This window comes from Methylobacterium sp. Leaf91 (assembly GCF_001422815.1).
GTDB lineage: Bacteria > Pseudomonadota > Alphaproteobacteria > Rhizobiales > Beijerinckiaceae > Methylobacterium.
In genome coordinates this window covers 169,458-226,771 of record NZ_LMMP01000045.1, presented here as the reverse complement: position 1 = coordinate 226,771, position 57,314 = coordinate 169,458, and the positions used below count along the sequence as shown (strand labels likewise).

Here is a 57,314-nt window from a genome sequence, read left to right as displayed (position 1 = left end):
TCGCCGTTCTGCATCCGTGCGATCATCCGCTCGCGGACAGCCGCGTTGGAATGCTCGTGATAGGCGACCAGCGGCGTCGTGATGCCGTAATGCATCAACAGCGTGCGGGTGACGCGGGTGTCTTCGGCGAGCACCGTATCGGCCGCCGCCAGAGTCGCGAGCGCGCGGAACGACACATCCTTGAGGTTGCCGATCGGGGTCGCCACCACGTGCAGGCCTGGGTCGAGCGGTTCCGCCTCTGCCGCAAGGCCAAAAGCGGTGAAGGTCGAGATGGGCTTGGCCGGATCGTGGACGGCCCTGGAGCGGCGCGTCCGATTGTCGATTCTCTGAGTCATGAGGCAGACATTGCCACGGGGACACGGGCCGGAGGAATGCCTGCACCGGGGGTGTCGCGACATTTACTTTTGTCGTTCAGGCTTTAACCGTGCGCGCATCGGGCGTGAGATGCGGATTGGCGACGAGGAGTACCGTGCAATGGAGAAAAGCCTTGCAAGGGGCCACCGTCCGGCAATGCCCGTTTGGGCGATGGCGGTGGCGATTCTCCTGCTCGCCGGGGGGCTCAGCGGCTGCATCGGCGGCCCCGATGGCGGCCCACGCGCCACGAAAGCCGCTCCTGACCCGGATATCGCCGCCGCTGGCGATCCGCAGGCGCCGTCACCGGGCGCGATGAAGATCGGCACGGGCTCGGTCAAGATCGCCCTCATCCTGCCCCTGTCCGGTCCCGGTGCAACCGTCGGAACGGCCCTCCGCAATGCAGCGGAACTCGCCGTCGAGGATTTCCAAAAGCCCGACCTGCAGATTCTGGTGAAGGACGATCGCGGCTCGCCCGATGGCGCACGCGAGGCGGCCCAGGCCGCCCTATCCGAGGGCGCCGAACTGGTGCTCGGCCCCCTGTTTGCGGCCAATGTCCAGGCGGCTGCCGGCGTCACGCGCGCGGCGGGCAAGCCGATCATCGCCTTTTCCACCGATGCGAGCGTCGCGGCACGCAGTGTCTATCTCCTCAGTTTCCTGCCGCAGACCGAGGTGGACCGGGTAGTCGACGAGGCGGTGGCGGCCGGGCGACGCTCCTTCGCCGCGCTGATTCCCGAGAGCAGCTACGGCAATGCCGTCGAGGCACAATTCCGTGAGGCGGTGGCCAGAAAGGGTGCTCGGCTGGTGGGAATCGAGCGATATGCGCCTGGCGCGCCAGCTCCAGCTATTTCGCGCCTTGCGGGCCTCATCAATGGTCCTGGCGCTCAGGCTGACGCCCTGTTCCTGCCGGAAAGCCCGGAAGGCTTGGCCATCGTCGCACCGGCCCTCGCCAAGGCGGGATTTTCTCCCAGCCGAGTGAAGCCCATCGGCACGGCGGTGTGGAACGACCCGCGCCTTTTCGCCCTGCCCGCCCTGCAGGGCGGCTGGTTCGCAGCGGCCGATTCGAAGGGATTCAGCGATTTCTCGCAGCGCTATCAGGCGCGGTTCGGCTCTGCACCTCCGCGTGTGGCGACGCTGGCCTACGACGCTGTCTCGCTCATGGCAGCGCTGTCGCGGCAATATGGATCTCAGCGCTTCGCCGACGCGACGCTGACGACGCAGGCCGGCTTCTCGGGGATCGACGGCACCTTCCGCTTCCGGCCGGAGGGGGTAAGCGATAGGGCTCTAGCCATCTACGAAATCCGCAGCGGCGCACCGGCTATCGTGAGCCCGGCCCCGCGCACGCTCGGCCCCTCTGGCACCTGATCCGGCTTGCGCGTCAAGTATGGTCGAGAAAGGCTGCGCAGAAGGTAGCCCTGGCCGGCGATGCACCCCGGTCGATGCGATAGATCATGAGCAACCGGACGGGGGCCAGCATCAGGCAGCGAGTTCCGCCACCACGGCGTTGAGAACCGGCGCACCGCGCGGGGTCGCGGCGATGCGGCCTCCGTCCAGGCGGGCGACGAGCCCGTCGCAGATCAGAGCCTCGACACGCGCCGCATCGATGGGACGGCCTTTCAGCATCGCGTAACGGTCGGGGTCGACGCCCTCCTTGAGGCGCAGACCCATCATAAGGAACTCATCGCCCTGGTCGGCACATGAGAGTGCTTCGGTCTCGATGATGCCATGACCGTTGCGCTCGACCTGAGCAAGCCACGCCTCCGGCGCCCGCTCAGTGACGGTGCCCATCCGCCCTTCTTCCGTCACAAGCCGGCCATGCGCGCCTGGACCGATGCCGGCATACTCGCCGTAGCGCCAGTACAGGAGGTTATGACGCGATTGCGCGCCGGGGCGAGCGTGATTGGAAATCTCGTAGGATGGGAGGCCCGCGGCGTCGCATACCTCTTGCGTCACATCATAGAGTGCCCTCGCCATGTCGTTGTCCGGTGGGACAAGCTTGCCGGCCGCATGCAGGCCGAAGAACGGCGTGCCGGGCTCGATGGTGAGTTGGTAGAGGGACAGGTGCTCAGCCGCCCGCGCGATGGCCTCCTTCAACTCGGCCCGCCACGCCGATGCGCTCTGGTTCGGCCGCGCATAGATGAGATCGAAGGAGTAGCGTTCGAAGTGGGCAGCCGCCGTCTGCACCGCCGACATTGCCTCCGCGGCCGTATGGAGGCGCCCCAGCGCTTTCAGGGAGATGTCGTCCATGGCTTGGACACCGAGCGAGACACGGTTCACCCCCGCGGCCCGATAGCCGCGAAAGCGACCGGCCTCGACGCTCGTGGGATTGGCCTCCAGCGTGACCTCGATATCGGGGGCCGCCCCCCAGGCACCGTCAATGGCCTCGAGAAGCCCCGCCACGGTTGACGGCTGCATGAGGGACGGCGTGCCGCCGCCGAGGAAGATGCTGGAAACCGTGCGGCCCGGAACGCGCGCCGCGACATGGGCGATCTCGGTCCGGAATGCCGCCAGGAAACGTCCTTCATCCACCGGGGCATGGCGGACATGGCTATTGAAGTCGCAATAGGGGCATTTCGAAGCGCAGAAAGGCCAATGGACATAGATTCCGAACCCGGCGTCGCGGGTCGGGTGGTCCGGTCCTGAAGAGTCGGTCATTCAACGGATGTGCGCGCGGATAACAGTTTTGGCAATGGTCCCGGAGACATCCCGCGCTCAGCCTACGCCCCCTTCTTGGATTCATCCGCCACAAGAAGGTCTCGGTGAGAGACCGTTGCGGCCGTCGATGAATCCACCTGCTCCCGTCGGCACGACTGAGATCAGGGTCATCCAATCTCAATCTAGACGAGACCGGTCAGACCGGACGCTGCAGGCAACTTTGGGCCAGCAGCACGAAGGCCCGCGCCCGGTGCGACAGCGCATTTCCGCTCTGCCAATCGACACCGTGCTTCTCCTCTGAGGAGATCTCACCGAAGGTTCGGTCGTAGCCGTCGGGCAGGAACATCGGGTCGTAGCCAAAGCCTTGTGAGCCGCGCGGCTCTACAAGATCGCCGAAGACGCGGCCTTCGAACGTTTCGGTGTGGCCATCGGGCCAAGCGATGACGAGGGCCGAGACAAAATGAGCCCGGCGGGTCGTGGCTCCGCGCTTATCGAGCTCGGCCGCGATGCGAGCCATCGCACTGGAGAAGTCTTTGCTCGACCCCGCCCAGCGGGCGGAGAACAGTCCGGGTGCGCCATCGAGGGCGTTGACGCAAAGTCCGGAATCGTCAGCGAAGGCGGGCAGGCCCGAAGCCTGCGCCGCAGCGATAGCCTTGATCGCTGCGTTCTCCGCGAACATCGTCCCGGTCTCCTCGGGCTCCGGCAAGCCGAGTTCGCCGGCAGAGACGGCCTCGACACCGAAGGGCATCAGCAGCTCACGCATCTCCACGAGCTTGCCGGCATTATGAGTGGCGATGACAACTCGCCCGGTGAGAATGCGCGGCGCGCTCATGCGATCGCCTGCTTCTGAAGGGCGACGAGTTGCTCGACGCCGCCGCGGGCTAGGCGCAGCAACTCGATGAGTTCGGCTTCCGAAAAGGGCTTTCCCTCGGCGGTGCCCTGCACCTCCACGAGGCCGCCGGAGCCGGTCATGACGAAGTTTGCATCGGTCTCGGCGGCCGAATCCTCGGCGTATTCGAGATCCAACACGGGGGTGCCTTTGTAGATGCCGCAGGAAATGGCGGCGACATGCTCACGTAGGGGATCGACGGAAATGATGGAGCGCCCGCGCATCCAGGTGAAACAATCATGCAGGGCGATCCAAGCGCCCGTGATCGCGGCAGTGCGAGTGCCGCCATCCGCTTGAATCACATCGCAATCCACGGTGATCTGGCGCTCGCCGATGGCGGGAAGATTGGTGACGGCGCGGAGCGAGCGGCCAATCAGCCGTTGGATCTCCTGCGTCCGTCCGGAAGGCTTGCCGGAATTTACCTCGCGGCGGGTGCGTTCATGGGTAGCGCGGGGGAGCATGGAGTACTCGGCGGTGACCCAGCCCTTTCCCGAGCCGCGCAGCCATGGCGGACCGCGCTCTTCGAGGGAGGCGGTGCAAAGAACTTTCGTTTGACCGAACGTCACGAGGCACGAACCCTCGGCATAACGGGCGACGGAGCGCTCCAGAGTCACGTTGCGCAATTCGTCGTTCGCGCGCTTCGAGGGCCGCATGGGCACTCTCCTTGGTCGGGTTCCGGGATGGTCGTCCGGGCTCTTAGGCCGCGGTCCGGCTACCGGCAAGCGCAGCGAGGTAAGGTAGGGGCGCGCCTCGCGGCGCGCCCCAAACGCGGGCCTCAGTAGCGGTAGAAGCGGCGGTGATGATGGCCGAAATGGCGGCGGTGATGGTGATGACCGAAGCGACGACCGTAATGATGGCCGAAATGGCGACCGCGATGATGGCCGAAATGGCGGCGATGATGCCGGCCGTGGTGGCGCCAGTGTCCGCCGCCGTATTGAACCTCGGTGGCGGCCGCGTTCGCCGCGCCGGCGACTTCGCTGGATACCGCCATCGGCGCGGCTTCAGCGCCACGGGGCGTTCCCAGGATCATCGCGCCCACCAGGGCGACCACGATGGCGAAGGTCTTCGCCATGGCGGACAGGGTTGGGTTCTTCATCAGGACGGGCTCCGTTTGACAGATGTTTGTTTCGTCGACCGCTGGGTGCGGATGCGTTGCAACGCATGTTCGACGAAAAACGACGCACGACCTGGGGAGATTATATATTTTTTGTTTCGGGATTAAGCATAGGCCGATCAGAATAAGGCTTTTATTCCTTTAAATTCGTCGAGCCTCCATCCTCGCTCGACAGAATGCGCCGGAATGAGCGAGCGGTGATCGTCTGTAGACGCCCGTTAGAATCATGACCCGAACTCGTTTTTCTCCCACTTGGGTGATTCAGGTTGGCAGGTAGCCGGCATGTTCCAGACCGTCGTCCCTGCCATGTCACTATCTCTCATCGGCCACGCTCTCCGCGGAACGCACAGCCATCAACCGTCCGTTCAAGTCATTGGCATGGGATATGCTAACGGCGAATCCGGCTACGAACGGCCGCGAACGATGTGAGGGGAAACCCGGCTGTCGGATCGCTTGAGGTACGAGAGGCTCGAAATGACGAAATATAAGCTCGAGTATCTATGGCTCGATGGATACACGCCGGTGCCGAACCTGCGTGGCAAGACCCAGATCAAGGAATTCGATGGCTTCCCGACCCTTGAGCAGCTTCCGCTGTGGGGCTTCGATGGCAGCTCGACGATGCAGGCCGAGGGCGGCAGCTCCGACTGTATGCTGAAGCCTGTGCGCCACTTCCCCGATAGCACTCGCAAGAATGGCGTCCTCGTTCTCTGTGAAGTGATGATGCCGGACGGCGTCACCCCGCACGTCTCGAACAAGCGCGCAACCATCCTCGATGATGACGGCGCCTGGTTCGGCTTCGAGCAAGAGTATTTCTTCTACAAGGACGGACGCCCCCTCGGCTTCCCCGCCACCGGCTACCCTGCCCCGCAGGGTCCCTATTATTGTGGCGTCGGCTATAAGGAAGTCGGCAGCATCGCTCGCAAGATCGTCGAGGAACATCTCGACCTGTGCCTCGATGCCGGTATCAACCACGAGGGCATCAACGCCGAGGTGGCCAAGGGCCAGTGGGAATTCCAGATCTTCGGCAAGGGTTCCAAGAAAGCCGCCGACGAGATGTGGGTCGCTCGCTACCTTCTCCAGCGCCTGTGCGAGACCTACGAGATCGATGTCGAGTACCATTGCAAGCCGCTCGGTGCGACGGATTGGAACGGCTCCGGCATGCACGCGAACTTCTCTACGGAGCACCTGCGCACGGTGGGCGGCAAGGCCTATTTCGAAGCGCTCATGGCAGCGTTCAAGGAAAACCTGGACGACCACATCGCGGTCTACGGGCCTGACAACCACATGCGGTTGACCGGCAAGCACGAGACCGCTGCGATCAACGAGTTCAGCTATGGCGTCGCCGATCGTGGTGCCTCGATCCGGGTGCCCCACAGCTTCGTCAACAATGAGTATAAGGGCTACTTGGAAGACCGCCGTCCCAACAGCCAGGGGGACCCCTACCAGATCGCCTCGCAGATCCTGAAGACGATCGCGACGGTTTCAACCGCCGACGAGGCGAAAGCGGCCGCCTAAATATTAGGCAGACAATTAAGGCTTTTGCGCCAATTATAATCGATGCCTGTCGCAGGGTCTGCGGCAGGCATTCTTTTTTGCTCATTTGGAAGGCAAGCGGGTCTCAATGAACAAGTCGCTTGGCTACCTCGGTGCAACACGCTTCTTTTCGCCTACATTACGATGGGGCGTAGGGGATTACCGTCCCTACTGAGTTCACGCGCCGAAGATCGACCAGCCAAGGCGCCGAGTGAGCATCTCGAGGGCGATCCGGCCGAGATGCGAATTACCGGATGCGTCGAGGCCCGGCGACCATACCGCGATCGACGCTTTTTCGGGGGCCACCGCGATAATTCCGCCGCCGACGCCACTTTTGCCGGGAAGGCCAACACGATAAGCGAATTCGCCGGACCCGTCGTAGTGACCGCAAGTCAGCATGACTGCGTTGATACGCTTGGCGCGCTCCGGAGAGACCACGGAATGCCCGGTGAGAGGGTTGCGGCCGGAATGAGCGAGGAAGCGGCTCGCCGTGGCCAGCTGCCGGCACGACATGCCGATGGCGCAATGATGGAAATAAACACCCAGGGTGAAATCGACCGGGTTATCGATATTTCCGAAGGATTTCATGTAGTTGGCAAGCGCGATATTACGGAAACCCGTGCGCAGCTCGGAGGCGGCCACCGCCTCGTCAATGGTAATGGTCGGGTCCTGGGCAAGGAACTGCATGAAGCGCAGGATTTCACCGAGCGCTTCCCGGGGCTGGTGGCCCGACAGTATCGTGTCGGTCACCGCGATGGCACCGGCATTGATGAACGGATTACGGGGGATACCGCGCTCACGCTCGAGCTGGACAATGGAGTTGAAAGGACTGCCGGACGGCTCGCGACCGACTCGGCGCCAGAGCCGATCTCCCGCCATGCCGAGGGCCAGAGTCAGCGTGAACACCTTAGAGATGCTTTGGATCGAGAATGAAGTGTCGCTGTCACCTCCTGCCGCCACATGCCCGTCAGCATCGATGACGACAATTCCGAAGGCCTTCGGATCGACACGGGCGAGTTCCGGGATGTAGGTGGCGACCTCACCTCGGTCTGGCCGGTCAGCCATCTCCTCGGCGATTTCTCTGACGACGGTATCAAGGTCGGGCACGGCGTCGCTCATCTGCGAGGAAACGGGTATCGATGCGAGCCAAGACGGAACCCGCATGCCTCCGCCACGGCGCCATCCGACAGATGGCGGAGTTTCGCGGCCGGCCGCACCGCGACGCAAAGGGCATTCCTTTTGGACGAAGCGGATTGCCGGAGAACAACGTCGATGCCGCGGGCCTAGAGGTTGTGCGCGAGGGCAGAGCCGGACACAATCGCCGCTCAGGAAGAACCCATTGAACGATCGCCCCCGCCCCTTCTCTTCTCAGCAGCTCCAGCCCCTCGCGGCTCTAAACGAGCGCACACGCGAGATCTTTCGACAGATCGTGGAGAGCTACCTCACGACGGGCGAACCTGTAGGATCCCGCAACCTCGCACGCATCCTGCCCATGGCGCTGTCGCCGGCCTCGATCCGCAATGTCATGGCGGATCTGGAGCATTCTGGCCTGATCTTCGCGCCTCACACATCCGCCGGCCGACTTCCGACGGAAATGGGCCTGCGCTTCTTTGTCGATGCCATGCTGGAGATCGGCGATGTCGGGCGCGAGGAGCAGGAGCGGATCGAGGCCCAAATGCGTGCCGCCGCATCTGGCCACACATTCGAAAGCGCCTTGGCCGAGGCCTCGACGCTGCTGTCCGGAATTTCCCGGGGAGCAGGCGTCGTGCTCACCACCAAGACAAACGTGCACCTGAAACACATCGAATTCGTCCGGCTCGATCCAGCCCGCGCCCTCGTCGTACTGGTGTCGGATGACGGTTCGGTGGAGAACCGCCTCCTGGATCTGCCCCCGGGCCTTCCGGCCAGCGCCCTGCAGGAAGCCTCCAACTACCTCAATGCCCGCCTTCATGGACGCACACTGGGAGGCTTGCGCGCCGAGATCGAGGCCGGCCGCGAGGCGATGAAGCGCGAACTGGACGTCATTACCGAGCGCCTGGTGGATGCGGGCCTAGCCACCACCGTCGGGCCGTCCGACGCACGTCAATTAATCGTGCGCGGCCAAGCCAACCTTCTCGACGACCTGCGCGCGGTGGAGGATCTCGAACGCATCCGCCTACTCTTCAACGACCTTGAAACGCAAAAGGATGTGATCGAACTGCTCTCCCGCGCCGAGGGTGGAGAAGGAGTGCGCATCTTCATCGGCTCGGAGAATAAACTGTTCTCGCTTTCCGGCTCGTCGATGATCGCTGCACCTTTCCGGGACGGTTCTCAGAAAATCGTCGGCGTCGTTGGTGTCATCGGCCCGACGAGACTTAACTACGCGCGGATCGTGCCGATGGTGGATTACACTGCTCGGGTAGTCTCGAAGATGCTCGACCGCAACGGGCGCTGAGCGTCATTGCGTTCATCTCACTGGACAAGACTTCGCTTCTCCAAGAAAGCTCTGCCACGACTTGAAGGAAACTGAACCAATGGTCGACGACGCCCCGGCTTCGGGGATTAATGTCGAGACACTGGCGACCTTTATTCGAAGCTCGGCACATGAGTAGCCAAAGGCCTGCTGAAAGGCCCTGACTTAGCTGCCCTCCTGCCGGAAAGCGAAACTCGCTGCGATCACTCGCATAGAAGTCTCAGTCTTTCACCTCGCTGTGATCTCGCCAAGCGCACGCGTCAGGCGCAGCCTGAGAATGACGTTCTCAACCTAGCCTGTTGCACTCATGCGGCGCTGCAGAGTTTAGTAAGAGGAAGAGGCCCAACCTCGCAGGTCGTTTGATACGCGGACCAAACATAAGCCCTTGCCTGAAACATCCAGGCTCCGGATCGCTGATGACAGCTTGTCCGGAGCCTGGACTCTGTTCTCACGTCACCACTTCGATCCGGCAAAGCATCACGCGCTACGGTTCACAATTCGACAGCGTATGCGCTTCGCCAGAGGAAGTTCCCCTCGAGGACACCACAGATGAAGATCAACCGCGGATGACGTCCACAATCTCATAGGTGTCCGGGTCGACGATGACGATGTCGTCGTCGACAAGTACGTATCGGTAATCTTCGTATTCGGGCACGATCTGCACGATGTCAGGCGGCAGGTCGTAGAGAGTGTAGCTTCGGGCGATTGCGGTCCCCACCGTCAGAGCGAAAGCACCAGCGGCAAGACGGGGGATCCCGCGACGAAGTACGCTCTGGCGAAATTCTGTACGCTGCGGAGCACCCAGTCGGCCATAAGCCCCGCGCACGGCGCCGCTATCGCCTCGGCCCGCACGATCTCGACGCCCGGCTCGATCACCCCGGTCGCTGTCGCTCCTCTCGCCACGATCCGCTTTGCCATCCTTCAGGCCGCGATCGGCCTTGCCGCTTCCGTCCATCCGCTCATCACGATCGGCCCTGCCGTCTCGCTCAGCCTTGCCGTCTCGGTCAGACTTGCCGTCTCGATCAGACTTGCCGTCTCGATCCGGCCGGGCTGCGGGATCGCTCCTGCTGCCAGCACTCGGGCGTTCGCCCTGCTCCATGCGGCCATTTCGTTCGCCGCCAGCATCACCGCCTCGCTCCATTCCAGCCGCGCCACCGCGCTCACCCGCAGGGCCGCCGCGATCCCCCGAGGCACCACCGCGTTCCATACCACCTGCGGCTCCACCACGCTCGGCTCCGCCGCCACCGGCGCCCCGCATGCCGGCGCCACCAGCCGATCCGGCACCACCTGCGCCACCGCCGGGCGCACCGGCGCCTGCCGCTGCGCCGCCACCCGCACCGCCACCTGCTCCAGGCCCACCTTGGGCGAAAGCACTCGCCGCACCGACGACGAGAACGGCAGCCGTCACCGTACTCCGCAAGAGCTTGCTCATGTCAGTCAGTCCATCTCTTGGTTGATTGCTGACGCCACGCGGCGCCGACGCGAAGCCGAAACGGGAAGACTGCCAAAACCGTTCCGCGATTTAAAACTACTTCCCACGTCGTCATCACACTGCACAGGCAACTTAAGCCCGAGCTTCACGGTAACGGACTTCCAAGTATTTCCACTTGGAGAAGACGATGACGTACCTTTGCCATGGCGGGAAGGGCGATGGGGATGAGGGAATGGATGACATTTGCAGCCTGCTGTAGGAAAGCCGCGTTGAGGCGCTTGTGAATTCTCCATCGCCGCTTAACGTCGCCGACCAAGAGGCCCAGGTAGGGCTCCGACAAGGATGGTAGGGAGTGCCCATGTCCGACGCTATCGCGATCGATCCTTCGAAGCCTGACGATCCGGAAGACCGCCGTCGGCGGATATTCGCCATCGTGGGCTCGTCGTCGGGTAATCTCGTCGAGTGGTTCGACTTTTATTGCTACGCCTTCTTTGCCCTCTACTTTGCGCCGGTCTTCTTTCCCGAAGGCGACGATACCAGTCAGCTCCTGAAATCCGCCGCCGTGTTCGCGGTCGGATTCTTCATGCGCCCCATCGGTGGTTGGTTGTTCGGCCGTATCGCCGATCGCCTTGGCCGCAAGACCTCGATGATGATCTCGGTGCTGATGATGTGCGGCGGATCGCTCATGATCGCCGTGCTACCGACCTATGCCAGCGTGGGGCACTGGGCTCCCGCCCTGCTCTTGCTCGCACGTATGATCCAGGGCCTTTCCGTGGGCGGCGAGTACGGCACCAGCGCCACCTACATGAGCGAGGTCGCCCTGAAGGGTCAGCGTGGATTCTTCGCCTCGTTCCAGTACGTTACCCTAATCGGCGGACAACTTCTGGCCTCGCTGGTGCTGATCATTCTGCAGAGCTTCCTCACCGCCCAGCAGCTCACTGCCTGGGGCTGGCGCATCCCGTTCTTCATCGGTGCGATGGCGGCCGTGGTGGCGCTGTTCCTACGTTCGTCGCTCGCGGAGACGGCGACCAAAGAGGACATGGCCTCGAAGGAATCGGGGACCTTTTCGGCCCTTTTCAAGCATTGGCGGGCGTTCTGCGTGGTACTCGCCTACACCGCCGGCGGCTCCTTGAGCTTCTATACTTTCACCACCTATATGCCGAAATATCTCTTCAACACGGCGCATATCGACAAGATCACCGCATCGCAGATCTCTACTGCGGCGCTCCTCGTCTACATGGTGATCCAGCCCTTCTTCGGCTGGCTTTCGGATAGGATCGGCCGCAAGACCAACATGCTGCTCTATAGCGGGCTCGGCACGCTGATGGTGGTGCCGCTAATGACGGCGATCGGCTCCACTACGAACCCCTACCTCTCGTTCGGTCTGATCATGATCGGCCTCACGGTGATCAGCTTCTACACGGGCATCAGCGGCATTGTGAAAGCAGAGCTGTTCCCGACCCAGGTCCGGGCGCTGGGGGTCGGCCTCTCCTACGCGGTAGCGAACTCGATCTTCGGTGGCACGGCGGAGGCGGTAGCCCTGTATTTAAAGCAGATCGGCTCGGAAAGCAGCTTCTTCTGGTACGTCACGGCGATGCTCGCCATCGCCTTCATCGGCTCGCTGATCATGCCGAACCCCAAGCGCCACGGTTATCTCGACGGTGACGGCACGGTGGAAGAGGCGCTGATGCGCAAGTCACGCCGGGCGCTGCCCGCCTAAATTGCCGCTCTGTCGAAAGGTCAAACGCACGCGGTGTTCGCTCGCCGCGTGCGTCTACATAAGTGCCGCACAGCAACCGTGATCCGGTTCGGGTGATATCGTCGGTGACTATTTCCGATGCAGTGCGAGTCAGTCGGGCATGTGCGTGATTTGGCCCTTCGCATCCGCATGGCCGAGACTTGCAGCGAGGAACTGGATCAGTTTCACGCAGCGTCGCCCATGATCGCTCGTCGCTGCCGGTCGAGTTCCTCGCTGTAGCGCTTGAGGGTGTGGCTCTCGGTGAGCAGCCCGATCACCCGACGCGAGACCGGATCGTCCACCACCGCCAGAGCTTCGCTCTCCGCGCTGTCGAAGGCCGAGGCTGCCTGTTTGGCATTCATGCCGGCGGTGAGGAACACGTCTGTATAGCGCATGGCCTCGATGAGACTGGCCTCGCTATCGGCCGTCACCAGGGCATGAGCCTCGGGCACCAGCACGATTCCGGCATAGCGCCCTTCCTTATCCACCATCACAACGCGGGACGGCGAGCCGAGGGGATGAGCCGCAAGGAAATCGCAGAGCTTCATATCGACCGGCACGGTTTCGACCTCGCGACGCATGAGCGCCCCAACGGTGAGTGACCTGATCCAGCCGATATCATGCGCGCTACGGATGCTTTCGCCGCGAAGGTGGAAGCGCCAGGTGGCAAAGGAATAGCCGAAGGTCTTCCGCACGGTCATCGACGAGGCGATCACCGCCACCAGTACGAGGCCGGTGATCGGAAAGCTGCCGGTGAGCTCGAGGGCGAGGAATGTCATCGTAAGCGGGCCGCCGATGACTGCCACCGCCAGGGCGCTCATGCCGATCACCGCATAAGCCAGCGGTGTGAGAGCGAAGAAGGTGAGTCCCTCCAGGCCGGATAGTCCATGAACGCCGGAAAGGGCCGGGATTGCCTCCGCCATCAGCGCGGCAAAGAGCTTGCCCGCCAGAGCGCCGAGAAACAGCGAAGCGAAGAACAAGCCGCCGCGAAAACCCGAGCCGATCGAGATCGCCGAGGCCGAGGCCTTCGCCACGAACAGCAGCGCCAGAGCACCGAACCCCATGGCAGGCATGTTGGTGTCGAGATGGAGATGGAGCGCTCCGTGCCCACCGGAAAGTATCTGCGGGGAGACAGCTAGGGCCAGGACGCCAACGCAGAGACCGCCGATGGCGGGGGCGAGGAAGGCCGGCAGGCGGGTCGCCCGCACACCCTGCTCGACTAGGGTGACACCACGCATGATCAGAATTCCGAGCCCAGCGCACGCGAAACCGAGAGCGAGGCTCGGTAGCGTATCGATTCCGGAGACCGCCCTCGTCGTCAGGACATCGAAACCGTTGGCAGTCACCAGGGGACTCTGCGTTACGAGCGCCTTGGCGACGAGGCTACCGCACAGGGCCGAGACGACCACCGGTGTGAGAGTGGCGATGGAATAGGTGCCGATGATGAGTTCGAACGCATAGAATGCCCCCGTGAGCGGCGCCCCGAAGGCAGCGGCGATGGCGGCGGCCGAACCACAACCCACTAGGGTACGTAGATCCGAGCGACGCATTTCAAAGGAGAGGCCGAGACGCGAGGCGATGCCGGCGCAGATCTGGGTATAGCCCGCCTCGAGACCGACCGATGCACCGCTGCCGTTCGAGATCACATTTTGCGCCGCCACGGCAGCCGACCCCTTCAGCGAGAGTCGCCCGCCATGCAGGGCATTGGCCTCGATGGGATCGACGATCGGCTGCTGCGGGCTGCCTCGGCGACGAGCCAAGCCCAGGGCGATCAGGCCGAGGATGAGACCGCCGACGGCCGGGCCGACCAGAATGAGGATCGGGGCCACATCCGTCGAAGCGCTGAGACGGGCGCCGTGCGGTAATCGATAGAGGATCTCGCGCAGGCCCTGCGTCGCGAGACTCATGGCCGAGACTGCGATCCCGGCGATCGCGCCGACGCAGGCGGCCAGCGCCACGAGCCCGGCTTCGCTGCCGCGCACCAGGGCACGCAATCGGCTTGGCACGTGGACCAGCAGCTGGCCGGCGGGAGATCCACGGCGCGGCGCGGTTTCTGAGTTCATCGACCGACGGGGGGATTGGCACGAAAGGGGTACGAAGACCGCGGCACCTTAGGGGTGGGGTGCAAGGTCCGTCGACCGAATTTCCACGTCCGGCGGCATCGATGGGGCGAAGAGTTTTCCCCATTCTGCATTCCTTGCGTCTCTAACGCTTGAAATGCCCGCAGCCTCAGGATACATCGCAGCCCGAGTGCCGCTGTAGCTCAGTTGGTTAGAGCGCTTGATTGTGGATCAAGAGGTCCCCCGTTCGAGCCGGGGCAGTGGTACCATTCGACTATCCTGGCGTCTCTGGCGACGCCTTGCAGGCTAAGAATTGGCAGCTGTTTCTAAAAGCTCCCAGCTTGGCCTTGCCTGCCTAGAATGATGCGTATCGCCCGATTACGGCAGCGCCGTTCTTGCTAGATCAGTTCCGATGCAATGTTGTCGTGAATGCCCGGTGGTTGCTGGTGTCTTCCGTCCGACCCTGTCGCATGCGGACGGTAAAGGCTCGTAATGGCTAAGCTGCCGCAAAGTGGCCATCGACGCCACGGGATGATCACGAGCCTAGCCGTTTTGTCGCCACAACTGTCCTCGTAAATGCCGATGTGCGCCACCACACGGAGACGAGTCGATCAGATGCGGGTTCAGAAGGTCGGATCATCACGAGTTACCCCTCCCTCGCGCCGCTTCGGCGCTGGCGGTGATGCGGCAACTTCATCCGATGCGCTGACGCTCAAGAATCGTGTCGGACACGACCATGGGAGCCGCCCCGCCCTCACCCGCTCCGTTCTGGCCATGATGCTGGTCGCGGGAGGCCTGAGCGCCGTCGTTCTCAACGGCACCGGCACCAGTGGCTTCGGCGCCGTGGTACAATCGGCTCAGGCGATGACCGAGCTGTCGATGCCGAAGCCCAGAATTCAGTCGGCGGTCCCGGGAGTTCTAGAAGCTCCACCCACCGTACTCACGTCATCCTCAGCCTTTGCCCCCGTCCACGACCTCGACACCGAAATTGGCTCCAATGCCGTCGATCGTGTCTCCTACGATTACCTGTTGACCGAAAGCGCTGTCGGCGACCCGAACGATATCCTCGAATTCGGACCGATGAAGATTCGCCGCCACTTGGTGCAGAAGATCGTCCGCGCTGCGCAGGCCGTACAGACCGACCCCGTCCTGCTGATGGCGGTAGCCGACAAAGAGTCGAGCTTCATCACCGAAGTGCAGGCCAAGACGTCCTCGGCGACCGGCCTATTTCAGTTCATCGAGCGCACCTGGCTCGGTGTTGTGCGCGACTTCGGAGCGAAATACGGCCTGACGCAGGAAGCGGCCCTCGTGGTCTCCGGCGATAACGGCAAGCCGAGCGTGGCAGATGCCGCCGAGCGGACCCGCATCCTCGAATTGCGGCGTGACCCCTATCTCGCCGCACTGATGGCAGGTGAGATGCTGAAACGCGACGCGGCGCGAATCTCCCTGCGTATCGGCCGCGAGCTGACCCTGGGCGAAGTGTACCTCGCCCACTTCCTCGGTCCCGACGATGCCGAGGAGTTCCTCGCTACCGTCGTCGACAAGCCGACATCCGCGGCCGCCCAGATGCTGCCGGGCCCGGCGCGCGCCAACCGTTCCATCTTCTTTGCGGCCCAACGCGGTCGCCGCAAGGCAGCTAGCCTGTCGGTGGCCCAGGTTCATGAGAAGTTCGAGACGATGATGAGCACTCGTGGTGCTCGCTACCGCGATGTCCGCTCTCTCTCGGGCGTCATGGCCTATGCCGACGCCTCGGTGGAGTGACCGCGCTTAACCGCATTTATGCGCCGATCTCGCCGTCGGTCCTGCCCCCCAGCAATCGCATTTCCCGGATCGATTCGCCATCGGCCCAACCCTTGTTGCGCCATGGGAGCAACTGACGCCTGAGTCCCTACGTTGAGCTTGGGGCCGCACGCGGCGGCACCATGCAGATGACGAAAACCGGAGGGATGACGTGCTCGATCCGAAAGGCCCGTCGAACAATCGTTCGCCTACTCCTTTCAAGGATGTTCCGAAAAAGCGCGCAGGCAACGATACGCTCGCGCCTGGCCTCGCCCTCGACCAAATCGGCGAAGCCCTCGCGTCCTTCTATGACGACCTGATCGCCGAGGGCATTCCGGAGAACTTGGCTGCCCTCGTTCGTCAGGTCCACCAGCCGGAAGCCACGCCTGAGCCCGATCCCGTTATCTCCGCGCCGATTCGTAAATCCGGCCGCCTCGCCCTCGTGGTCGAGGATGACGCATCGACACAAGGCTTGGCAGTCGCCCTGCTGGACGAGACTGAGCTCGATGCTATCGGCTGCGCTACGGCGGAAGAGGCTCTGGCCGTGATGCGGGACAGGGGCGGTGATGTCGCTCTGGTCTTTGCCGATATCCAGCTGTCGGGCGTCATGGACGGCCTGCAACTGGCGCGTGCCGTCGCGATGCTGTGGCCTACGGCGAGGATGGTGGTCACATCCGGCCGACGTGCTCCGCGACCGGACGCATTGCCGGAAAGGGTGGTCTTCATCCCCAAACCCTGGCGCCCCCAGGATGTGTTGGTGGAAGCCGAGCACGCAACCAGCAATCCTCCTCCGCCAGTGCCCTGAACTCTGCCCACCGCGGATGAATCGGCCAGGGCCGCTTTCACTTTGATGACGATCGCTATCGAACCAGCTCAAGGAGCATTGCCCCAGCGGTGATATTCAGGCCAATACTCCTGTGCCGTGAAGGCGACATCACGGGCCGCCATGACGTTGGGCGCACCTCTTGCATTGCATCGATCCAAGAGAGTGGTACCGACCGGTGCTGCGGAGCCTGTGAACGTGCCGATCCTATCCGTCCGTCACATTACGACCTACCGGTACCGCCAGCCCGTCGGCTTGGGCGAACACCGGATCATGTTTCGTCCGCGCGACAGCTATGACCAGCGCCTGATCGCCGCGACGCTGAAGATCACGCCCGAGCCGTCGTCTCTGCGGTGGTTGCACGACGTGTTCGGAAATTGCGTCGCCGTGGCGACATTCCAGGGTCGCGCCTCCACCCTGACCTTCGAATGCTCGATCACCCTCGATCACACACCCGAGCTCGCACCGGAATTTCCGATCGCGCCGCATGCGGCCTACTACCCTTTCGGCTACGGCGCCGACGATATGCCGGATCTCAGCCGCTCCATCGAGCGGGAACATCGCGATCCGAAGAACGAGGTCGATGCCTGGGCGCGTAGCTTCGTTCCGCCTGCGGGTCGCATCGGCACGCAGGATCTGCTGGCCGAGATGACGCGCCATGTCCGGCGCAACTTCGCCTATCTCGCGCGCTCGGAGAAAGGCGTTCAGGACCCCGTCACAACCCTGCGCCTCAAGCGCGGAAGCTGCCGCGATTTCGCGGTACTGATGATCGAGGCCGTGCGCGCGCTTGGCATGGCCGCCCGCTTCGTCTCCGGCTACCTCTACAATCCGCGCGGTGACCGCAACCGCCATGTGGGCGGTGGCTCGACCCATGCCTGGGTTCAGGTCTACCTGCCCGGCGCGGGCTGGATCGAGTTCGATCCCACCAACGGCATCGTCGGCAATCGCGACCTCATCCGCGTCGCCGTCGCCCGCGATCCGCGGCAGGCGGTGCCGTTGCACGGCTCCTTCTTCGGGTTTCCCGCGGACGATCTCGGCATGTCCGTGAGCGTCGAGGTCGATGAAGTCGAACTCAGTTCCCTTGAGCAGCGTACACCCGATGCGATGGTGGTGCGTTGATGACGTTCATTCCGCTGCCATCAGATGGCGGCTGGGTTCAAATCATATTTTTTCAGACATGGGGCCAATACGATGAAGATCAGGACTGGGTTCGACATCGCCTTCGAATCGGTTCAGCCGACGCCCATGATTCTTGAACTGAGCGTGCATCCATCACGCATGCCGGATGTGATGACCCCACACGTCATCAGCTTCAACCCGCCGATACCTTTCCAGGAATATCGGGACGTCTACGACAACATCTGCACGCGCATCGTCACTCCGGTTGGCCGTCTCGACATCTCGGCCGATTTTACCGTTTACGATTCCGGATTGCCGGACGAATACGCTCCGCATGCGCAACAGATCGACGTACAGAACCTGCCGAGCGATGTCCTCGTCTATCTCCTCGGTAGCCGCTATTGCGACACCGACAAGCTGTCTGAGACGGCCTGGTCCCTCTTCGGAGGGACGATGCCTGGCTGGTCGAGGGTCCAGGCGATCTGCGACTACGTTCACGACCGCATCCGGTTCGACTACATGCTCGCCGATGCCACGCGCACGGCCTGGGACGGTTTCATGCAGCGCCAGGGCGTCTGCCGCGACTTCGCCCATCTGGCGGTTGCTTTCTGCCGATGCATGAACATCCCGGCGCGCTACTGCACCGGTTATCTCGGCGATATCGGCATCCCGCCAGTGCCGGACCCGATGGATTTTTCGGCATGGTTCGAAGTGTATCTGGACGGGCGCTGGTACACATTCGACGCCCGTCACAATACACCACGGATCGGCCGCATCGTCATGGCGCGCGGTCGCGATGCCACTGATGTCGCGATCACCACCAACTTTGGTTATTCGCACCTTGCCCGTTTCGACGTGCATACGGACGAGGTGTACTAAATTCATAAGCTCACGTTAACGAGACGCGAAATCTGCGACCGGGGGTGGAACCACGCGCCTACGCCTACGCTTGTATAGCAAAGGTTACCGCACAGGTAAGGCATCCGACCATGAAGACGTTGGCGACCGCTTTTGCAGGCATGATGGGTGCTTGCATCCTCGCTTCCACCCCCGCTCTCGCCGCCTCCTCCTACGATCCGTTCGGAACGGGGGGCGACGATTACTATCCCGAGACCGAGTACAGCCAGCCCTCCTACGACCCTTATGGCTATCAGGGCACCGTCGGTCAGGGCGCGCAAGCAGCTCCGCAGGCCCAGGTCTCACCAATCCCGCGCGAGATCGTAACCTTCCGCGGCGCATACAAGCCTGGCACGATCGTCGTCTCGACCGCCGAACGGCGTCTCTACTTCGTTCTGCCGAACGGTGAAGCTATCCGCTACGGCGTTGGCGTCGGTCGTCCCGGCTTCACTTGGTCAGGCACGAAGACCGTTACCGCCAAGCGCGAATGGCCGTCATGGACGCCCCCGGCCGCAATGATCGCCCGCCGCCCCGACCTGCCGCGCTACATGGCGGGTGGTGTGGAGAACCCTCTGGGCGCCCGCGCCATGTATATCGGCAATACGGAGTACCGGATCCACGGATCCAACGAGCCCGACACGATCGGTCAGGCAGTTTCGTCAGGTTGTATCCGGATGACCAATGACGACGTCACCGACCTTTACGAGCGCGTGAAAGTAGGCGCCAAGGTCGTCGTCCTCAACTGAATTCCACGTCTCTGCAGAACAACGCCGCGTCATCCCAGGATGGCGCGGCGTTGTTTCTTTCCGGTTCGACCCTTACGGGACGACACGTCCCACCGCAGTCTGCGGTGAACTGAAGGACGCGATCGGCATGTCGCAGAAACAGCGCGCCCCGAGGGGACGAGGTCCGGGCAGCGGGCAGGAAAAGGGCTGCAGGCCGCTGATTCCCGACTGGACAGCATCGCAGTTCAAGCCGACGGCCCGGCGGGGCGGGGGCCCGCGATCCTCGTAATAGTCGCGCCGGGGCGCGGGGCGGTAGTAGCCGTCGTCATACTGGGCGCTGGCGGCGCCAGCGGATAGCACACCGGCCAGAGCGAGGGCCAACAGGCCGAAACGCTGGGCGGCGCGCAAAAAAGCAGGTCGCATGAAGGTTCGCCCTCTTCGACGAGCCCGAAATCCGGGCGGGGCGCCAGGGTTAGGAGACCGGCCGTCGCGGTGCAAGCGCCGTGTCGCACCTCGTTCGCTGCCGTCGCCGACGGGACTACGGCACCGGCGAATGAGGACCTTTCAAAGAACTGTGAGGGAGGCGATCGGCAGCCACGCTTCCAGTTCGTCGCCGTCGACGTCGCCATCCACGAACCAGCGGCACAGGGCCTTGTCGTCCACGATCTCGACGACGGTCATTGTCGCCTCGTTGTCGTCAGACCCCACGTAATCACCCGGCTTGATGGTCATCGATCCCCGTTCCCCCCGATCTCCGCTGCGTGGACATCCTAAGCTTTGGTGACTTGAGACTGTCGAGCAGGACTGCCGCACCGTCCCGGACAAGGTCTCAGGAGCGATACGGCAGTTTCATATGCCGTGCCGGCTCGTCTGAGAACCTGCCTCCGCCCTCGCTGCTTATGCTCGGATCATCGTTGGGAGCGACTCATCGAGCTGCACATTCGAAATCCGGGACGGGCACGGCACGCATCAGGCGGGCCTGACCAGGAACCCGACGATCCGGCGGACCAGGGGCAGGACCAGGAGAAGCGTCGGGAACGCCACGACCCAGGACAAAGCCCAGGCCGGCGGCCAATGCTCGAGGAAAGCCGCATCGGCCCCCAAGGTCTTGTAGGTGGAGATCGCCGAGACGACGAGCGTCATCAGCAGCGAGAGCACCAGCGGCATGATGAGCCACTGACTGCTCGGCGGCAGGCATCCGCGGAGGCTGAACGATTGCAGGCGGTTCATGAAAACCCGACGTCTGTACCGCAATCCGGGGCAGCGCTGACACCGACCGGAAGACGGATCGGAAAATGCGTTGCTTGACGTCAGACGCTTACGGCACGCGCTTGGCGCGGCGAAACTTGACTAGGGCAGCTTGGCCGGGAGCGTCAATAGCCGAATATCGAGCCGGGTCATCGCGTCCATCTTCAGAAAAACAATAAGGCCCGCCTCACCGTGAGGGCGGGGCGGGCCTCTATCATCGGACGGATCAGATCCGTCGCATTTCGAAAATATCAGGAATTGGCGTTGCGAATGGCTTGCTCGGCATCGGCGCCGGCCTTGCGAGCCGCCTCGGTGCCCTGCTCCATCGCCTTGCGGGTGTTCTCAGCCGTCTCCTGCATCGCTGCCTTGGCCTTCTCGGCGCCTTGCTGCATTGCACTCTGCGCCAAGCCACCGAACTCCTTGGCCTGGGCCTGGATTGCGGCGAACTGGCTGCGGACGAACTCAGCCTGATGCTGCATGGCTTCCTGCAAGTCGCGCGAGCGAACGAGCTTCTGGGCGAGGTCGAAGGCGGCATTCACGTTCTGCTCGGCGAACTCGAAGCCGCGCGCGGAGACGTCATGTGCACTGGTACGGGCCGTGTCGGCCGAACCCTGGACCGTGTCGGCGGTGCGACGAGCGGCGCCGATGAATGAGTCGAAGGCCTTACGAGCCTGATCGACGCTCTTCTCAGCGAAATCGCGCATTTCAGCGGGCACTTCATAGTTCGGGGTGTTGCTCATGTCCGTCTCCTCTGAACTTGCTTGTTGATCGTTTGTTGTGCGCTGCACAATAACACAGCGCCCGCTCTATGCCACCCTCGATCACGGCATTAAGGATGACAAAAGGTAAACGCGCATCGGCGGCGCTTGGTGTCTACATCCGCGGCGCGTTGCGGTTAAAAAAGGGTGCGAATCACTCACGTGTCACGCGAAACGGGTACGAATGTTCGAAAGACGGGCTGAAGAACCGATATCCGGCCCTGAACCGGACCTCGGCGACCTTATTAGACACTGGAGCGGTGATTCGCGGTTTGGCGCTCGCCTGAGCGGCCCAGACGCGGTGTGGCTTGTGCTCGACGGTACGGCGGAGCGAATCCTGCTGGCTTCGACGGCGGATGGCCTTGCGCGGTCTCTGAGCGACGGCGAATCGGGCCGGATCGACGACGCGATTCGCATGGGCGAACAAATTCGTCCGCGCGCCCTGCCGCTGGATCGGCCATCGCTGATGAAGCTGCGATTCGACACGCGGCGTCTCGGACAGGCCACGACCTGCCTTGCTTTGCGGACCAAGGATGCATCGGGTCGTAATTGCGTGATCGTGGCGGTCCTCGATCGCCTGCCGGGCCACCGAGCCTTGCCCCAGAAAGGCGCAGGCGAACAGGAGCGCGCACAGGCCGATCCGACGGCAGCACCTGAGCCGCGTCCTTCCGCCTTCGAAGACACGTCCGCACCATTGGACAGCCGCGCGGTGCGGACTGGGCGCGTAACCTGGAAAAGCGACGCCGAGGACAGGCTCACGGACATTTCCGGCCCCGCCGCCGCCGCAGTCAAACCCGTACTGATCGGAAGGACCTGGGCTGCGCTATCACACACGCGCACGCTGCTCGACGCGGAAGGGCTCCTGCAGGCCTTGGCCCAGCGCCGGACCTTTCGTGCAATTTCCGTCACGCTGCAGGCCGATGGCATGCCGGGCGCGATGGATCTCGACATATCCGGCACTCCGATCCAGCGTGGGGCAGCCGAGTTCACCGGGTTCAACGGCTTCGCCATGGTGCGGTCTTCAACCGCGTCATCGGAGAGTGGGTCGGTGGGCCCAGAACATGCGGACATCATCACCGACCTGCATCCTGGCGATCAGCCTGTATCGGAGGTGGAGCCCGATGATGGAGCATCTGCCGATACTGCCGAGGCTGTGACGCCAACGGCCATGGAGCTCAGCGCCATGGACTCGGCGAGAAAAACGGACTCGGCGAGAAACGAAGAAACATCAGCTCTGCCCGTGGCGGAACCCGCTTTTGCGACGATCGGTGATGATCCGGCCGCTGCTGCGGAAGGAGATTCCTCCCTCGCCCTCCTCAACGTGGAGCCGTCAGGGGAAGAAACGACCGAACGGTCTGCGACCGGAACAGAGCCCCCTACGACTGACGAAGACGCCTGGACACCGTTGCACGACCCGCATTTGTCCAGCAACGAACATGCAGCGTTCCGCGAAATCGCGCGGGCCCTGGGCGCGCGCTTCGCAGGCGATAGCACGCCCGACGATGAGGTTTCGGAGGCCAGGACCGGCGACGAGCGCGCCACCGGCGGTTCTGTGACTCCGTTTCCCACGGCGATGACGCGGTTCGCGGAGCCTGCATCGGAAGACCCCAATGCCGCCGTCAGCGCGACGCTGGAGCGGGTGCCCGGCGGCGTGATGGTCTATCGCGGCGACAGCGTCCTGTTCGCCAACAGCCACCTGCTGGCGATGGCGGGCTTCGCCGATCTGGCCGAACTGGCGGCATCGGGCGGCATCGGCAAGCTGTTCGGCGGCCTCGTCCCGCACGAGCGGAAGATCAACGGCACACCCGCCATCCTCACCGCCGCCTCGGGGCACCGCCTGAGCGTCGACATGCAGGCCTCCGAGCTCGATTGGCGCGGCGCACCGGCTCACCTTCTCCTCATCCGCGACGCCGTTGCCGGTGAGCCTGGCCGTGAGCGCGTTGCCCTGCAGATCGCCGACGCCTTCGCGGGAGCCCGAGCCGCCGATGCGCAGGCCGTTCTCGACAGCCTCGATGACGGAGTCATCACCCTCGACCGGAATGGGCGGATCATCGGGCTCAACCGCAGCGCGGCAACGACCTTCGGCCTCGACCCGCGCGAAGTCGTCGGTGCCGCCATCCTCAGCCTGTTCGCAGCGGAAAGCGCGGTAGCAGTGCTCGCCAGCGTCCATGGCATAGCCGGTTCGGGGCAAACCGTCCTCGCGCAAGCGACCCCGGATGTGATCGGTCGCACCGCCGCCGGCATGTCTCCGCTGCTGATCAAGGTGACCCCCCTCGCCGGTCGGGACGACGGCCGCATGGTCATGACCGTGCGGGACGTTCGCGCCACCAGACGTATCGAAGCGGAAACGTCGAACGCACGGCAGGCTGCGGAATATGCCAGCGCACGCAAATCGGATTTCCTCGCCCGGATCAGCCACGAGATCCGCACGCCGATGAACGGCATCCTCGGCTTCGCCGATATGATGCTAGCCGAACCGTTCGGTCCGGTTGGCCACGAGCGCTACCGCGACTATCTGGGCGACATCCACGCTTCAGGAACGCACGTCCTCAGTCTCGTCAACGACCTGCTCGACCTTGCAAAGATCGAAGCCGGCCGCCTCGACCTGACCTTCGTTGAGGTCCCCCTCAACGACGTCGTCACCCATTGCGTCGCGATGCTGCAGCCGCAGGCGATGCGCGATCGAATCGTCGTACGGACGAGTTTCTCCGACGACCTGCCGATGCTGGTCGCGGACGAGCGCTCGGTACGGCAGGCTGCGCTCAATATCATCGCCAACGCCATCGCCTTCACCGAGGCTGGCGGACAGGTCATCGTCTCCACCACCATGGCGGATCGTGGCGAGATCGCCCTCAGGGTCCGCGACACTGGAATCGGGATGACCCCCGACGAGGTAGAGACCGCCCTCGAACCGTTCCGTCAGATCGCCGTGGCGGCCTCGGCCAGGGGACGTGCGGACGGACGAAGCACCGGAACCGGCCTCGGTCTGCCGCTCACGAAGGCGCTCGTCGAGGCCAATCATGGCCGCTTCCGCATCGAGAGCCGGAAGGATGAAGGCACCCTGGTGGAAATGCTGTTTCCACCGCAGGCGGCGGTCAGAACGGCGTGATCAGCGTGGCGAGCCCAGGCTCGTCTGGCGGAAACGCATCAGGCATGGTGGACCGGCACGACGCCGCGTGCCCTTGGGCGATCGCCTAGCGGCGACCGTCGGCGAGCCAGATTAGGTACGAGCGTCATGACGAGACACGTCATGCGTCGGTTGACCGATATCGAGCAATCTCGCCTCGATGCGATAGTGGCCGAGTCCCAAAGGGCCAAGCCGACACTGCCGCCGCGTACCGAGCCAGGTGGTTCGCCTCCCTGAAACGGGTATTCTCACGTGGGTGCGAACGCTTGCTGGTCGGCAACCCAGGCAAGCGCCACCCGTTCTCCAGGTAGGTCTTGGAGAAACCCCATGCACATAACCCTCAGGCTTCTTTTCGCTGGCCTGCTCATATCCGGAGCGACAAGCGTCCTAGCCCAAACGGCGGGTCCGTCGCAGACGACCGGTCAGAACCTGGAATCGGCGGGCTCGTTCCGAAATATTGCTCCGACCGGCGTCACCAAGCCGCCCGGCGCCGCAGCTGCGCCCGACACCCGGCTACCCCCCGATGAGGCCCGCAAGAAGGGCGAGACCGAAGGTTCGGGGATCAAGGGAATCTGTATCGGCTGCAACTGACAGCCGGCCGATCATGGATCGAGAGTATTGCCCAAATTGGGGGTGCGGACGCAGGTGCATCCGCCCCCTTCGCGCTTGCGATAGGACTGTTCCTGCGCCTAAGAACGAGTTGGAAGTCCCGGCTGCGCGGTTTTCGCGATACGATCGGGCACCAGTAGGGAAAACGTCATGGACGAGAAGGTGGTCGACGTCCGCGCGACCTGGATCGACGGTGCGCATGTAGACGACGCCGGGTATCAGGCGATGTACAAAGCCTCGGTCGATGACCCGGCTGCATTTTGGGGTGAACACGGCAAGCGGATCGATTGGTCGACGCCTTATTCGACCGTCAAGAATACAAGCTTTGCTCCAGGCAACGTCTCGATCAAATGGTTCGAGGACGGCAAGACCAACGTCGCCTACAATTGCATCGACCGTCACCTCGCGACGCGCGGCGACCAGGTAGCGATCATTTGGGAAGGCGACGACCCCAACGAATCCAAGCACATCACCTATCGGCAGCTTCATTCGGAAGTCTGCCGCATGGCCAATGTGCTGCGCAATCGCGGTGTCGGTAAGGGTGACCGGGTCACGCTCTACCTGCCGATGATCCCGGAGGCCGCATACGCCATGTTGGCCTGCGCCCGGCTCGGCGCGATCCACTCCATCGTGTTCGGCGGTTTCTCGCCAGATTCCCTGGCCGGCCGTATCGAAGGCTGTGCCTCGAAGCTCGTCATCACCGCCGACGAGGGTCTGCGCGGCGGCCGCAAGGTCGCGTTGAAGGCCAATGTGGATGCCGCGATCGCGAGGCTCGGTAAGGATGCCGTGGACCACGTCGTCGTTGTGCGTCGCACGGGCAGTAATGTCGCCATGGAGCCCGGCCGCGACGTCTATTACGACGAGGCCGCCGCCATGGTCACCGACGAGTGCCCGGCCGAAGCCGTGGAGGCAGAGCACCCGCTCTTCATCCTCTACACCTCAGGCTCCACGGGCCAGCCCAAGGGTGTGGTGCATACCACCGGCGGCTACCTCGTCTACGCCGCGATGACGCATCAATACGTCTTCGATTACCGCGAGGGCGAGGTCTACTGGTGCACGGCGGATGTGGGCTGGGTCACAGGCCACAGCTACATCGTCTATGGCCCGCTCGCCAACGGCGCCACGACCCTGATGTTCGAAGGCATCCCGACCTATCCGTCGACCTCCCGCTTCTGGGACGTTGTCGACAAGCACAAAGTCAACATCTTCTACACCGCGCCCACGGCGATCCGCTCGCTCATGGGCGGCGGCGAAGGCCCGGTGAAGAAGACCTCGCGGGCAAGCTTGCGCGTCCTCGGCTCGGTCGGCGAGCCGATCAACCCGGAAGCCTGGGACTGGTACTACCGGGTGGTCGGCGACAGCCGCTGCCCCATCGTCGATACCTGGTGGCAGACCGAGACCGGCGGCATCCTCATTACGCCGTTGCCCGGTGCCACCAAGCTGAAGCCCGGCTCAGCAACGCGCCCGTTCTTCGGTGTGCAGCCGCTCATCGTCGATGCGGAGGGCAAGCCGCTCGACGGTGCCTGCGAGGGCAACCTCTGCATCGCGGATTCCTGGCCCGGACAGATGCGCACGGTCTATGGCGACCACGAGCGGTTCGAGCAGACCTACTTCTCCACCTATCCAAACCTCTACTTCACCGGCGACGGCTGCCGCCGGGATGCGGACGGCTATTACTGGATCACCGGCCGCGTCGACGACGTCATCAACGTCTCGGGCCACCGCATGGGCACCGCGGAGGTCGAATCCTCCCTCGTCGCCCATCCGAAGGTGTCGGAAGCGGCCGTCGTCGGCTACCCGCACTCCATGAAGGGACAGGGCATCTACGCCTACGTCACCCTGATGGAGGGCGAGGACGGTTCGGACGAGCTGCGCAAGGAACTGGTGGCCTGGGTCCGCAAGGATATCGGCCCCATCGCCTCGCCGGACCTGATCCAGTTCGCCCCCGGCCTGCCCAAGACTCGCTCGGGCAAGATCATGCGCCGCATCCTCCGCAAGATCGCCGAGGACGAGTTCTCATCGCTCGGCGATACCTCGACCCTCGCCGAGCCCGCCGTCGTCGACGACCTGATCGAGAACCGCCAGAACCGCGCGTCCTGATTGCGGGCCTCGCACAAGGAAGCGGCGCATCTCGAAGGAGGTGCGCCGCTCGCATTTTCAGCCGCCTCTCCCGCCTGTCCTGACGATATCGTGACCGTGCGGCGCTTGCGCCGGCACGCCTCGCGACACGAGACAGGTTCGGCGGCATCGCACGCGCTCGCCTCCCATCGCCATAGTATTCGCCAAGACCGAGGCCCCGTTCAGAAGGGCCGAAGCTTCAGGGAAAGTTACGCCATGTCCGATATCGAGACTGCGCGGATCGCGCAGAATCCGCGTTTCAAGGAACTCGTCCACGAGCGGACCCGCTTCGGCTGGACGCTGACCATCGCGATGCTGCTCGTCTATTTCGGCTTCATCGGCCTCATCGCCTTCGACAAATCGCTGCTCGCCATGAAGGTCGGGAGCGCCACGACCTCGTTGGGCTTGGTCCTCGGCGTCGCCGTGATTGTCTTCGCCTTCATCCTCACCGGCATTTACGTCCAGCGTGCCAACGGCCGTTTCGACGAACTGACTGCCGCCCTCAAGCGGGATCTCGGCCGATGATCCGCTCAGCCCACCCCATCGTCCTGGGTACCACCCTCTCTGTCATCCTCGCTGGCGCAGCCTACGCCGCCGGTCCGGATCTCGGCGCCGTCACGAAAGCCCAGACGAACTGGCCGGCCATCGGTATGTTCGCGTTCTTCGTGCTCTTCACCCTCGGCATCACCTACAAGGCGGCCAAGGGTACCAAATCGGCCTCTGACTTCTACGCCGCCGGCGGTGGTATCTCGGCCGGCACCAACTCGCTGGCCATTGCCGGCGACTACATGTCGGCAGCCTCATTCCTCGGCATCTCCGGCCTCGTCTATACGTCCGGCTTCGATGGTCTGATCTATTCCACAGGCTTCCTCGTGGGGTGGCCGATCGTGCTGTTTCTCATTGCAGAGCGGCTGCGCAACCTCGGCAAGTTCACCTTCGCCGACGTCGCCTCCTTTCGCCTCGACCAGACCTCGATCCGCATCATTTCGGCAGTGGGCACCCTCGTGGTGGTGGCGTTCTACCTGATCGCCCAAATGGTTGGCGCAGGGAAACTGATCCAGCTGCTGTTCGGCCTCGAATATCTCTATGCGGTCGTGATCGTCGGCGTGCTGATGATCGTCTACGTGGCGTTCGGCGGCATGAAGGCGACCACTTGGGTCCAGGTCATCAAGGCCTGCCTTCTCCTCGGGGGTGCCACCTTCATGGCCGGTGCGGTGCTCTACAAATACGGCTTCAACCCCGAGGCCCTATTTTCGGCCGCCGTCGCCACCCATCCGAAGGGCGATGCCATCATGGCGCCGGGCGGCCTCGTCTCGAACCCGATCGAAGCGATCTCCCTAGGCGTCGGTCTGATGTTCGGCACCGCCGGCCTACCACACATCCTGATGCGCTTTTTCACCGTTTCCGATGCTCAGGCCGCCCGCAAATCGGTGTTCTACGCCACCGGCCTGATCGGTTACTTCTACATCCTGACCTTCATCATCGGCTTCGGCGGCATCGCCCTGCTGATGTCCGATCCGGTCTACTTCAAGCTCGATCCGGCGGGTGCGTTCGACAAGCTGAAGGGGATGCTTGGCGGCACCAACATGGTTGCTGTGAACCTCGCCAACGCCGTTGGCGGGCCGTACTTCCTCGGCTTCATCTCGGCAGTCGCCTTCGCCACCATTCTTGCTGTCGTGGCCGGGCTCACGCTCGCCGGTGCATCGGCGGTCAGCCACGATCTCTATGCCAGCGTCATCGCCCGCGGACGCACCAACGAAGCGTCCGAAGTGCGACTCTCGAAGATCTCGGCGGTCGTCATCGGTATCGTGGCGATCTATCTCGGATACGTTTTCGAGAACCAGAACGTCGCCTTCATGGTCGGCCTCGCCTTCTCGGTGGCGGCGAGCTGCAACTTCCCCATCCTCACCATGTCGATCCTATGGCGGGGCACGACCACCTGGGGCGCACTGATTGGCGGATTCGTCGGCCTTTTCGCGGCTGTCGGAATGGTGATCCTGTCGAAGGCAGTGTGGGTGACGACCTTCGGTAATCCGGTGGCGATCTTCCCCTACGACAACCCGGCCCTGTTCTCGATGCCGCTGGCCTTCCTCACGATCTACGTCGTGTCGAAGCTCGACAATACTGCCAGGGCCAAGCGCGAGCGCGCATTGTTCGAACAGCAGTTCGTGCGCTCGGAGACTGGGATCGGAGCCGACGGCGCCCACGCTCACTGACGGTTCCAAGACCAGACTACGATTGCGTGAAAGGGCGCGGCGGAAGCCGCGCCCTTTCTCATTCATGGCATCCAACCGGGCAGCGGTCCTACCAATCGGCACCAAAGTGACACGTTTGCATAAAAACGTGAGTATCCCTGGGCCGTACGGCTTTTTCACTCTTGGGCGAAATCATGGCGTGAGGTAGCGTCGATCGCTCTCGTTTCCGTGAGCGGCAAGACCAATGCGCACCAGGACTTGAGCGACTGCGAACGCCGACGCAGCACCCAAGTTTCTGAAGTGTTGAAAGCCAGGCCTGCAAAAGCCTGGAAGTAAAAAAATTTTGGAGGATTCCCCCATGTCTGCAACGTCAGCGGTCCCATTACCAAAGGAAGCCGCACGGCCCATGAGTGCCGGCGAGAAGAAGGTCATTCTGGCCTCCTCGCTCGGTACCGTGTTCGAGTGGTACGATTTCTATCTCTATGGATCGCTGGCTGCGATCATCGGCGCGCAGTTCTTCTCGGCCTATCCGGAAGCCACGCGCAACATTTTCGCCCTGATGGCCTTCGCAGCGGGCTTTCTGGTCCGTCCCTTCGGCGCACTGGTGTTCGGACGTCTCGGCGACCTTGTGGGCCGCAAGTACACCTTCCTCGTGACCATCCTGATCATGGGCATCTCGACCTTCGTGGTCGGCCTTCTGCCCTCCTACGCCACGATGAACGAGTACGGCGTCGGTTGGGTCGCGCCCGTGGCGCTGCTGGCTCTGCGCATGCTCCAGGGTCTCGCCCTCGGTGGTGAGTATGGCGGCGCAGCGGTGTACGTGGCCGAGCACGCTCCCCCCGGGCGTCGCGGCTTCTACACCGCCTTCATCCAGACAACGGCGACCCTCGGGCTGCTGCTGTCGCTGATGGTGATCCTGTTCACCCAGATCTACGTCAACGCGAACTACGCGCCCGTCGCCACCACCCTCGCTGACGGTTCGGCCGGGACGATCACGCCCTTCGCCGCCTGGGGCTGGCGCATTCCGTTCCTGGTCTCGATCGTGCTGCTCGGCGTCTCGGTCTGGATCCGTCTGCAGATGCAGGAGAGCCCGGCCTTCAAGAAGATGAAGGACGAGGGCACCGGCTCGAAGGCGCCGCTCTCCGAGGCGTTCGGCCAGTGGCGCAACGCCAAGTGGGCGCTCCTCGCCCTGCTCGGCCTCACCGCCGGCCAGGCCGTAGTCTGGTACACCGGCCAGTTCTACGCGCTGTTCTTCCTTCAGACGATCCTGAAGGTCGATCAGTTCACGGCCAACGTGCTCATCGCCTGGTCGCTCATCCTCGGCACCGGCGGATTCCTGTTCTTCGGCGCGCTCTCCGACAAGATCGGCCGTAAGCCGATCATCCTCGGCGGTTGCGTCATCGCGGCGCTGACCTTCTTCCCGCTGTTCAAGGCGCTGACCGCGGCCGCCAACCCGGCCCTGCACGCGGCCCAGCAGAGCACGCAGGTGGTGGTGAAGGCCGACCCGGCGGATTGCTCGTTCCAGTTCAATCCGGTGGGAACGGCCAAGTTCACCAATTCCTGCGACATCGCCAAGGCGCTGCTCGCCCGGTCCGCGGTGAACTACACCACCGAGCCGGTCGCTCCCGGCACCAAGGCCACCGTCACCGTCGCCGGCAAGGAGTTCGCCGCCGCCGATCCGGCCTTCGCCAAGGATATCGGCGCGGCCCTCACTGCTGCCGGCTACCCTGGCGCCAACAACCCGAGCATCGTGAAGATCGCCATCGAACCGAAGGACGGCCTGTCGAACTTCGCTAAGATGATCGACATCTTCTCGGTCCAGAAGCTGACGATCATCGGTATCCTGACGATCCTCGTCCTCTACGTGACGATGGTCTACGGCCCGATCGCGGCGGCTCTCGTCGAGCTCTTCCCGACGCGTATCCGCTACACCTCGATGTCGCTGCCCTACCATATCGGCAACGGCTGGTTCGGCGGCCTTCTGCCGGCCACCGCCTTCGCGATGGTGGCCCAGACCGGCGACATTTATTTCGGCCTCTGGTACCCGATCGTCATCGCCCTCGCGACGGCCGTCATCGGTGCCCTGTTCATCCCCGAGACCAAGGACAGGGACATCTTCACCTGGGACGACCGCCCGGCACGCTAGCGTTCGGAGCGAAGGGCTGGATCGGGGCCAGCCCCGGTCCAGCTTGAGCAAGTGCTTCAACGGCGTCGGTGCCTTAAAGACCCGATGCCTGTTAGGCGACGATACGAAGAAGGCCCTGTCGCGAGACAGGGCCTTCTTCGTCTGTCATCTCCGACGTCGTCGACGGGTTCGACTTATGCCGCAGGGTTCGGTCAGACCTTGCATGAGGCCTTTGCCTTCACGCTGCCTCGGCGGGCTCCTGATAGGCCTGCTTCAGCGCATCGTGGTCCGCCATCGTCTGCCACGCATAGCGCATCGCGAATTCGGCCACCGCCTCGTCGAAGGCATCGCCCTTACCGAGATAGCCGGCGATCATCGCTGCGTCCCCTGAGCGGGCATGGGCACGGGCGAGCGTGGTCCCGCAAAGTTGGGCATAGGCCTTGGGACCGCTCTCGGACATAATTTCGGCGACGGCCGACAGCTTCTTATTCTTTAACTGACGGACATAGTAGGAGCGCCCACTCGCATCGGAATAGGCGGTGCCCAGGAACATGTCGCTCGCGGCCTGCATGATGCGCTGCCCGTCGATGACGCGCTGACCTTCGGATGCGAGGAAGAAGGGGCTCAGGGCGAGCTGCGCCAGCACCGAAGGCCGGGCTTCCTTGATCTGCAGGAAAAGCGGCGCGCCATCCGCGTCGGTATACAACCCCACGGCGCAGACCGTGCCCACTGAGCCGATCCCCACCACCTTGAAGGCGACATCGCGCTGCATGTAGCGCAGAGCCAGCAGGTTCCGGTCGGCCTGAAGGCTTTGCGGGTAGGCGAGCAACGCGGCGGCCGCTTCCTGCACCGCGTCGGTCAGGCCGTTCGGCCCTTCATGGAAGACGGTCGGGGCCTTGTCGGCGATGCGCCACAAAGACGGATCGGCGCCGAAGCTCGCAGGATCGAGGTCCGGTGCATCGCCATGGCTGAGGCCGTCGGCGGTCTCGGAAGCCGCGTCGGACAGGAGGCGGCGGCACAGATCTCCGTCGCCGAGGCGACCGATTTCGTGATCGAGATCGATCCGACTGTGCCAGATGGCGAGCGGCGAGAGATGCGACAGGTCACGCATATGTTCGCGATAAGCCCGGACGCTTGCCCGAGCCGCACGATGTGCCCGGTGCTCGCCCTGAGGCAGGGCAGCGACAGCGACACTGGCGGCGAGGCGCTTCACATCGATCGTGAAATCGACGTTCCAAAGCGTCTCGTCGAAATCGTTGATGTCGAAAAGGGTCTGGCCCTCGGCGCTGCGATACACGCCGAAATTGCCGATGTGGCAATCGCCGCAGGCCTGGACGGGAATGCCCGGAACCGGAACGCCCGCGAGGTCGGCGGCCATCACAGCGGCAGCCCCACGCAGGAACGCAAATGGGTTTGCCCGCATCCGCTCGTGCCGCAGGGGGATCAGCTCGAGCAACCTGCCCGAATCGTTCGCCCGGAGAACCGCGAGCGGATCGCGGTTCTCGGCAGGATACCAGTCGGCATGGGATTCACGGGGAACCGCATCGCGCAAGCGCTTACCGGCCGCTCGGCGCTGGGCGCGATCGGGGGAAGGAGAGATGTTCGTCATGGAAGAAAGCCTCGACAAGGCGATGCGCGCAGGCCGTTTGCCGCGCACCGCGCGGCATCAGTGCCGGAAGTGACGATGCCCTGTAAACACCATGGCGAGACCGGCTTCGTCGGCGGCCTTGATTACGTCGGCGTCACGCATCGATCCGCCCGGCTGAATCACCGCGGTGGCGCCGGCTTCCGCCGCCGCGATCAGGCCATCGGCGAAGGGGAAGAACGCGTCCGAGGCAACCACAGAGCCCTTGGCTAGGCTCTCGGTCGCACCGATGCGTTTGGCGCCCTCCGCCGCCTTCCAGGCGGCAATGCGCGAGGAATCGACCCGCGACATCTGTCCGGCGCCGATCCCCACCGTAGCACCGTCGCGCGCGTAGACGATGGCATTCGACTTGACGTGCTTGGCGACGCGGTAAGCGAAGCGCATGTCCGCGTATTCCTGGCCCGAGGGCTCGCGCTTCGTCACCACCTTCAGCGTCATGTCGTCGACCACCGCGGCGTCGCGGCCCTGAACGAGGATGCCGCCGGCGAGGTTGCGCATGGCGAAGCCCTTGGCGCGCGGGTCGGGAAGAGCGCCCGCGAGGAGGAGACGCAGGTTTTTCTTGGCCGCGACGATGGCGATCGCCTCCTCGGTGGCGTCCGGCGCGATGATCACCTCGGTGAAGATCTCGACGATGCGCGCAGCCGATTCGGCATCCAGTGTGCGGTTGAGGGCAACGATGCCGCCGAAGGCCGAGGTCGGGTCGCAGGCCAGAGCCCGCTCATAGGCCTCCGCCAGCGTATGACCTTCGGCGACGCCGCAAGGGTTGGCATGCTTGATGATCGCCACCGCGGCGGCGCGGGCCGGATCGAACTCGGCCACACATTCGTAGGCCGCATCGGTGTCGTTGAGGTTGTTGAAGGACAGCTCCTTGCCCTGGAGCTGGCGGGCGCTGGCCACGCCGGGCCGAACGAGGCCGGGCGTCCGGTAGAAGGCAGCCGATTGGTGCGGGTTCTCGCCGTAGCGCAGGGATTGGGCGAGCGTGCCGCCGAAGGCGCGGTAGGCAGGCGCCTCATCCATCTCCACATGGTCGGCAAGCCAGGACGCAATCGCGGCATCGTAGGAGGCGGTGCGAGCAAAGGCCTTCTGGGCAAGGCGCTTTCGAGTCGCCGCTCCGAGCGCACCGTTGCCGGACTCGAGCTCGGTGAGGATGGCAGCGTAATCAGCCACATCCACCACCACAGCCACGTCGGCGTGATTCTTCGCGGCGGCGCGAATCATGGCCGGCCCACCGACATCGATGTTCTCCACCGCATCGTCATAGCCGCAAGGCTTCGCGATGGTCGCCTCGAACGGGTAGAGATTGACCACGAGAAGATCGATGGCGCCGATGCCGTGTGCGGCAAGTGCGGCCTGGTGCTGAGGGTCGTCGCGCACTGCGAGCAGGCCGCCATGCACAGCCGGGTGCAGAGTCTTCACCCGTCCGTCCATCATCTCGGGAAAACCGGTGATCTCGGCCACCTCCGTGACAGGAAGCCCCGCCTCGGTGAGCGCCCGATGGGTGCCGCCGGTGGAGACCAGGGCCACGCCACGCTCGGACAGCGCGCGGGCGAAATCCACGAGACCCGTCTTGTCGGAAACGGAAAGAAGTGCGCGGGCAACCCGCGCCTGATCATGCGACATCGTCGAGAACCGTCCGGCACAGGGCAGATCCTGCCCCTCAAAGGCGCGGGTACCACATGTGACGCCCTATCGGCTACCGCGCCGCGTCATCGGCCATGGAAGCGTCACGCACGACGGGTTCGCCCCGCCCCGGCGCCTGTGCGATGTGCAGGAAGCGCCATCGCACCTGGGCGCCCTCCCCGGCCGTGACATACAGGACGATCTGGTCGGTTCGGCGCGCGCCGGTGAGACCCGCGAAATAGACGCTCTCCTCCAGCGCTACCGCAGCGCCCTCGGCCTCGAACCGCCAGACCTCCCCGAGGGGCGAGGCGAGATCGACCCCACCGCCGACCGCCGCATTGGCCGCGATGGCGGGATGCAGATGGAAGCGGATTGCCGCCTCGGGCGGACGTAGCCGGATCCGGTTGCCCTTATGGGCCACCGGAACGAAGGCATCCTCGCCTTCTAGCCCCGCCCCGTCGGGCAGGAGGCGCCAGCGGCGCTCATGGACGATCCCGAACTCGGCGGCATAGCCGTCATGGCGTCCGGCCAGGATCAACGTTCCGCCATCGCTCGTCCGCTCGGATTTGACGGCGCGCGGGCCGCGCACGAGCACGGGACCGATCCGCTTGATGAGCCAGTCCGAGGCCCAGCGACTGCCCAGTCCTTCGCTGGCACCGAGGAATCGGCAGGAGGACGAATCCCCTATCGTCGCCGTGGAATGGGCGGCGGTGCTGCGGGCGAGGCGACGCAATTCCGGGCCGCTCGCCGGAAGCCCGCAATTGATGACCACCCGCTGGGGGCCGCTCGACATCTCGAAGGAGAGACAACCGGCCCCCGCATTCATCGAGAAGCGCAGCGGCGGCGGCGCTCCCACATCAGCGACCAAAACGACACGGCCGCTTTCCAGCCGCTCGTAGCCGGAATTCGGCGCATGCATCAGCGGCTGCGCCAGGGCCCCGTCATAGACCAGCAAGGTGGCGAGATGGTCCGCCGCCGTTGCGCCCATGCCATTGAAATGGCTCAGGGACGCATCGCCGTGGCGCAGGAGCCGCAGCAACGGGAGCATCCGGTCGATCGCGTGAAGCAGAGCCTCCGGCGGGTCGAGGCTGCGGCTCAGGAAGCTTTGGCGCAGAGGCAGGAGATCGAGCAGGAGCTCCATGGCGAAGCGCGGATCGCGGCTGCGATGCCCGCCATCCGCCATGATCTGCCGATCGAGTTCGCGAGACAGGATGCGGGTGGCCCGGCGCAGGATCGGCTGGATGCCCTCGCAGCACAGGCCGGCATAACATAGCGCCACCACCGCCAAGAGCCGCGATTGCGGCGGCAGGCCACGGCGCAGGGAGCGTTCGAGGTCCCTTGCGCCGCGCCCGACGGCCTTGAGGAACGCCTGGTAGAAGGCATGGTCCGCGCCTTCCAGAACCAGCGGCGACTGACAGAGGAAGGAGATCAACCGCCGCGCGGCAACGGGGACGGGCGCGGCCAGAGTCTCATCGCCACGGCCAGCGATGAAATCCGCCACGAAGGCTCGGGCATTGGCTCGAGCCAGGGCCGTATCGGCGGCGCGCAGATGGCGCAGCCATCCGAATCCGTAGAACGCATCCGCCCATTCCGGTGACGGCGGCGCATAGTCGAACGGTGACCGACCGCTCACGGAAAGAGAGCGTCCCGCGAAGACGAAGAGGCCGGCATAGATGTCGTCGGCAAAGGTGGCGTCGCTGGTGCGCAGATCGTGCGGGGCGATGACCAGGGCGCTGACGCGCGCCCGCGCGAGCAGGTCTGGACTCGCCGTTAGGCGTGCGGACACACCCCGCGCCGAGCGGACGATCTCCCGCCCGACGAGCCGATAGAACCGCCAGCGATCAGCCCCCCAACCCACGCACACCTTTCCTCCAGCGCCCAGACCCGATTGGGCCCTCGCGCCAGATGTCGCCCATCACGAAAGCTAAGCCGTGCGTATTAACCAACGATTAAGGATGCCGACACTGCCCACGATGCATAGGCCGATCTGCGCACGGGTTTTTGCCTTCGAGCCGGAGCCATCCACTGGGGCGAGGCGTGGCACCAAGCTGAATCGTCGAACTGTATTTTTTGGCAAACTCGGCTGGAACGGTTGAATGCTGCACAGGTTATACACAGCGTCCAGCGAGCTTCTCCCCTGTAGCCTCCAGCAATGGCAGTGTGTCCATGACTGTCATCCCAGTCGCCAAGCGTGCCGGCCTCTTGATATCGGCAGCAGCGTTATTGTGCACATCTAGCGCAGCGATGGCGCAAAACGCTCAAGACCGTGGCTTGGGCGGACTTTTCGAGGCGCTGTTCTCTCCCGCCCGTCCTGCTGTCGAGCAGCAGCAAGCCGTCCCCGTGCCCCAATTTGAGCGCCGGCTTCCGTCGATCCGGCGCGAAGTCAGCCGCCCCCGTCCGAAGATCCGTTATGCCGCCCTGCCCAAGAGCGAGCCGCTGCAGCTTCATATCGCCGAGCGCCAGACGCCGATCTCCATGTCTTCTGGACCGATGAACGCCCTGCTAAAGGATCCGACCCTACGTCCGGGCGACATTGTCGTGCTGAAGGACGGTGCGCGTGTCTTTACCGGCAACGAGGACAAGACTCACACGGTGCGGGATTTCGAGCCGGTGAGCCGTTCCGCCTCGGTCGATCGCAAGACCAAGGCACTCCTGTCCATGATGATCGCACCGATGGGTGCATTGCCGCCCGACGAGGTGCGCAAGTTCATGGCGCGGCTGAAGAAGACCGCACCTGCCAGCGATCAAAACAGCGATGCGCAAGTGCAGACCGTCTCCATGCGAATCATTACACCGTAAGGCCGACACCGATACTGTTTTTAGACGCCTATCTCAGATAGGTCACGCTGTACAAGGTCTTCCTAAGCTCGCTTTCCGTGACCCAGATGCGTCCGTTGTCGCAACGTTCACGGATGCCGTCGCGCATGCGACCGCAATATTCACCGGTATTGTCCTGGATTCTATACTGGCAGGTGCCCTCTGCCTTGCGGCGGCCGATGACCGGGCTCGCATGATCGGCGAACAGGTCCGGGTCCTTCGGATCGCGGTCTTCGAGAAGGTACCAGCTATACCCCACTGTCGGCACACGGCCGTGGTCGAGTGCGTAATCGACCATGGCCAGGATTCGGTCGAGTTTTTGCTTGCTCGGATGACGGCCGGACTCGAGCATGTCCGCGAAATCGGCCTGGCTCGCCGCCACACGGTAGGAGACCGGCAGAAGCGGCACAGGTAGCGGCACACGACGGCAGACGGCCTCCACATGGGCGATCCATGCTGCGTTGAATGAATCAGCCCACCGCCCACGCAAGTGGGAAGCAGTTGCAGCCACCGCGCGAAAGCTCTGCCGCGCCGGGTGAAGCTTCGTCCGGTAGCGCAGCGAACGCAATGTCGGCATCACGTAGCGATAGCCATCATTGGACGGCAGGTCGCGGTCCTCGCAATACCCGCCGATGTTGTAGAGGAGCGCCGCCAAGTCCTCCTCACCGCCTTCGATCTTGTCGAAATACGGTTCCAGGGCTGGGTTACCGTCCTTGGTGACCTCGGCAGTATTGCGACTCCAGGCGATGTCGGCCCGGTAGGCCGGATGCGCACGGAGATGGCGCTTGAGATGCGGGTCCGAGATCGTCTCCAGCCTAACTGGGTCGGCGAAATAGAATTTCGTCGCCACATCCAAGGGAGAGACCGGCCTGCCGACGCGGTGCGAAATCATGTCCGCCGTGGCATAGGCAAAGCAGATTGCGCTCTCACCCTGGTTCAGCGGCAGGTCCTTCGGCGAGGGCGAGATGCCTACATCCTGGGTCCCTGTATGAATCTCGAAAGGAATCGTCGCCGAGACCGAGGCGCAGGTCGCATTGCGGGTATAGGTCGGCGCAACCGGCAGGATTCGGCGGTCGATCTCGTCGGCCCCAGCTTGGCCGAGGAGAAGAAGCCCCCCGAACAGGCCGGCGATGGCATGGCGGGGGGCACGCACCGTGCGTCCTACGCCTTCCGAACCAGACGGCTCGCGAAGAACCCGTCGATCCCGCCGCGCGCCGCAAGCGGCCCTTCCTCGCCAATGGCCGTTTCGCCGGAGAGGTGCGAGGGCAGCGTCCGAAGATCGCCGTCGCCATTGATGAGTTCTTCGAGGCCGCCAATCTCCTCGACGCGGATCGGAAGCCGCTCGAAAGCCGGATTGCGTGCGAGGAAGGCTGCGACCTGCCCCTCACCTTCCTCGGGTTCCAGCGAGCAGGTGCAATAGACGAGACGCCCACCCGGCTTCACAAGGGTGGCGGCGCGATCGAGCAGGCGGCGCTGCAGACCGGCAAGGCGTCCGATATCGCCACCGGCCTTGGTCCAGGCGACGTCCGGATGCCGCCGGATCGTGCCGGTCGCCGAGCACGGCGCATCGAGAAGCACGGCGTCGAACGTATCGGCATCGCTCTCGGGCAACTGAGTAGCGTCGCCGATGCGGATTTCGGCCTTGAGGCCGAGGCGCGTGAGATTCTCCGTCAGACGCTCGAGGCGCTGGGCCGAACGATCCACGGCGACCACTTCCGCCCCCATGGCGGCGAGCTGAGCGGTCTTGCCGCCCGGTGCCGCGCAGAGATCGGCCACGCGCTGCCCCGGCCCGACTGCGAGCAGGCGCGCCGGGATGGCGGCGGCGGCGTCCTGCACCCACCACGCACCCTCAGCATATCCGGGGAGTTCCGAAACCGCAGAACGGACCTCGTGCAGGCGGATGCTGCCGGTGGGAAGGGCGACGCCGCCGAGGCGATCGGCCCATTCCGCGGCCGGTCCACGCGGCGTGATGTCGATCGCGGCGCCGGAGAGATGAGCCGAGGCGATGGCCCGGGCAGTGTCGGGTCCGTAGGCGGCGCTCCAGCGAGCGGCGAGCCAGTCCGGCGTATTTTGCGCCAGGGGATCGGACGCCTCTGCGGCGATGGCGTCCCGCTCGCGGATCACCCGACGCAGGATGGCGTTCACGAGGCCCGGCGTGTGCTGAAGGTAGGGGTCACCCTTGGCGAGGCGAACCGAAAGATCGACGGCGGCATGGTCCGGCACGTTGAGATCGAGGATCTGAACGGCGCCGGTCACGAGGAGAGCCACGAGACGTGGCTGATCCGGCGGCAGGCCCTGGTTCATCCGAGCCGAAAGCATTCGCCGCAGGAAGCCGAGGCGGCGGAAGGTGGCGGTGGCAATGGCGCGGGCGAGGGACGCATCGGCCGCATCGAGGCCTGCGTCACGACCCGCCTGAGCGAGGGCGTCTTCGAGCGCGAAAGCCCGTCCCTGAACGAGGAGATCGGCCACGGCGGCATGCGCCACCTGCCGGGCAGCGAGGCCCGGAACGGTGCGGTCGATCGTCGTCGTCGGCCCGTCCGCGTTGCGGCGTGTCGCCATGAATGCCACTTTCCGTGTCCGAGGCTCGGTTACCCGAAGCCAGTTCCAACGGATGCCCTCCCATCCGGCCCACTGAGATGCAAGCCATGACAACGCCCGACAACGCGGAAAACGCCGAGATCCCGTCCCGCGCGGGGCTGACACCCGCCGCCGAGCGTGCTTTGGCCGAGGCTGCCGACCGACGCGCGGCCATCGATGCGAAGGCGGCGGAAATCTCCGCTGCGCGCGAACGCCAGGGCCGTGGCGGCCTCGAGCCTGTTCGTTACGACGACTGGGAAGTGAAAGGCATTGCCGTCGATTTCTAAGCGAGGTCTCAGCGCGTGACGTAGACCTGCGTTCCAACGGAGACGCGCCCGTAGAGATCGACCACATCCTGGTTGTACATGCGGATGCAGCCGTAAGATGCGTATGTGCCCACCGAGTTCGGGCGGTTGGTGCCGTGAATGGCGTATTCACCGCCGGCAAGCGTCATTGCCGCCGCGCCCATCGGGTTATGCGGCGAGCCGCCGGCGATGACGTCGGGCAGTCGCGGATTGTCGCGCTTCACCTCCCGCGGCGGCGACCAGGCCGGCTCCACATACTTGCCGTCGATGGTGGTGGCGCCGGTCCATTGCTTGCCGGGCTTGCCCACCGCCACCGGATAGCGGATCGCCGTGCCGTCACCGTTGACGAGGTAGAGCCGCCGCTCTGAGGTTCTGACCACGACCGTGCCGGGCATGACCGCTTGATCAAAGGCAACGAGCTCACGGGATGCGGCGGGTGTCGCCGCAAACCCGACACTGAGGATTGTTCCGGCCAGATAAACAGTGAACCCATGACGCGCGAACATTTGGTGTCGTCCTCGAAACCGTGACCGTGAGCTTCACGATAAGCAGCTCTCGAAGTTGCGGTTCCGGTTACCGGAGCGCCCTATCCGGGGGATACGCACGCATATCGCGCCGGGCAGTTAAGCGTGGCCTAGGGTGTTCCGGATAAAGGCGAATGATCCGGGTAGGCTTTCGTTAAGACCGGTAGCTTCACCGCTCCAGCAGCCCGGTCGCCGCCCTGTCCCGCTCCTGCCAGCCATGCCGGACGAGTTCGGGATCCTCGTGCTCCTCCACGGGATAGCCAACGCAGAGATAAGCAACGAGGCGCCACGTCGGAGGAACATCGAGAAGGCGGGTAACCCCGTCCGGCTCGATGATCGAGACCCAGCCCACACCGATCCCATGGGCGCGCGCTGCCAGCCAAAATGTATGCACGGCGGTCACCACCGAGTAGCGTAACATTTCCGGCATGGTGGCGCGGCCGAGCCCGTAGCCGCATTCCGTCGCTTCGTCGCAAAAGACCACAAGATGGATCGGCGCCTCGCGCAAACCCGCAAGCTTCAACCGGTTATAGGCTTCCCGACGCTCCGAATCGTAGGTTTCCGCCGCATTGCCGTTGCAGCGCTCGAAATTATCAACCACCGCCGACCGCCTGTCAGGATCGGTGACGCGGACGAAGCGCCACGGCTGGCTGTTGCCGACCGATGGACTCAGACACGCAAGGTCGAGGCATTGGCGCAAGACGGCGTCGTCGACCGGATCGGCCCGAAAGCGGCGCACGTCTCGACGCCAGGCAATCAGGTCGCCAAGCGTCTCGCGAAAGCCGGGGTCGAAACTCGTCACGAACGGACATCTCCTCATTGCGGGCTTATGACCGCTGGACCCTGTTAGCGACCAATGCCGAGATGCACATGGAGAGAAGTGATTGTGCGCCTGCCGCAGCCAGAGAGGTTTTTAGACCAGAGCACGCCCGCATGGCAGAAAAAAAGGCCGCACTCCGGAGAGGCGGCCTGAAGTCCTTGGGTCTCGAAACCTCTGGAGTGCCGCTTCCGTGGCATCGGCGAGCTCCCGAAAGCTGGGGAGCATGGATATCGGTCACCCGACCGAGCACGGAACCGACGAGGTTCGGCCACAGGTATCATCTTCTATCAAGGCCGACGATGGGCAATAACGCGGCGAAATCGTGATGTTGTGTTGCCCGTCCGTAGCCGGTGCCGCTGCGCACTCGACGGTTGGCTGGGCTTGCGGCCTCGGATCGGGAGGCCCATCATCTGCTCTTTATGGTGTCCGTTGGGTCGCCGAAACCGAGGAGCGAGGATGGACGAGAGGATCGGAGCCGAGCCGCGATCGCAGGATTCGTCCAACCGCGTCGTGCCTTTCCCGACGGCCCCGGTTGTACCACAGGTCGCCTTCGACCGCTCCGAACTCAGGACCCTGTTCAACCTCTACGGCCGCATGGTGTCCGCCGGAGAATGGCGCGACTATGCCCTCGACTTCCGCCGCGACAAGGCAGTGTTCTCGATCTATCGCCGCTCGTCCGAGACGGCTTTGTTCAGGGTCGAGAAGGATCCTAAGCTCGCCCGTCGACAGGGCGCTTACTCGGTGATTTCCGCCGCCGGCATTGTGCTCAAGCGCGGCCATGACCTCGCCCGCGTCCTAGCGGTGTTGGAGAAGCCCTTACGGGTAGTGTGAACCCTGACGTCACGGAATGAAGAACGGGATCGTCTCCCATCGGATGGGGGGCCAACCCAACCGGTACGCGATCACGGAATACAGACCGCCGAGGACAACCAAACTGATGATGCCCACGACGATGCCGACACCGAAGCCGGCCCATGTGCCTGTGCCTATCGCGGCGGCAACGCTCGCGCCGACAATGGCGTAAGTCGGCACATCGCTTGGGGGTGGGGTGTCACTCCCCGAACCTCTCACGATCTTCGGCACTACGGGCTTTCCCACAGCAACATCCTAGCCTTGCTGAAGCCTACGCAAAAGGCCCCGGCGTTTCCGCCGAGGCCTTCTCGCTCCGTGTCCCATAAAGCTCGTTTAGCGACGGTCGCCGAGGAGCTGGAGGAGGAACTGGAACATGTTGATGAAGTCCAGGTAGAGGGTCAGAGCGCCGTTCACCGACAGCTTGGCCGCGCCTTCGGCATCGGCACCGCTGTAGAGGAACATCTCCTTGAGCTTCTGCGTGTCGTAGGCGGTAAGGCCCGCGAAGATCAGGACGCCGAGAACCGAGATGGCGAACTGAAGTGCGCTGGAAGCAAGGAAGATATTCACGATCGAGGCGATGAACAGGCCGATCACGCCCATGATCAGGAACGAGCCCATCCCCGAAAGGCTGCGCTTGGTGGTGTAGCCGTAGAGGCTGAGACCGCCGAACGTGGCCGCCGTGATGAAGAAGACCCGGACGACACTGGCGCCCGTGAAGACGAGCAGCAGGGTCGACATCGACGCGCCCATCACCGCCGCGAAGGCGAAGAAGGTCAGTCGAGCGGACGAGGCCGACATCTTATCCATCCGCATCGTGAAGATGAAGATGAACGCGAGGGGCGCCAGCATGAGGACCCACTTCAGCGGGCTGGTGTAGAGCATCTGGCCGAACGGGGTCAGGGCGAGCTTGCCCGTCGCCGTCTGTGCGGTCGCAGCCATGTTCAGGCCAAGGGCCACGAGGCCCGAGATCCCGAGGCCGATGACCATGTTGTTGTAGACGCCGAGCATGAAGGTGCGCAGGCCCTGGTCGACCTCGACCTGCGAGCCAGCATAACCCTGCGGCTGGGCGCCGTAGCGGAAGGGGCTATTATCGAATGCCATGGGAGTTTCCCTTGGAAGCTCTCTCAGCGTGTGATTTGGAACCGAGGCTCACGCACAGGACCTCTGGCACGTGACCGCGCCTTGAGCCGAAATATGTTCCGTCATGCCGCTCCGCACAAGGGGGCGGCCGAGCTTTGTGCGCCCAGAATCATAGCTTCTGAGCGCGATCTTTATTTGCAGCCGCGCGGATTAAATCGGGTTCATCATTCACCCGGCACGGTAGAGCTATAGTGACATTTCATAAAGCATGACTTTCGCCGGCTCATTCCCACCGAACTCGCGAGGATAGGCCTATCCTCGCCCGGATCAGAATCGGCGCAGGTAAGGTGCCGGCTTCTGACCGAGGATGCGCCAAGTCCCGGCAAGGCCGAGGAGGATCGCGAACGCCACCGCGAGGGCGGATGCGACGAGGGCGCCCGAGAGGTCGAGGGCGAAGTCGAGCTTCATCACGCGGGTGACGATGGCCCAACCGGCCAGCGTTCCGGCAAGGAGCCCGAACACGGCGGTGGCTAGCCCCAATGCGCCGTATTCCAGCGTGTAGGCCAGGAGCAGGCGACCCCGGGTGGCGCCCAGTACCTTCAGCACGACGGCGTCGTACAACCGGGCTCCGTGTCCCGCCGCGATGGCGCCCGCGAGAACGAACAGGCTCGCCACCACGGCGACGCCACTAGCGCCACGGATCGCCAGCACCAGCTTGCCGACGATATCGTTGACCGTATCGAGAGCGTCTTTCACCCGTACGCTGGTCACAGACGGGAAGGCGCGTGCGATATCGCGTAGGATCACGGCCTCGGCCTTGGCATCCGACCCGCCGCCCAGCGTCAGGGTGGCAAGGTCCGAGTGCGGCGCGCCCCGGAAGGTACCGGGAGAGAACACCATTACGAAGTTGATGCCGAGGTTGCGCCATTCGACCTTGCGGAGATTGGCGACCGTGGCCGTCAGATTCCGCCCGAGCACGTTCACCGTGACGGTGCCGCCCACGGAGAGACTGAGACTCCGCGCCAATTCCGAGTCGAACGAGACCAGGGGTTTCGCCCCCTCCTCGGCGTTCCACCAGGAGCCCGCAACGAGGTTCGATCCATCGGGAAGATCCTCGGCATAGGTGATGCCGCGGTCGCCATCGAGCACCCAGGCGGCATCCTCCGGCGGTTTGATCGCAGCTGCCGGAACACCGTTGATGGCGACGATGCGCCCACGCATCATCGGCACGCGCTCGATCTTGGCGCCGGGCGCGAGTTGGCCGAGAGCCGCGTGGAACCCGTCCGCTTCCGCCGCTGGGATATCGAGGAAGAACAGGTTCGGTGCACGGGCCGGCAAGGAACTTGTCAGCGTCCGGCGAACATTGGCGTCGATCAGGCTCAGCGTCACCAGCAATGTCACGCCGAGGCCCAGGGACAGGACGATAGCGGGCGTAAGGGCACCGGGGCGGTGCAGGTTGGCGAGCGCCATGCGGGGCGCGGCCGAGCGCGGGCGAGGCAGACGCCGCGCCAAAGCCATGAGGCCGAGAGCGACGAGGCGCAGGAGTCCGAAGGCAAGTCCGGCCGCCACGATGAACATCAAGGCCACCCTGCGGTCGAACGCCGTGGCGAGCGCCAGCGTTACCAGGGTCGCGAGCGCAGCGACAAGGATCAGGCGATAGCGGAGCCGCGTCTTGCGGGTGTCGGGATCGATGACGTCTCGGAACAGGCCGGAGACCGGCACATCATGGGCGTGGCCGACAGGAATGATGGCGAAGGCGAGCGCCGTCAGAAGGCCGTAGGCAGCGGCGAGCAGCAATTCCCCTGGTGCTAGGGTCGGGTTCAGCGGCAGCGGAAGCGCATTGTGGAACAGCATGTCGAGGAGGAACGGTAATCCCGCCCCGATCACGAGGCCGAATGCGGTACCGAGGCCGGCGACCAGCATCACCTGCGTCAGGTAGATGGCGACCACTTGTCCGCCCGGCGCGCCGACGCTCTTCAGGGTAGCGATGGAGCCGCGTTTCCTCGCGACGAAGGCGTTCACCGCATTGGCGACGCCGACACCGCCGACGATCAATGCGGTGAGACCGACCAAAGTGAGGAACTGGGTGAAGCGCTCGACGCTCTTGGCAAAGCGCGGATCGGCGTTTGAGCGCGAGCGCATCTCCCAGCCCGCGTCCGGTGCTGCCTTGGCGATGGTTGCGATCCGTCGTTCCAACTCCGCATCGTCGGCCTCGGGCGCCTGGATGCGATAGCTCCAGCGGTTGAGGCTGCCCGGCCGGATCAGCCCCGTCGCTTGTAGGGTCGCGGCGGAAACCAGGAGGCGCGGGCCGAAGCCGATGCCGTTGGCGATCTTGTCCGGCTCAGAGACCAGAGTGGCACGTATGGCAATCGGCTTACCGGCGATCTCGATCCTATCGCCGACCTTCAGGTCGAGGCGCGTAAGAAGGAGCAGGTCGGCGACCGCGCCGAATACCCCATCCTTCTCGGCCAGCAGACCAGAGAGCGGCGTGTCGGGGTCGGTCACGAGGTCCCCGGCGGCGGGATAGGCGCCGTCGACGGCCTTCATTTCCACGAGGGCCGCGCCGTTATCGCCAGCCAGAGCCATGGCGCGCAGGGTCGTCACCACCGAAACCTTGCCCTGTGCGTCGAGGACGGCACGCTCGTCCGATGTCGCCTCACGGTTTATGAGGCTGTAGGTCAGGTCGCCGCCGAGGATGCGCTTGCCCTCGCGGCCGAGACCATCCGTGAGCGAGCGCGAGATCGAGGCGACACCGGCAATGGCCGCGACGCCAAGCGCGATGCAGGCGAGGAACACCGCGAAACCGGAAAGGCCGCCACGCAATTCACGGAATGCGAGGCGGAGCGTCAGTGGAACGCGGCTCGGTTTCGGAGCGGGCCGAGGCAGGGTGCCGTGCATGGGGTCAGACCCTCCGCCGAACGCGGGAGTTCAGCGGAATCACGCCGCCACCGCCTCATCCACCCGCCCGGAGCGCAGGCGCACGGTGCGGTCGCAGAGCCGGGCGAGGCCGGGATCATGGGTCACAAGGACGAGGGTCGCGCCCCGGTCGCGCTTGAGTGCGAAGAGCAGATCCACGATCTGGCGGCCCGTGGCTTCGTCGAGATTGCCGGTAGGCTCGTCGGCAACGAGAATTGCCGGGTCCGGAGCGATGGCACGAGCGATGGCGACACGCTGTTGCTCTCCCCCGGAGAGCTGGGCCGGATAATGATGGAGACGGTGTCCGAGGCCGACCGCTTCGAGTTCGGCCTTCGCTCGCTCATGTGCGTCGGCCTTGTCGGCGAGTTCGAGGGGAAGGGCGACGTTCTCCAGGGCCGTCATTGTCGGCACCAGATGGAAGGCCTGGAACACGATGCCGATGCGCCGCCCACGAAACCGCGCGAGGGCATCCTCGTCGAGCGTCCCGAGATCGGTGCCCTCCACATGGATGCTTCCCGATTCCGCGCGCTCCAGGCCGGCCATCACCATGAGAAGCGTCGACTTGCCGGAGCCCGAGGGGCCGACCAGCCCTACAGCCTCGCCGCGCGCTACTTCGAGGGAGATGCCGCGCAGGACATGCACCCGGGCCGCCCCCCGGCCGAGACTGAGATCGATCTTCGAAAGGGCGATCGCCGGGCTCTGGACCTTGCCGGGTATCAAGGCAGGACCGATCTGTGTGAGATCATCGTCATGAACACCATAGGTCAGGGCTGTGCGCGAATGGGTCTGTGTCATACGTCACGCATCGGCGTCGATATGGTCGGTCGGAGAGTGCCGCGCCAGCACTCGCGCCGGACGGCCCTCGCGATGACGCTCTTTGCCGCACTCGGCGCTGGAACAGGAATCGGCCACGCCGCCTCCCGCCCGCTCAACATCGTGGCCTTCGGCGACAGCCTCACGGCCGGTTATCGCTTGCCCTCGGCAGCGGCCTTCCCCTCAGTGCTGGAACGCGAGTTGAAGGCAAGGGGACGCGAGGTCTCCATCGCCAATGCCGGCGTGTCCGGCGACACCAGCACCGGGGGCCTCGACCGGCTCGACTGGTCCGTTCCGGACGGGACCGATGGGGTGATCCTCGAACTCGGTGCCAACGACATGCTGCGCGGCACCGATCCCGCCGTGACCAAGAAGGCCCTCGACACCATCGTATCACGCTTGAAGGCCCGCAACATTCCGGTCCTGCTCGCGGGCATGAAGGCCTCGACCAATCTCGGGCCGGATTACGTCGCGCGGTTCGACGCGATTTATCCTGATCTGGCTTCGCGATACGGACTCGTCCTCTACCCGTTCTTCCTCGATGGCATCGTGGGCGACCGGCGCTTCAACCTAGAAGACGGGCTCCATCCCAACGTGAAGGGCGTCGAGACGATCGTGGCCGGCATCCTGCCCACCGTCGAGACCTTCCTCGACAAGCTCGGCACGGCGTCGAAGTAACCCGATGCCCCGCCTGTTCACAGCCATAGAAATCCCGGACGACGCAGCGGAGGCGCTGACGCGCTACCAATGCGGCCTTCGCGGCGCGCGCTGGATCGAGCGCGGTGACCTTCACATCACCCTGCGCTTCCTCGGCGACGTTGAAGAGGATGTAGCCGAGGCGTTTCATGCGGGACTTGTCGACGCGCGCCCGCGCCCATTCATCAACGTGACGCTGTCCGGCCTCGACGCGTTCGGCGGGGACAAACCTCGCGCGATCATCGCCAGCGTAGCGGCTTCACCCGACCTGCTCGACCTGCAAGACGAGCACGAGCGCATCGCCCGGGCAGCCGGAGCTGAGCCGGAACGGCGCAAGTTCACGCCGCACGTCACGCTCGCCCGCCTCAACCGCCGCGACACCCAGGCGGCGGATGTGGCAGGGTACATCGCCGAGGCGGGGCTTTTTGCGACGCTGAGGTTCACCGCAACACGGGTGGCGCTGTTCTCGGCGCGGGAATCGCGAGGCGGAGGACCGTATGTGGTGGAGGCGGCGTATCCGCTAGGATAACGACGCTCATGGGCCGTTTCACAACCGCCGCAGCGCTACGCTCTCGATACGGTGGCTCGCGCCCTTGGCCAGGATCAGGCTCGCTCGTTGGCGCGTCGGCAGGATGTTGTCGCGCAAGTTGGGCAGGTTGATCGTGGTCCAAAGATTGTCGGCGATCTCTAGGGCCTCGGCCTCCGTCACTTCGGCGTATTTCCGGAAATACGAGAGCGGATCCCGGAAGGCGGTCTGGCGCAGGCGCAGGAAGCGGTTGACGTACCAGCGGTGCAGGTCGTCCTCGTGACCGTCGAGATAGATCGAGAAGTCGAAGAAGTCGGAGACGAAGGGGATCGCGGTCCCATCGCGCGGCAGGCGCGCCGGCTGGAGGACGTTGAGGCCTTCCACGATGAGGATGTCGGGGGATTCCACCACCCGTTCCTCGCCCGGCACCACATCGTAGACGAGGTGGGAATAGAGCGGCGCGGCCACGCGTTTCTTGCCGGCCTTGATGTCGGTGAGAAAGCGCAGAAGCGCCGCCGTGTCGTAGCTCTCGGGAAACCCCTTGCGCTCCATCGCGCCCATGCGCTTCAGCTCGGCATTCGGGTGCAGGAACCCGTCCGTGGTGATGAGATCGACCTTCGGAGTATTGGGCCAGCGCGCCAGCAGTGCCTTTAGCACGCGGGCCGTGGTGGATTTCCCCACCGCCACCGATCCGGCGACGCCGATGATGTAGGGGACCTTGGCCTCGTGCTCAGCGAGGAGGAAGCGCTGGGTTGCTTTAAACAGCCCCTGCGTGGCCGCGACGTAGAGCGAGAGAAGACGCGACAAGGGCAGGTAGATCGCCACCACCTCCTCGATGGAGATGGGATCGTTGAGGGATTGCAGGCGGCTGACATCGTCGCTCGTCAGGGTGAGCGGCGTCTCGGCGCGCAATTGGGCCCACTCGTCCCGGGAAAACAGTCGGTAGGGCGACAGTCGCTCCGGGCCGATCCCAGTCACGGGATCCTGGCCCAGCACGAGGCCGCGGCCGAGAGCCGGTTCGCGCCCAATCACGGAGGCCACGGGCCGTTGGGGCTCGACGGTCACGTCTGCCTCCGGGCCGCCTTTTCGGCGATGCCGCTCTGCGCCGTACGACGCTGAAGTTCCGCCATCACCTCCGGCAGGCCGATGCCGCCGGCACGCAGCACAACAAGGAGATGGTAGAGCACATCCGCCGCCTCGCTCACCAAGCCTGCCCGGTCCCCCTGGACCGCGGCGATGGCGGCCTCGACGGCCTCCTCGCCGAGTTTTTTAGCGGGCTTTGCCGGCCCGCCGGCAAGGAGCTTGGCGGTGTAGGATTGGTCCGGTGGTGCGGCGGCGCGGTCGGCCACCACGGCCTCCAGGTCGCTCAGAGTGAAATCGGTCATGCGATCCTAGGGACGTTGACGGGCGGGGCCGCGCGCTCCACGGGCCGGAGCCTGCGGCACGGGGCGGAATTGGGCAAGGGTGGGGACGAGGGGGCGCATTACGGATCGAGCCGCATGCGCAGGCCGGCCGCCGCCATATGTGCCTTGGCCTCGGCGACGCTGTGCTGGCCGAAATGGAAGATCGATGCGGCGAGAACCGCGCTGGCGCCCCCGTCGCGCACGCCCGCCACGAGGTCGTCGAGGCCGCCGACGCCGCCGGAGGCGATGACCGGCACGGAGACCGCGTCCGAGATCGCCCGGGTCAGGGCGATGTCGTAGCCCGAGCGCATCCCGTCGCGGTCCATGGAGGTGACCAGAAGCTCACCCGCGCCGCGAGCCGCCACGGTGCGGGCGAAGTCGATGGCGTCGAGACCGGTGGGGGTGCGCCCGCCATGGGTGAAGATCTGCCAGGCATCGGGCTCCCCTGGCGCCGAGGTGCGCTTGGCGTCGATGGCGACCACGATGCACTGGCTGCCGAATTTGAGAGCACCACGCTCGACGAAGGAGGGATCCTTCACCGCCGCCGTGTTGATGGAGACCTTGTCGGCCCCGGCGAGCAGAAGCGTGCGGATGTCCTCCACCGTGCGTACGCCTCCACCCACGGTGAGCGGCATGAAACAGGCCTCGGCGGTCCGGCTCACCACATCCAGTAGGGTGCCGCGCGCCTCGTGGCTCGCGGTGATGTCGAGGAAGCAGAGTTCGTCCGCGCCAGCCGCGTCATAGGCCTTGGCCGCCTCGACGGGATCGCCGGCATCGCGCAGTTCGAGGAACTGGACGCCTTTAACGACGCGCCCGTCCTTCACGTCGAGGCAGGGGATGATGCGGGTCTTCAACATGGTGGACCTGTCACGCTTGCAGCCGGACTCCGGTCGCAGGCATCGGGCCATGCCCGTCCGGGCACCGTTCCGTCAACTCGATGGTGCGGATCGGCACGATTTTGCAGGATCAACTCTGCAGATTTGAAAGGCGGCCGATCCTGCCGAAACACCCTTTCGTGATCCGCGTCAGCCGGGTTTGGCGTCCCCGCGATGATTCCGGTGGCCCTATCCCCACAGATCGGGTGTCGGAGGATGGATGAGGCTGCCGTCGAAGCGCAGAGCCGGGTCGCGGTCCCGCGCCAGGAGCAGCGGCCCATCGAGATCCACGTAATCGGCATGGTGGGCGAGCAGCATCGCCGGGGCCATGGCGAGCGAGGTGCCGACCATGCAGCCGATCATCAGCGAGAGGCCTCGCGCCTTCGCTTCGTGCGCCAGCATCACTGCTTCGGTGAGGCCACCGGCCTTGTCGAGCTTGATGTTGATGGCATCGTAGCGGTTGGAGAGAGCATCGAGGCCGGCACGGTCGTGCAGGCTTTCGTCGGCGCAAATCGGAATCGGCCGCGGGATCTGGGCGAGAAGGTCGTCCTCCCCTGCCGGGAGCGGCTGCTCGATCAGGCCGACGCCCGCAGCGACGCAGGCGGCGAGGTTCGCCTCGATCGTGTTCGCGCGCCACGCCTCGTTCGCATCGACGATGAGGCGTGAATGCGGTGCGCCGCGACGCACTGCGGCGATGCGCTCGGGGTCGCCCTCACCGCCGAGCTTGACCTTGAGAAGGGGGCGATGGGCAGCCCCCCGGGCGGCCTCCTCCATGCTTTCGGGCGTACCGAGGCTCAACGTGTAGGCGGTGGTGGCGACCTGCGGTGCGCTGAGCCCGGCAATCTCCCAGGCCGGCCGGCCGATCTGCTTGGCCTCGAGATCGAGCAGGGCGCAATCGAGGGCGTTGCGTGCGGCGCCAGCCTTCATTCGCGTGAGCAGGTCCGTGCGGGTGGCACCCGAGGCGATGGCGTCGGCCTGTTCAGAGATTAGTGCGCAGACGCTCTCGGGGGATTCTCCGTAGCGTGGATACGGGACGCATTCGCCGCGCCCCACATGGCCGTCTGCCCCATCGACGATGGTCGCGAGTACCACCACGGCTTCCGTTCGGCTGCCTCGAGCGATGGTGAAAGCGCCAGCGATAGGAAAGCGCTCCACGGCGACGGTGAGGCGGCGGCTCATGCGGCGCTCCCGGCCGGAAATTCCGCGAGCATCCGGTCGATAATGCCGTCGACACCGAAGCGAACCGGATCGGTGGCGGGCAGCCCGTGATCGCGAGTGAGGTCTTGGAGCAGGGTTCGCGCTTCGTCCTCCGGAAGTTTCTGCGTGTTCACGGCGATGCCGACAGGGCAGATGGCGGGATTGGTCAGGCTTCCGAGCTGGATCGTCAGGTCGATCACCTGCTGGATCGAGGGAAGCGGGTGCTTGACCCCGCGCATGGTGGTGCGGCTCGGCTCATGGCAGACCACGAAGGCATCGGCCTGGGCGCCGTGAAGCAGCCCCAGACTCACGCCCGCGAAGGACGGATGGTAGAGCGACCCCTGCCCCTCGATCAGGTCCCAGTGGTCAGGATCCGCCGCCGGGGCGATCCACTCCACGGCGCCGGAGATGAAATCCGCCACCACCGCGTCGATGGCGACGCCGCGCCCGGAGATGAACACCCCAGTCTGCCCCGTAGCGCGGAAATCTGCATCGAGCCCGCGTTCCCGCATGGCGCGCTCCAGGGCGAGGACCGTGTACTTCTTGCCCACCGAACAATCGGTGCCGACGCTGAGCAGGCGCCGGCCGGGCCGCCTCGTGCCCTTGCCCGTGTCGAAGGTCTCGCTGGTGTGGCGGACATCGTGAAGCTGCCGCCCGTTCCGCTCGGCCGCTTCGGCGATCTCGGGGATCGAACCGAGGCGCACATGCAGGCCACTGGCGATGTCGAGACCGGCATCGAGCGCTGTGACCACCTCGGACACCCAATGCGGGGGCAGCACACCACCCGCATTGGCGACGCCGATCACCATGGTCTTGCAGCCCTTGGCCACGGCGTCGCTCAGGGTGAGATCGGGGATGCCGAGATCGGCGGCGCATCCGGGAAGGCGCAGCTGGCCGACGCACCATTCGGGCCGCCAATCGGCGATGCCGTAAGCCGTCTTGGCGGCGAGCGTATCCGGCACGTCGCCGAGGAACATCAGGTAGGGCGTTTCGATCTGCATCGCGCTGGCATCCGTCGCAATCGGGGGCTGTCGACCGTGTCCCGCCGTCTATGCGCGAACCGGGCGGCGCTGCCAAATGTGCGACTGCCGCCAACCCCGCAATCGACGCAGACGGAATTGTGCTTCCACGGTGAAGCCGCCTCGCCTGCAAGGGGAAGCCAAGACGCCGGATCGTTCCGAGGCACTCGGCCGAAGGCTGTGCCCGACGTCACGGCAGAAGAGCAAAACTGATGCAGGATGCCGCCCAAGAGGTAGGGGGAGGAGTATCGCAAGCTTCCGAGGGAGCAACGGACTGATGCGGCGGGTACGATTACGGCCGGTCGTTCTAGGGGCTCGAACGGGCCAGGCCGGATCCCGCCACGCCTGGCTCTCTCGTTTGGCGCAATGCGGCCATCGGGCAGCAAACCGAGTGACCCGACACTCGAGGATACGCGAACAGGGTCATTCATCGAGCGTAGCGATGCCGCCGCGGATGAAGAAGCTCGACACGTCGTCCATCCTCTCGTGCCACGCTCGTGATGAACTACGACAAGATCATCCCTTGCAACCGGCGCCTTTGTCGGGTGTGGTCCGCGCCAGACAAAGGTGAGGGAGATGGGCATGAGGATGTACGGCAACTGGCGCTCGGCCGCCGCCTTCCGGGTCCGTATCGCCCTTAACCTGAAGGGGATTCCCTGCGAGGAGACCTTCATCGACCTCGACGCTGGCGACCAGTACAAGCCGGATTTCCTCGCCATCAATCCGCAGGCGGCAGTACCGGCCTTCTTCGATGGCGACGGCCCTCCCCTGACCCAATCGCTGGCGATCCTCGACTATCTCGAGGACATCCACCCCGAACCGGCCCTACTGCCGAAGGAGCCGAGGGCGCGGGCACGCGCCCGTTCCCTTGCGCAGGTCGTCGCCTGCGACACCCATCCGCTCTACGTCCCGCGTGTGCGCAACTACCTGATGTCGGCCTACGACATCCCGAAAGACGAGATGATGGGTTTCGTACGGCACTGGTTCGAGACAGGGCTGAAGACGCTCGAGACCCGCCTCGCCCACGAGCCCGGCACCGGTCGCTACGCGCAAGGGGACACGATCAGCCACGCCGATCTGTGCCTCGTGAGCCTCTGGGTCGGCACCGGCATCTTCGGCGTCGAGACAGCTCCCTATCCCACTGTGAAGCGGATCGCAGAGGATTGCCTGTCGCAGGAGGCTTTCGCGAAAGCGCATCCCCTCCGCCAGCCGGGTGCGCCTGCTTAAGACGTAGAGCCGGCCTGCACGACGAAGGCTGCCGTTCAAAAAGATTTTGCCTATAATACCCGAGCGGACAAAAAGGGCGTACGGCCTGCCGCTCAACGCTGAAGACGAGGAACGCATGGTACCGGGCGAAACCGTGGACAACCTGCATCGGATCGTGGTCGTCGGCGGAGGCGCGGCGGGGCTTCAGCTGGCCACCAAGCTCGGCGACACGCTGGGCAGGAAAGGCAAGGCTCACGTCACCCTCGTGGACAAGGCCCGCACTCATATCTGGAAGCCTCTGTTGCACGAGGTCGCCGCTGGCAGCCTCGATGTCGGCCACCATGCGGTGGACTATCTCCACCACGCCCACCGCCATCATTTCCGCTATCGAATCGGCTCGATGACGGGACTCGACCGCGGCGCGCGCACGATCCAGCTCGCCGCGAGCCACGATGCCGAGGGGCGTGAGGTCACGCCCGTCCGCTCGATTCCCTACGATACGCTGGTCCTCGCGGTGGGCTCGACCACCAACGATTTCGGCACGCCGGGGGTGAAGGAGAACGCCATCGCCCTCGACACGCAGGAGCAGGCGGTGCGGTTCCACCAGCGCCTGATCAACGGCATGCTGCGCGCCCATACCCAGGTCGGTCCGGTGCGGGCCGGGCAGCTCCACGTGGTGGTGATCGGAGCCGGCGCCACCGGAACCGAGCTCGCGGCGGAACTTCATCGCACGACCCGTGACGTGGCCTCTACCGGTCTCGACAGGATCGATCCTGCCAAGGATCTGAAGATCACCCTCGTCGAAGCGGCGAACCGGATTCTGCCGGCAGTCCCCGAGCGTCTGTCCGCCGACGTCATGACGCTGTTGAACAAGATCGGTGTCGAGGTCCGCACCCAAGCGCGTGTCACCGAGGTCCGCCCCGATGGGGTTCAGCTCGCCGATGGCGGCTTTATTCCCTCCGAGCTCGTCGTCTGGGCGGCTGGCGTGAAGGCGCCGCCCTTCCTGCAGGAGATCGGCGGCCTGGAGACGACGCGCAACAATCAGCTCGTCGTGACGCCGACGCTCCAGACGACCCGCGACCCCGACATCTTCGCCATGGGCGATTGTGCCTATCTGGTGGAGAAGGGCTCGGATACCCCGATCCCCCCTCGCGCCCAGGCAGCGCACCAGCAGGCGAGCCACCTGATCAAGCAGATTCCGGTCAAGATGGCGGGCGGGACCCTGAAGCCGTTCAAGTATCGCGATTTCGGCTCGTTGGTCTCCCTCGGGGAGTATTCCACGGTCGGCAACCTGATGGGGTTCATCCAGGGGAAGAACCTGTTCATCGCAGGCCTCTTTGCGCGGATGATGTACCGTTCACTCTACAAGATGCACGAGCAGGCCCTGCACGGCACGATCAAGACGGCGCTCGATGCCATGGCTCGCGCGCTGACGCGGCGCACCGAACCGCGGGTCAAACTGCACTGAGAACGGCCGGGTTGGCGGGGGGCGCGCCTCGCCCACGGCAGAAACGTGACGAGACACGAGCATGATCGACATCATCCAGGGCGTGCAGCAGCGCAATCCTACCCTTGGCCCCTACGTCCTGGTGCTGCGCTCGGATTCCCGGGCGCGCCATCCTTCGGATCCCGCACGGCTGTGCACCGAGGCCGAGGCCTGGATCGCCGAGAAAGCGCCGGGCGCACGCCTATCGCAGGAGACCGTGCTGATCGCTCCCTATCCGGGCGCGATGCCGACGGAACGCAGCGTCTCGGTGATGGCCTTCAAGGATGCGATGCAATTGGCCGCCTTTGCCACCGCCTGGACGGCAGAGCCGGAACCGGAAGACGAGCCGGCCCCCGCGGACGAATGAGCCTGGCCGGAACGGTCAAGCAGCCTGCAACGTCCTGATCGTTCCGAGCGTACCGTCCCGGACCACGGCGAGGCGGTGGATCAGCGGGCCCAGATCGTCGCCGTTGCGGCAAGCGTTCTCGATCTCTCGACAGAGGTCGGACAGCCCGACGAAGCCGAGCAGCCCGGCGGCGGACACCATGACATGGGCATCGTAGGCGAGTTCCGGCGGATCAATGCCAGATAGGTCGACCGAGTCCGGAGGGGCCCCGAACCGGTCGACGAGTTCATCCGCCAGCATGGACAGAAGCGCGGTGGCTCGCTCCGCCCCCACCATGTCCTTCAACGTGTCGAAGATCTCCCGGTCGAGAATGGGCGGGGAATCCGGCGCACCGAGGATAGCCGAAGAATCGGTCCAGCGGGCGATAGCGGCATAGAGCGCGTCGCGCTTGAATGGCTTGCCGACGTGGTCGTTCATGCCGGCTGCGGTCAAAGCAGCAAGTTGCTGCGGCAGGACATTGGCCGTCATGGCGATGATCGGTACCGTACAGGCGGGCGCAGGCAGAGCGCGGATGAGGCGCGTGGCGGTAAGCCCGTCCATGCCCGGCATCTGCACGTCCATCAGCACAAGATCATAAGCCTTCGGTCCTTCCGCGGCATCCCGGATCGCGGCCACCGCTTCGGCACCGTCGCCCACGACCTCGACGCTGTGGCCCGCGAGTTCGAGGACCGCCCGGGCCAAGGCCTGGTTCACCGGCACATCCTCGGCGACGAGAATCCGTGCCCTTCTCGATGACGCGAACGCCCGGACAGGCTGCATTCCCGCTTCCTCTACAGCGACACCG

At 64.5% G+C, this 57,314-nt stretch carries 52 protein-coding genes and 1 tRNA gene (2 of these 53 cut by a window edge); 23 read left to right on the top strand and 30 right to left on the bottom strand.

Going from position 1 to position 57,314, the window contains the following annotated elements; genetic code table 11:
* Positions 1-335, bottom strand: partial view of a 16S rRNA (cytidine(1402)-2'-O)-methyltransferase gene (gene rsmI / locus ASF32_RS19545; RefSeq protein ID WP_056432237.1) — the start only. The gene continues 628 nt to the left of window position 1, outside the view; only the first 335 of its 963 coding nucleotides appear in the window; it begins with the start codon at positions 333-335; its stop codon lies beyond the left edge, outside the window.
* A gap of 190 nt (positions 336-525) precedes the next feature.
* Between rsmI and ASF32_RS19540 the strand changes: the two genes are divergently transcribed.
* On the top strand, positions 526-1,716 hold the full coding sequence (locus ASF32_RS19540; protein ID WP_244477901.1) for a penicillin-binding protein activator: 1,191 nt from the start codon (positions 526-528) through the stop codon (positions 1,714-1,716).
* Between the two features lie 111 nt (positions 1,717-1,827).
* Here the strand turns inward: ASF32_RS19540 and hemW are convergent, their stop codons facing one another.
* The 4 genes from hemW to ASF32_RS19520 all read right to left on the bottom strand — a co-directional run bounded on the left by hemW (position 1,828) and on the right by ASF32_RS19520 (position 4,991).
* Positions 1,828-3,006 (bottom strand): radical SAM family heme chaperone HemW, encoded by a 1,179-nt coding sequence (gene hemW / locus ASF32_RS19535; protein WP_056432228.1) that lies wholly within the window; start codon positions 3,004-3,006, stop codon positions 1,828-1,830.
* 196 nt (positions 3,007-3,202) lie between these two features.
* Positions 3,203-3,838, bottom strand: coding sequence for an RdgB/HAM1 family non-canonical purine NTP pyrophosphatase (gene rdgB / locus ASF32_RS19530; RefSeq protein WP_056432223.1), 636 nt, complete (start codon positions 3,836-3,838; stop codon positions 3,203-3,205).
* Positions 3,835-4,548 (bottom strand): ribonuclease PH, encoded by a 714-nt coding sequence (gene rph / locus ASF32_RS19525; RefSeq protein ID WP_056432220.1) that lies wholly within the window; start codon positions 4,546-4,548, stop codon positions 3,835-3,837. Before rph ends, rdgB begins: the two co-directional genes overlap by 4 nt.
* A gap of 122 nt (positions 4,549-4,670) precedes the next feature.
* Positions 4,671-4,991, bottom strand: a complete 321-nt coding sequence (locus ASF32_RS19520) for a hypothetical protein (RefSeq protein WP_056432217.1) — start codon at positions 4,989-4,991, stop codon at positions 4,671-4,673.
* Positions 4,992-5,483: 492 nt separating this feature from the next.
* Here ASF32_RS19520 and ASF32_RS19515 point away from each other — a divergent pair, with 492 nt between their 5' ends.
* On the top strand, positions 5,484-6,524 hold the full coding sequence (locus ASF32_RS19515; protein WP_056432213.1) for a glutamine synthetase beta-grasp domain-containing protein: 1,041 nt from the start codon (positions 5,484-5,486) through the stop codon (positions 6,522-6,524).
* A gap of 195 nt (positions 6,525-6,719) precedes the next feature.
* Here ASF32_RS19515 and ASF32_RS19510 read toward each other — a convergent pair whose 3' ends face one another.
* The gene (locus ASF32_RS19510) at positions 6,720-7,649 is read right to left on the bottom strand and encodes a glutaminase (protein WP_082469997.1); all 930 of its coding nucleotides are present in this window, start codon (positions 7,647-7,649) and stop codon (positions 6,720-6,722) included.
* A 232-nt stretch (positions 7,650-7,881) separates the two neighbouring features.
* Here ASF32_RS19510 and hrcA point away from each other — a divergent pair, with 232 nt between their 5' ends.
* Positions 7,882-8,976: a heat-inducible transcriptional repressor HrcA gene (gene hrcA / locus ASF32_RS19505; RefSeq protein WP_056432208.1), complete on the top strand. Its 1,095-nt coding sequence runs from the start codon at positions 7,882-7,884 to the stop codon at positions 8,974-8,976.
* Positions 8,977-9,550: 574 nt separating this feature from the next.
* On the opposite strand, the gene ASF32_RS26990 is transcribed toward hrcA, so the two are convergent.
* Positions 9,551-9,949 (bottom strand): DUF1236 domain-containing protein, encoded by a 399-nt coding sequence (locus ASF32_RS26990; protein ID WP_311274149.1) that lies wholly within the window; start codon positions 9,947-9,949, stop codon positions 9,551-9,553.
* Positions 9,916-10,368 carry a hypothetical protein gene (locus ASF32_RS26985; RefSeq protein WP_348271025.1) on the bottom strand — a complete coding sequence of 151 codons (453 nt, stop codon included), beginning with the start codon at positions 10,366-10,368 and terminating at the stop codon, positions 9,916-9,918. The genes ASF32_RS26990 and ASF32_RS26985 overlap by 34 nt, the downstream gene beginning before the upstream one ends.
* A 416-nt stretch (positions 10,369-10,784) precedes the next feature.
* Between ASF32_RS26985 and ASF32_RS19495 the strand changes: the two genes are divergently transcribed.
* Positions 10,785-12,146, top strand: a complete 1,362-nt coding sequence (locus tag ASF32_RS19495; protein ID WP_056432202.1) for an MFS family transporter — start codon at positions 10,785-10,787, stop codon at positions 12,144-12,146.
* 203 nt (positions 12,147-12,349) lie between these two features.
* Here the strand turns inward: ASF32_RS19495 and ASF32_RS19490 are convergent, their stop codons facing one another.
* A complete protein-coding gene (locus tag ASF32_RS19490; RefSeq protein ID WP_056432200.1) occupies positions 12,350-14,227 on the bottom strand; it encodes a chloride channel protein in 1,878 nt (625 codons plus the stop codon).
* A gap of 189 nt (positions 14,228-14,416) precedes the next feature.
* Here ASF32_RS19490 and ASF32_RS19485 point away from each other — a divergent pair.
* The 6 genes from ASF32_RS19485 to ASF32_RS19460 all read left to right on the top strand — a co-directional run bounded on the left by ASF32_RS19485 (position 14,417) and on the right by ASF32_RS19460 (position 19,588).
* Positions 14,417-14,493 (top strand) — tRNA-His (locus ASF32_RS19485).
* Positions 14,494-14,839: 346 nt separating this feature from the next.
* Entirely contained in the window at positions 14,840-15,985 is a 1,146-nt protein-coding gene (locus tag ASF32_RS19480) for a transglycosylase SLT domain-containing protein (protein WP_056432198.1), read from the top strand.
* A 301-nt stretch (positions 15,986-16,286) separates the two neighbouring features.
* Positions 16,287-16,808 (top strand): response regulator, encoded by a 522-nt coding sequence (locus ASF32_RS19475; RefSeq protein ID WP_056432480.1) that lies wholly within the window; start codon positions 16,287-16,289, stop codon positions 16,806-16,808.
* A gap of 216 nt (positions 16,809-17,024) precedes the next feature.
* The gene (locus ASF32_RS19470; protein ID WP_056432476.1) at positions 17,025-17,945 is read left to right on the top strand and encodes a transglutaminase family protein; all 921 of its coding nucleotides are present in this window, start codon (positions 17,025-17,027) and stop codon (positions 17,943-17,945) included.
* A 72-nt stretch (positions 17,946-18,017) separates the two neighbouring features.
* Positions 18,018-18,824 (top strand): transglutaminase family protein, encoded by an 807-nt coding sequence (locus tag ASF32_RS19465; RefSeq protein WP_056432473.1) that lies wholly within the window; start codon positions 18,018-18,020, stop codon positions 18,822-18,824.
* Positions 18,825-18,934: 110 nt separating this feature from the next.
* Positions 18,935-19,588 (top strand): L,D-transpeptidase, encoded by a 654-nt coding sequence (locus ASF32_RS19460; protein WP_056432195.1) that lies wholly within the window; start codon positions 18,935-18,937, stop codon positions 19,586-19,588.
* A gap of 72 nt (positions 19,589-19,660) precedes the next feature.
* Here the strand turns inward: ASF32_RS19460 and ASF32_RS19455 are convergent, their stop codons facing one another.
* From ASF32_RS19455 to ASF32_RS19445, 4 genes are all read right to left on the bottom strand, one after another.
* On the bottom strand, positions 19,661-19,990 hold the full coding sequence (locus tag ASF32_RS19455) for a hypothetical protein (protein WP_156467902.1): 330 nt from the start codon (positions 19,988-19,990) through the stop codon (positions 19,661-19,663).
* Between the two features lie 141 nt (positions 19,991-20,131).
* A complete protein-coding gene (locus tag ASF32_RS26035; protein ID WP_187273350.1) occupies positions 20,132-20,299 on the bottom strand; it encodes a hypothetical protein in 168 nt (55 codons plus the stop codon).
* A 237-nt stretch (positions 20,300-20,536) separates the two neighbouring features.
* Entirely contained in the window at positions 20,537-20,797 is a 261-nt protein-coding gene (locus ASF32_RS19450; RefSeq protein ID WP_056432191.1) for a DUF2798 domain-containing protein, read from the bottom strand.
* A 269-nt stretch (positions 20,798-21,066) separates the two neighbouring features.
* A complete protein-coding gene (locus ASF32_RS19445) occupies positions 21,067-21,555 on the bottom strand; it encodes a phasin (protein ID WP_027172066.1) in 489 nt (162 codons plus the stop codon).
* 328 nt (positions 21,556-21,883) lie between these two features.
* On the opposite strand from ASF32_RS19445, the gene ASF32_RS19440 reads away from it, so the two are divergent.
* The 5 genes from ASF32_RS19440 (at position 21,884) to ASF32_RS19415 (ending at position 31,768) form a co-directional block, all read left to right on the top strand.
* The gene (locus ASF32_RS19440) at positions 21,884-24,682 is read left to right on the top strand and encodes an ATP-binding protein (protein ID WP_056432188.1); all 2,799 of its coding nucleotides are present in this window, start codon (positions 21,884-21,886) and stop codon (positions 24,680-24,682) included.
* A gap of 777 nt (positions 24,683-25,459) precedes the next feature.
* On the top strand, positions 25,460-27,409 hold the full coding sequence (gene acs / locus ASF32_RS19430; protein WP_056432182.1) for an acetate--CoA ligase: 1,950 nt from the start codon (positions 25,460-25,462) through the stop codon (positions 27,407-27,409).
* 234 nt (positions 27,410-27,643) lie between these two features.
* Positions 27,644-27,952, top strand: a complete 309-nt coding sequence (locus ASF32_RS19425) for a DUF485 domain-containing protein (RefSeq protein WP_056432180.1) — start codon at positions 27,644-27,646, stop codon at positions 27,950-27,952.
* Positions 27,949-29,643 (top strand): cation acetate symporter, encoded by a 1,695-nt coding sequence (locus ASF32_RS19420; protein WP_056432177.1) that lies wholly within the window; start codon positions 27,949-27,951, stop codon positions 29,641-29,643. Before ASF32_RS19425 ends, ASF32_RS19420 begins: the two co-directional genes overlap by 4 nt.
* 385 nt (positions 29,644-30,028) lie before the next feature.
* Positions 30,029-31,768, top strand: a complete 1,740-nt coding sequence (locus ASF32_RS19415; protein WP_082469909.1) for an MFS transporter — start codon at positions 30,029-30,031, stop codon at positions 31,766-31,768.
* A gap of 217 nt (positions 31,769-31,985) precedes the next feature.
* Here ASF32_RS19415 and ASF32_RS19410 read toward each other — a convergent pair whose 3' ends face one another.
* The 3 genes from ASF32_RS19410 to ASF32_RS19400 all read right to left on the bottom strand — a co-directional run bounded on the left by ASF32_RS19410 (position 31,986) and on the right by ASF32_RS19400 (position 36,870).
* Positions 31,986-33,356, bottom strand: coding sequence for a DUF2252 domain-containing protein (locus ASF32_RS19410; RefSeq protein WP_056432174.1), 1,371 nt, complete (start codon positions 33,354-33,356; stop codon positions 31,986-31,988).
* 57 nt (positions 33,357-33,413) lie between these two features.
* The gene (gene purH / locus ASF32_RS19405) at positions 33,414-35,012 is read right to left on the bottom strand and encodes a bifunctional phosphoribosylaminoimidazolecarboxamide formyltransferase/IMP cyclohydrolase (RefSeq protein ID WP_056432172.1); all 1,599 of its coding nucleotides are present in this window, start codon (positions 35,010-35,012) and stop codon (positions 33,414-33,416) included.
* 73 nt (positions 35,013-35,085) lie between these two features.
* Positions 35,086-36,870, bottom strand: a complete 1,785-nt coding sequence (locus ASF32_RS19400) for a heparinase II/III family protein (RefSeq protein WP_056432169.1) — start codon at positions 36,868-36,870, stop codon at positions 35,086-35,088.
* Between the two features lie 413 nt (positions 36,871-37,283).
* On the opposite strand from ASF32_RS19400, the gene ASF32_RS19395 reads away from it, so the two are divergent.
* Positions 37,284-37,811, top strand: a complete 528-nt coding sequence (locus ASF32_RS19395) for a hypothetical protein (RefSeq protein WP_244477883.1) — start codon at positions 37,284-37,286, stop codon at positions 37,809-37,811.
* A 28-nt stretch (positions 37,812-37,839) separates the two neighbouring features.
* Here the strand turns inward: ASF32_RS19395 and ASF32_RS19390 are convergent, their stop codons facing one another.
* A complete protein-coding gene (locus tag ASF32_RS19390) occupies positions 37,840-38,982 on the bottom strand; it encodes a hypothetical protein (protein WP_056432163.1) in 1,143 nt (380 codons plus the stop codon).
* 8 nt (positions 38,983-38,990) lie between these two features.
* On the bottom strand, positions 38,991-40,388 hold the full coding sequence (locus ASF32_RS19385; RefSeq protein WP_056432160.1) for an RsmB/NOP family class I SAM-dependent RNA methyltransferase: 1,398 nt from the start codon (positions 40,386-40,388) through the stop codon (positions 38,991-38,993).
* An 86-nt stretch (positions 40,389-40,474) separates the two neighbouring features.
* Here ASF32_RS19385 and ASF32_RS19380 point away from each other — a divergent pair, with 86 nt between their 5' ends.
* Positions 40,475-40,693: a DUF1674 domain-containing protein gene (locus ASF32_RS19380; protein WP_056432467.1), complete on the top strand. Its 219-nt coding sequence runs from the start codon at positions 40,475-40,477 to the stop codon at positions 40,691-40,693.
* An 8-nt stretch (positions 40,694-40,701) separates the two neighbouring features.
* On the opposite strand, the gene ASF32_RS19375 is transcribed toward ASF32_RS19380, so the two are convergent.
* Together ASF32_RS19375 and bluB are read right to left on the bottom strand one after the other, a co-directional pair.
* Complete coding sequence (locus tag ASF32_RS19375) at positions 40,702-41,217, bottom strand: L,D-transpeptidase (RefSeq protein WP_056432157.1); 516 nt, start codon at positions 41,215-41,217, stop codon at positions 40,702-40,704.
* Positions 41,218-41,404: 187 nt separating this feature from the next.
* The gene (gene bluB, locus ASF32_RS19370; RefSeq protein WP_056432155.1) at positions 41,405-42,055 is read right to left on the bottom strand and encodes a 5,6-dimethylbenzimidazole synthase; all 651 of its coding nucleotides are present in this window, start codon (positions 42,053-42,055) and stop codon (positions 41,405-41,407) included.
* Between the two features lie 456 nt (positions 42,056-42,511).
* On the opposite strand from bluB, the gene ASF32_RS19365 reads away from it, so the two are divergent.
* Positions 42,512-42,886, top strand: a complete 375-nt coding sequence (locus ASF32_RS19365) for a DUF2794 domain-containing protein (RefSeq protein WP_056432152.1) — start codon at positions 42,512-42,514, stop codon at positions 42,884-42,886.
* 9 nt (positions 42,887-42,895) lie between these two features.
* Here ASF32_RS19365 and ASF32_RS19360 read toward each other — a convergent pair whose 3' ends face one another.
* The 4 genes from ASF32_RS19360 to ASF32_RS19345 all read right to left on the bottom strand — a co-directional run bounded on the left by ASF32_RS19360 (position 42,896) and on the right by ASF32_RS19345 (position 47,698).
* Entirely contained in the window at positions 42,896-43,138 is a 243-nt protein-coding gene (locus ASF32_RS19360; RefSeq protein ID WP_244477882.1) for a hypothetical protein, read from the bottom strand.
* A 102-nt stretch (positions 43,139-43,240) separates the two neighbouring features.
* Positions 43,241-44,008, bottom strand: coding sequence for a Bax inhibitor-1/YccA family protein (locus ASF32_RS19355; protein WP_056432147.1), 768 nt, complete (start codon positions 44,006-44,008; stop codon positions 43,241-43,243).
* A 306-nt stretch (positions 44,009-44,314) separates the two neighbouring features.
* Complete coding sequence (locus tag ASF32_RS19350; protein ID WP_056432144.1) at positions 44,315-46,885, bottom strand: FtsX-like permease family protein; 2,571 nt, start codon at positions 46,883-46,885, stop codon at positions 44,315-44,317.
* 39 nt (positions 46,886-46,924) lie between these two features.
* Entirely contained in the window at positions 46,925-47,698 is a 774-nt protein-coding gene (locus ASF32_RS19345; protein ID WP_244477881.1) for an ABC transporter ATP-binding protein, read from the bottom strand.
* Positions 47,699-47,770: 72 nt separating this feature from the next.
* On the opposite strand from ASF32_RS19345, the gene ASF32_RS19340 reads away from it, so the two are divergent.
* Both ASF32_RS19340 and thpR read left to right on the top strand, forming a co-directional pair.
* On the top strand, positions 47,771-48,394 hold the full coding sequence (locus ASF32_RS19340; protein WP_056432459.1) for an arylesterase: 624 nt from the start codon (positions 47,771-47,773) through the stop codon (positions 48,392-48,394).
* Between the two features lie 4 nt (positions 48,395-48,398).
* Positions 48,399-48,941: an RNA 2',3'-cyclic phosphodiesterase gene (gene thpR / locus ASF32_RS19335; protein WP_056432141.1), complete on the top strand. Its 543-nt coding sequence runs from the start codon at positions 48,399-48,401 to the stop codon at positions 48,939-48,941.
* Positions 48,942-48,959: 18 nt separating this feature from the next.
* Here thpR and coaA read toward each other — a convergent pair whose 3' ends face one another.
* The 5 genes from coaA to dgcN form a co-directional block, all read right to left on the bottom strand.
* Complete coding sequence (gene coaA / locus ASF32_RS19330; RefSeq protein WP_056432456.1) at positions 48,960-49,934, bottom strand: type I pantothenate kinase; 975 nt, start codon at positions 49,932-49,934, stop codon at positions 48,960-48,962.
* 65 nt (positions 49,935-49,999) lie between these two features.
* Positions 50,000-50,323, bottom strand: a complete 324-nt coding sequence (locus ASF32_RS19325) for a phosphoribosyl-ATP diphosphatase (protein WP_056432137.1) — start codon at positions 50,321-50,323, stop codon at positions 50,000-50,002.
* A 98-nt stretch (positions 50,324-50,421) separates the two neighbouring features.
* A complete protein-coding gene (gene hisF, locus ASF32_RS19320; protein ID WP_056432135.1) occupies positions 50,422-51,198 on the bottom strand; it encodes an imidazole glycerol phosphate synthase subunit HisF in 777 nt (258 codons plus the stop codon).
* Between the two features lie 207 nt (positions 51,199-51,405).
* Complete coding sequence (dgcA, locus tag ASF32_RS19315) at positions 51,406-52,395, bottom strand: N-acetyl-D-Glu racemase DgcA (protein WP_056432132.1); 990 nt, start codon at positions 52,393-52,395, stop codon at positions 51,406-51,408.
* Positions 52,392-53,414, bottom strand: a complete 1,023-nt coding sequence (gene dgcN / locus ASF32_RS19310) for an N-acetyltransferase DgcN (protein WP_056432130.1) — start codon at positions 53,412-53,414, stop codon at positions 52,392-52,394. The genes dgcA and dgcN overlap by 4 nt, the downstream gene beginning before the upstream one ends.
* Positions 53,415-54,014: 600 nt before the next feature.
* Between dgcN and maiA the strand changes: the two genes are divergently transcribed.
* The 3 genes from maiA (at position 54,015) to ASF32_RS19295 (ending at position 56,491) form a co-directional block, all read left to right on the top strand.
* Entirely contained in the window at positions 54,015-54,659 is a 645-nt protein-coding gene (gene maiA, locus ASF32_RS19305; RefSeq protein WP_056432128.1) for a maleylacetoacetate isomerase, read from the top strand.
* Between the two features lie 115 nt (positions 54,660-54,774).
* Entirely contained in the window at positions 54,775-56,106 is a 1,332-nt protein-coding gene (locus ASF32_RS19300; protein WP_056432125.1) for an NAD(P)/FAD-dependent oxidoreductase, read from the top strand.
* A gap of 61 nt (positions 56,107-56,167) precedes the next feature.
* The gene (locus ASF32_RS19295; protein WP_056432122.1) at positions 56,168-56,491 is read left to right on the top strand and encodes a hypothetical protein; all 324 of its coding nucleotides are present in this window, start codon (positions 56,168-56,170) and stop codon (positions 56,489-56,491) included.
* Between the two features lie 15 nt (positions 56,492-56,506).
* Here ASF32_RS19295 and ASF32_RS19290 read toward each other — a convergent pair whose 3' ends face one another.
* Positions 56,507-57,314, bottom strand: the final stretch of a protein-coding gene (locus ASF32_RS19290) for a PAS domain S-box protein (protein ID WP_056432119.1). 2,852 nt of this gene lie beyond the right edge of the window; only the last 808 of its 3,660 coding nucleotides appear in the window; its start codon lies beyond the right edge, outside the window — the gene reads right to left on this strand; the stop codon is at positions 56,507-56,509.

What these genes read in the sequence shown, in the direction of transcription:
- ASF32_RS19540 (WP_244477901.1), top strand. Translation starts at nt 526, where the DNA reads ATGGCGGTGGCGATTCTCCTGCTCGCCGGGGGGCTCAGCGGCTGCATC.
- hemW (WP_056432228.1), bottom strand. Translation starts at nt 3,006, where the DNA reads ATGACCGACTCTTCAGGACCGGACCACCCGACCCGCGACGCCGGGTTC.
- rdgB (WP_056432223.1), bottom strand. Translation starts at nt 3,838, where the DNA reads ATGAGCGCGCCGCGCATTCTCACCGGGCGAGTTGTCATCGCCACTCAT.
- rph (WP_056432220.1), bottom strand. Translation starts at nt 4,548, where the DNA reads ATGCGGCCCTCGAAGCGCGCGAACGACGAATTGCGCAACGTGACTCTG.
- ASF32_RS19520 (WP_056432217.1), bottom strand. Translation starts at nt 4,991, where the DNA reads ATGAAGAACCCAACCCTGTCCGCCATGGCGAAGACCTTCGCCATCGTG.
- ASF32_RS19515 (WP_056432213.1), top strand. Translation starts at nt 5,484, where the DNA reads ATGACGAAATATAAGCTCGAGTATCTATGGCTCGATGGATACACGCCG.
- ASF32_RS26990 (WP_311274149.1), bottom strand. Translation starts at nt 9,949, where the DNA reads ATGGACGGAAGCGGCAAGGCCGATCGCGGCCTGAAGGATGGCAAAGCG.
- ASF32_RS19495 (WP_056432202.1), top strand. Translation starts at nt 10,785, where the DNA reads ATGTCCGACGCTATCGCGATCGATCCTTCGAAGCCTGACGATCCGGAA.
- ASF32_RS19490 (WP_056432200.1), bottom strand. Translation starts at nt 14,227, where the DNA reads ATGAACTCAGAAACCGCGCCGCGCCGTGGATCTCCCGCCGGCCAGCTG.
- ASF32_RS19480 (WP_056432198.1), top strand. Translation starts at nt 14,840, where the DNA reads ATGCGGGTTCAGAAGGTCGGATCATCACGAGTTACCCCTCCCTCGCGC.
- ASF32_RS19465 (WP_056432473.1), top strand. Translation starts at nt 18,018, where the DNA reads ATGAAGATCAGGACTGGGTTCGACATCGCCTTCGAATCGGTTCAGCCG.
- ASF32_RS19460 (WP_056432195.1), top strand. Translation starts at nt 18,935, where the DNA reads ATGAAGACGTTGGCGACCGCTTTTGCAGGCATGATGGGTGCTTGCATC.
- ASF32_RS19455 (WP_156467902.1), bottom strand. Translation starts at nt 19,990, where the DNA reads ATGCGACCTGCTTTTTTGCGCGCCGCCCAGCGTTTCGGCCTGTTGGCC.
- ASF32_RS26035 (WP_187273350.1), bottom strand. Translation starts at nt 20,299, where the DNA reads ATGACCATCAAGCCGGGTGATTACGTGGGGTCTGACGACAACGAGGCG.
- ASF32_RS19450 (WP_056432191.1), bottom strand. Translation starts at nt 20,797, where the DNA reads ATGAACCGCCTGCAATCGTTCAGCCTCCGCGGATGCCTGCCGCCGAGC.
- ASF32_RS19445 (WP_027172066.1), bottom strand. Translation starts at nt 21,555, where the DNA reads ATGAGCAACACCCCGAACTATGAAGTGCCCGCTGAAATGCGCGATTTC.
- acs (WP_056432182.1), top strand. Translation starts at nt 25,460, where the DNA reads ATGGACGAGAAGGTGGTCGACGTCCGCGCGACCTGGATCGACGGTGCG.
- ASF32_RS19425 (WP_056432180.1), top strand. Translation starts at nt 27,644, where the DNA reads ATGTCCGATATCGAGACTGCGCGGATCGCGCAGAATCCGCGTTTCAAG.
- ASF32_RS19420 (WP_056432177.1), top strand. Translation starts at nt 27,949, where the DNA reads ATGATCCGCTCAGCCCACCCCATCGTCCTGGGTACCACCCTCTCTGTC.
- ASF32_RS19415 (WP_082469909.1), top strand. Translation starts at nt 30,029, where the DNA reads ATGAGTGCCGGCGAGAAGAAGGTCATTCTGGCCTCCTCGCTCGGTACC.
- ASF32_RS19410 (WP_056432174.1), bottom strand. Translation starts at nt 33,356, where the DNA reads ATGACGAACATCTCTCCTTCCCCCGATCGCGCCCAGCGCCGAGCGGCC.
- purH (WP_056432172.1), bottom strand. Translation starts at nt 35,012, where the DNA reads ATGTCGCATGATCAGGCGCGGGTTGCCCGCGCACTTCTTTCCGTTTCC.
- ASF32_RS19385 (WP_056432160.1), bottom strand. Translation starts at nt 40,388, where the DNA reads ATGGCGACACGCCGCAACGCGGACGGGCCGACGACGACGATCGACCGC.
- ASF32_RS19380 (WP_056432467.1), top strand. Translation starts at nt 40,475, where the DNA reads ATGACAACGCCCGACAACGCGGAAAACGCCGAGATCCCGTCCCGCGCG.
- ASF32_RS19375 (WP_056432157.1), bottom strand. Translation starts at nt 41,217, where the DNA reads ATGTTCGCGCGTCATGGGTTCACTGTTTATCTGGCCGGAACAATCCTC.
- bluB (WP_056432155.1), bottom strand. Translation starts at nt 42,055, where the DNA reads ATGAGGAGATGTCCGTTCGTGACGAGTTTCGACCCCGGCTTTCGCGAG.
- ASF32_RS19365 (WP_056432152.1), top strand. Translation starts at nt 42,512, where the DNA reads ATGGACGAGAGGATCGGAGCCGAGCCGCGATCGCAGGATTCGTCCAAC.
- ASF32_RS19355 (WP_056432147.1), bottom strand. Translation starts at nt 44,008, where the DNA reads ATGGCATTCGATAATAGCCCCTTCCGCTACGGCGCCCAGCCGCAGGGT.
- ASF32_RS19350 (WP_056432144.1), bottom strand. Translation starts at nt 46,885, where the DNA reads ATGCACGGCACCCTGCCTCGGCCCGCTCCGAAACCGAGCCGCGTTCCA.
- ASF32_RS19345 (WP_244477881.1), bottom strand. Translation starts at nt 47,698, where the DNA reads ATGACACAGACCCATTCGCGCACAGCCCTGACCTATGGTGTTCATGAC.
- ASF32_RS19340 (WP_056432459.1), top strand. Translation starts at nt 47,771, where the DNA reads ATGACGCTCTTTGCCGCACTCGGCGCTGGAACAGGAATCGGCCACGCC.
- thpR (WP_056432141.1), top strand. Translation starts at nt 48,399, where the DNA reads ATGCCCCGCCTGTTCACAGCCATAGAAATCCCGGACGACGCAGCGGAG.
- ASF32_RS19325 (WP_056432137.1), bottom strand. Translation starts at nt 50,323, where the DNA reads ATGACCGATTTCACTCTGAGCGACCTGGAGGCCGTGGTGGCCGACCGC.
- hisF (WP_056432135.1), bottom strand. Translation starts at nt 51,198, where the DNA reads ATGTTGAAGACCCGCATCATCCCCTGCCTCGACGTGAAGGACGGGCGC.
- dgcA (WP_056432132.1), bottom strand. Translation starts at nt 52,395, where the DNA reads ATGAGCCGCCGCCTCACCGTCGCCGTGGAGCGCTTTCCTATCGCTGGC.
- dgcN (WP_056432130.1), bottom strand. Translation starts at nt 53,414, where the DNA reads ATGCAGATCGAAACGCCCTACCTGATGTTCCTCGGCGACGTGCCGGAT.
- maiA (WP_056432128.1), top strand. Translation starts at nt 54,015, where the DNA reads ATGAGGATGTACGGCAACTGGCGCTCGGCCGCCGCCTTCCGGGTCCGT.
- ASF32_RS19300 (WP_056432125.1), top strand. Translation starts at nt 54,775, where the DNA reads ATGGTACCGGGCGAAACCGTGGACAACCTGCATCGGATCGTGGTCGTC.
- ASF32_RS19295 (WP_056432122.1), top strand. Translation starts at nt 56,168, where the DNA reads ATGATCGACATCATCCAGGGCGTGCAGCAGCGCAATCCTACCCTTGGC.